The sequence below is a fragment of the Streptomyces sp. NPDC053426 genome, from assembly GCF_055585405.1.
Map to the genome: position 1 here is coordinate 1 of NZ_JBVJKE010000007.1, position 57,671 is coordinate 57,671.

The 57,671-nt window shown below is 71.0% G+C and carries 44 protein-coding genes and 3 pseudogenes (1 of these 47 running past the window's edge); 26 read left to right on the forward strand and 21 right to left on the reverse strand.

The genetic code is table 11. The annotated features are described in order from the left end of the window. The first annotated feature begins 383 nt into the window (after positions 1-383). From ACZ62B_RS15750 to ACZ62B_RS15775, 6 genes are read left to right on the forward strand one after another with little or no spacing between them, the layout of a single operon-like run. Positions 384-563: a hypothetical protein gene (locus ACZ62B_RS15750; protein ID WP_344558931.1), complete on the forward strand. Its 180-nt coding sequence runs from the start codon at positions 384-386 to the stop codon at positions 561-563. Then, positions 560-2,173 carry a glucose-6-phosphate dehydrogenase gene (gene zwf / locus ACZ62B_RS15755; RefSeq protein WP_344558656.1) on the forward strand — a complete coding sequence of 538 codons (1,614 nt, stop codon included), beginning with the start codon at positions 560-562 and terminating at the stop codon, positions 2,171-2,173. Before ACZ62B_RS15750 ends, zwf begins: the two co-directional genes overlap by 4 nt. Beyond that, positions 2,170-3,105 (forward strand): glucose-6-phosphate dehydrogenase assembly protein OpcA, encoded by a 936-nt coding sequence (gene opcA, locus ACZ62B_RS15760; protein WP_344558654.1) that lies wholly within the window; start codon positions 2,170-2,172, stop codon positions 3,103-3,105. Before zwf ends, opcA begins: the two co-directional genes overlap by 4 nt. After that, the gene (gene pgi / locus ACZ62B_RS15765) at positions 3,098-4,744 is read left to right on the forward strand and encodes a glucose-6-phosphate isomerase (RefSeq protein WP_469690713.1); all 1,647 of its coding nucleotides are present in this window, start codon (positions 3,098-3,100) and stop codon (positions 4,742-4,744) included. The genes opcA and pgi overlap by 8 nt, the downstream gene beginning before the upstream one ends. Positions 4,745-4,750: 6 nt before the next feature. Beyond that, positions 4,751-5,635, forward strand: coding sequence for a phosphogluconate dehydrogenase (NAD(+)-dependent, decarboxylating) (gene gnd / locus ACZ62B_RS15770; RefSeq protein ID WP_344558650.1), 885 nt, complete (start codon positions 4,751-4,753; stop codon positions 5,633-5,635). A gap of 5 nt (positions 5,636-5,640) precedes the next feature. Beyond that, positions 5,641-6,225, forward strand: a complete 585-nt coding sequence (locus ACZ62B_RS15775) for a histidine phosphatase family protein (protein WP_344558648.1) — start codon at positions 5,641-5,643, stop codon at positions 6,223-6,225. A gap of 41 nt (positions 6,226-6,266) precedes the next feature. On the opposite strand, the pseudogene ACZ62B_RS15780 reads toward ACZ62B_RS15775, so the two are convergent. Beyond that, a pseudogene (locus tag ACZ62B_RS15780) lies at positions 6,267-6,791 on the reverse strand (VOC family protein); the annotation flags it as partial. A 116-nt stretch (positions 6,792-6,907) separates the two neighbouring features. On the opposite strand from ACZ62B_RS15780, the pseudogene ACZ62B_RS15785 reads away from it, so the two are divergent. Both ACZ62B_RS15785 and ACZ62B_RS15790 read left to right on the forward strand, forming a co-directional pair. Next, positions 6,908-7,282: pseudogene (locus ACZ62B_RS15785) on the forward strand (MFS transporter); the annotation flags it as partial. A gap of 135 nt (positions 7,283-7,417) precedes the next feature. After that, positions 7,418-9,811 carry an excinuclease ABC subunit UvrA gene (locus ACZ62B_RS15790; protein ID WP_344558646.1) on the forward strand — a complete coding sequence of 798 codons (2,394 nt, stop codon included), beginning with the start codon at positions 7,418-7,420 and terminating at the stop codon, positions 9,809-9,811. A 26-nt stretch (positions 9,812-9,837) separates the two neighbouring features. Here the strand turns inward: ACZ62B_RS15790 and ACZ62B_RS15795 are convergent, their stop codons facing one another. Continuing rightward, positions 9,838-10,284 carry a PPOX class F420-dependent oxidoreductase gene (locus ACZ62B_RS15795; RefSeq protein ID WP_344558644.1) on the reverse strand — a complete coding sequence of 149 codons (447 nt, stop codon included), beginning with the start codon at positions 10,282-10,284 and terminating at the stop codon, positions 9,838-9,840. A 57-nt stretch (positions 10,285-10,341) separates the two neighbouring features. Here ACZ62B_RS15795 and ACZ62B_RS15800 point away from each other — a divergent pair, with 57 nt between their 5' ends. Further along, the gene (locus ACZ62B_RS15800) at positions 10,342-11,571 is read left to right on the forward strand and encodes a serine hydrolase domain-containing protein (protein ID WP_344558642.1); all 1,230 of its coding nucleotides are present in this window, start codon (positions 10,342-10,344) and stop codon (positions 11,569-11,571) included. A 13-nt stretch (positions 11,572-11,584) separates the two neighbouring features. Here ACZ62B_RS15800 and ribA read toward each other — a convergent pair whose 3' ends face one another. Next, positions 11,585-12,244 carry a GTP cyclohydrolase II gene (gene ribA, locus ACZ62B_RS15805; protein WP_344558640.1) on the reverse strand — a complete coding sequence of 220 codons (660 nt, stop codon included), beginning with the start codon at positions 12,242-12,244 and terminating at the stop codon, positions 11,585-11,587. A gap of 41 nt (positions 12,245-12,285) precedes the next feature. Between ribA and ACZ62B_RS15810 the strand changes: the two genes are divergently transcribed. Then, positions 12,286-13,068: a creatininase family protein gene (locus tag ACZ62B_RS15810; protein ID WP_469690718.1), complete on the forward strand. Its 783-nt coding sequence runs from the start codon at positions 12,286-12,288 to the stop codon at positions 13,066-13,068. A 149-nt stretch (positions 13,069-13,217) separates the two neighbouring features. Here ACZ62B_RS15810 and ACZ62B_RS15815 read toward each other — a convergent pair. From ACZ62B_RS15815 to ACZ62B_RS15835, 5 genes and pseudogenes are all read right to left on the reverse strand, one after another. Further along, positions 13,218-14,096 (reverse strand): annotated as a pseudogene (locus tag ACZ62B_RS15815) (lysylphosphatidylglycerol synthase transmembrane domain-containing protein); the annotation flags it as partial. Then, positions 14,093-15,067: a class I SAM-dependent methyltransferase gene (locus ACZ62B_RS15820; RefSeq protein ID WP_344558636.1), complete on the reverse strand. Its 975-nt coding sequence runs from the start codon at positions 15,065-15,067 to the stop codon at positions 14,093-14,095. The pseudogene ACZ62B_RS15815 and the gene ACZ62B_RS15820, both read right to left, overlap by 4 nt. Next, the gene (locus ACZ62B_RS15825; protein ID WP_469690721.1) at positions 15,064-16,281 is read right to left on the reverse strand and encodes a glycosyltransferase family 4 protein; all 1,218 of its coding nucleotides are present in this window, start codon (positions 16,279-16,281) and stop codon (positions 15,064-15,066) included. The genes ACZ62B_RS15820 and ACZ62B_RS15825 overlap by 4 nt, the downstream gene beginning before the upstream one ends. Next, positions 16,278-16,676 carry a 6-pyruvoyl trahydropterin synthase family protein gene (locus tag ACZ62B_RS15830; protein WP_344558625.1) on the reverse strand — a complete coding sequence of 133 codons (399 nt, stop codon included), beginning with the start codon at positions 16,674-16,676 and terminating at the stop codon, positions 16,278-16,280. Before ACZ62B_RS15830 ends, ACZ62B_RS15825 begins: the two co-directional genes overlap by 4 nt. 132 nt (positions 16,677-16,808) lie before the next feature. Continuing rightward, positions 16,809-17,786 (reverse strand): zinc-dependent alcohol dehydrogenase, encoded by a 978-nt coding sequence (locus ACZ62B_RS15835; RefSeq protein WP_468877434.1) that lies wholly within the window; start codon positions 17,784-17,786, stop codon positions 16,809-16,811. A 108-nt stretch (positions 17,787-17,894) separates the two neighbouring features. On the opposite strand from ACZ62B_RS15835, the gene ACZ62B_RS15840 reads away from it, so the two are divergent. Next, positions 17,895-18,656 carry a CDP-alcohol phosphatidyltransferase family protein gene (locus tag ACZ62B_RS15840; protein ID WP_468890727.1) on the forward strand — a complete coding sequence of 254 codons (762 nt, stop codon included), beginning with the start codon at positions 17,895-17,897 and terminating at the stop codon, positions 18,654-18,656. A 12-nt stretch (positions 18,657-18,668) separates the two neighbouring features. Here the strand turns inward: ACZ62B_RS15840 and ACZ62B_RS15845 are convergent, their stop codons facing one another. Beyond that, the gene (locus tag ACZ62B_RS15845) at positions 18,669-20,894 is read right to left on the reverse strand and encodes a SpoIIE family protein phosphatase (protein WP_469690724.1); all 2,226 of its coding nucleotides are present in this window, start codon (positions 20,892-20,894) and stop codon (positions 18,669-18,671) included. 264 nt (positions 20,895-21,158) lie between these two features. After that, a complete protein-coding gene (locus ACZ62B_RS15850) occupies positions 21,159-21,698 on the reverse strand; it encodes a hypothetical protein (RefSeq protein WP_344558611.1) in 540 nt (179 codons plus the stop codon). A gap of 311 nt (positions 21,699-22,009) precedes the next feature. Here ACZ62B_RS15850 and ACZ62B_RS15855 point away from each other — a divergent pair, with 311 nt between their 5' ends. The 3 genes from ACZ62B_RS15855 (at position 22,010) to ACZ62B_RS15865 (ending at position 26,877) form a co-directional block, all read left to right on the forward strand. Continuing rightward, entirely contained in the window at positions 22,010-24,865 is a 2,856-nt protein-coding gene (locus tag ACZ62B_RS15855; protein WP_344558609.1) for a type 1 periplasmic-binding domain-containing protein, read from the forward strand. A 28-nt stretch (positions 24,866-24,893) separates the two neighbouring features. Next, positions 24,894-25,493: an HD domain-containing protein gene (locus ACZ62B_RS15860; RefSeq protein WP_344558607.1), complete on the forward strand. Its 600-nt coding sequence runs from the start codon at positions 24,894-24,896 to the stop codon at positions 25,491-25,493. A gap of 469 nt (positions 25,494-25,962) precedes the next feature. Then, positions 25,963-26,877, forward strand: coding sequence for a YceI family protein (locus ACZ62B_RS15865; protein WP_344558605.1), 915 nt, complete (start codon positions 25,963-25,965; stop codon positions 26,875-26,877). A 37-nt stretch (positions 26,878-26,914) separates the two neighbouring features. On the opposite strand, the gene ACZ62B_RS15870 is transcribed toward ACZ62B_RS15865, so the two are convergent. The 5 genes from ACZ62B_RS15870 to ACZ62B_RS15890 form a co-directional block, all read right to left on the reverse strand. Then, positions 26,915-27,355, reverse strand: a complete 441-nt coding sequence (locus ACZ62B_RS15870) for a hypothetical protein (protein ID WP_344558603.1) — start codon at positions 27,353-27,355, stop codon at positions 26,915-26,917. 447 nt (positions 27,356-27,802) lie between these two features. Beyond that, complete coding sequence (locus ACZ62B_RS15875; RefSeq protein WP_344558601.1) at positions 27,803-28,888, reverse strand: AAA family ATPase; 1,086 nt, start codon at positions 28,886-28,888, stop codon at positions 27,803-27,805. Continuing rightward, positions 28,885-30,735 carry a DrmB family protein gene (gene drmB / locus ACZ62B_RS15880; protein WP_344558599.1) on the reverse strand — a complete coding sequence of 617 codons (1,851 nt, stop codon included), beginning with the start codon at positions 30,733-30,735 and terminating at the stop codon, positions 28,885-28,887. Before drmB ends, ACZ62B_RS15875 begins: the two co-directional genes overlap by 4 nt. Beyond that, positions 30,732-33,860, reverse strand: coding sequence for a helicase-related protein (locus ACZ62B_RS15885; protein ID WP_344558597.1), 3,129 nt, complete (start codon positions 33,858-33,860; stop codon positions 30,732-30,734). Before ACZ62B_RS15885 ends, drmB begins: the two co-directional genes overlap by 4 nt. Before the next feature lie 52 nt (positions 33,861-33,912). Beyond that, positions 33,913-37,656: a sigma-70 family RNA polymerase sigma factor gene (locus tag ACZ62B_RS15890; protein ID WP_469690727.1), complete on the reverse strand. Its 3,744-nt coding sequence runs from the start codon at positions 37,654-37,656 to the stop codon at positions 33,913-33,915. Between the two features lie 339 nt (positions 37,657-37,995). On the opposite strand from ACZ62B_RS15890, the gene ACZ62B_RS15895 reads away from it, so the two are divergent. Next, positions 37,996-40,275: a hypothetical protein gene (locus tag ACZ62B_RS15895; RefSeq protein ID WP_469690729.1), complete on the forward strand. Its 2,280-nt coding sequence runs from the start codon at positions 37,996-37,998 to the stop codon at positions 40,273-40,275. 9 nt (positions 40,276-40,284) lie between these two features. Continuing rightward, positions 40,285-41,535 carry a hypothetical protein gene (locus ACZ62B_RS15900; protein ID WP_468877470.1) on the forward strand — a complete coding sequence of 417 codons (1,251 nt, stop codon included), beginning with the start codon at positions 40,285-40,287 and terminating at the stop codon, positions 41,533-41,535. Positions 41,536-41,599: 64 nt separating this feature from the next. Here ACZ62B_RS15900 and ACZ62B_RS15905 read toward each other — a convergent pair whose 3' ends face one another. The 5 genes from ACZ62B_RS15905 to ACZ62B_RS15925 form a co-directional block, all read right to left on the reverse strand. Then, positions 41,600-41,788: a DUF397 domain-containing protein gene (locus ACZ62B_RS15905; RefSeq protein WP_344558593.1), complete on the reverse strand. Its 189-nt coding sequence runs from the start codon at positions 41,786-41,788 to the stop codon at positions 41,600-41,602. Further along, entirely contained in the window at positions 41,785-42,645 is an 861-nt protein-coding gene (locus ACZ62B_RS15910) for a helix-turn-helix domain-containing protein (protein WP_469690732.1), read from the reverse strand. Before ACZ62B_RS15910 ends, ACZ62B_RS15905 begins: the two co-directional genes overlap by 4 nt. Before the next feature lie 244 nt (positions 42,646-42,889). Further along, the gene (locus ACZ62B_RS15915; RefSeq protein ID WP_344558589.1) at positions 42,890-43,798 is read right to left on the reverse strand and encodes an NAD-dependent epimerase/dehydratase family protein; all 909 of its coding nucleotides are present in this window, start codon (positions 43,796-43,798) and stop codon (positions 42,890-42,892) included. 34 nt (positions 43,799-43,832) lie between these two features. Next, entirely contained in the window at positions 43,833-44,327 is a 495-nt protein-coding gene (locus ACZ62B_RS15920) for a nuclear transport factor 2-like protein (RefSeq protein WP_469690734.1), read from the reverse strand. Between the two features lie 211 nt (positions 44,328-44,538). Further along, positions 44,539-45,288 (reverse strand): SDR family NAD(P)-dependent oxidoreductase, encoded by a 750-nt coding sequence (locus ACZ62B_RS15925; protein WP_344558585.1) that lies wholly within the window; start codon positions 45,286-45,288, stop codon positions 44,539-44,541. 130 nt (positions 45,289-45,418) lie between these two features. Between ACZ62B_RS15925 and ACZ62B_RS15930 the strand changes: the two genes are divergently transcribed. From ACZ62B_RS15930 to ACZ62B_RS15945, 4 genes are all read left to right on the forward strand, one after another. After that, positions 45,419-45,853 carry an Rrf2 family transcriptional regulator gene (locus tag ACZ62B_RS15930; RefSeq protein WP_468719130.1) on the forward strand — a complete coding sequence of 145 codons (435 nt, stop codon included), beginning with the start codon at positions 45,419-45,421 and terminating at the stop codon, positions 45,851-45,853. Between the two features lie 399 nt (positions 45,854-46,252). Then, positions 46,253-46,687 carry an ATP-binding protein gene (locus ACZ62B_RS15935; protein WP_468719129.1) on the forward strand — a complete coding sequence of 145 codons (435 nt, stop codon included), beginning with the start codon at positions 46,253-46,255 and terminating at the stop codon, positions 46,685-46,687. An 89-nt stretch (positions 46,688-46,776) separates the two neighbouring features. Further along, entirely contained in the window at positions 46,777-47,073 is a 297-nt protein-coding gene (locus ACZ62B_RS15940) for a hypothetical protein (protein WP_469690736.1), read from the forward strand. After that, the gene (locus ACZ62B_RS15945) at positions 47,070-47,468 is read left to right on the forward strand and encodes a PIN domain-containing protein (RefSeq protein ID WP_469690738.1); all 399 of its coding nucleotides are present in this window, start codon (positions 47,070-47,072) and stop codon (positions 47,466-47,468) included. The genes ACZ62B_RS15940 and ACZ62B_RS15945 overlap by 4 nt, the downstream gene beginning before the upstream one ends. A gap of 120 nt (positions 47,469-47,588) precedes the next feature. Here ACZ62B_RS15945 and ACZ62B_RS15950 read toward each other — a convergent pair whose 3' ends face one another. After that, positions 47,589-48,692, reverse strand: a complete 1,104-nt coding sequence (locus tag ACZ62B_RS15950; RefSeq protein ID WP_469690740.1) for an ADP-ribosylglycohydrolase family protein — start codon at positions 48,690-48,692, stop codon at positions 47,589-47,591. Positions 48,693-49,040: 348 nt separating this feature from the next. Here ACZ62B_RS15950 and ACZ62B_RS15955 point away from each other — a divergent pair, with 348 nt between their 5' ends. The 6 genes from ACZ62B_RS15955 to ACZ62B_RS15980 form a co-directional block, all read left to right on the forward strand. Then, positions 49,041-49,529, forward strand: coding sequence for a hypothetical protein (locus ACZ62B_RS15955; RefSeq protein WP_469690742.1), 489 nt, complete (start codon positions 49,041-49,043; stop codon positions 49,527-49,529). A 196-nt stretch (positions 49,530-49,725) separates the two neighbouring features. After that, a complete protein-coding gene (locus ACZ62B_RS15960) occupies positions 49,726-51,837 on the forward strand; it encodes an McrB family protein (RefSeq protein ID WP_469690743.1) in 2,112 nt (703 codons plus the stop codon). Then, positions 51,830-53,074, forward strand: coding sequence for an McrC family protein (locus ACZ62B_RS15965; protein WP_469690745.1), 1,245 nt, complete (start codon positions 51,830-51,832; stop codon positions 53,072-53,074). Before ACZ62B_RS15960 ends, ACZ62B_RS15965 begins: the two co-directional genes overlap by 8 nt. A gap of 229 nt (positions 53,075-53,303) precedes the next feature. After that, positions 53,304-55,739, forward strand: a complete 2,436-nt coding sequence (locus ACZ62B_RS15970; RefSeq protein WP_469690746.1) for an AAA family ATPase — start codon at positions 53,304-53,306, stop codon at positions 55,737-55,739. Then, positions 55,736-56,113 (forward strand): hypothetical protein, encoded by a 378-nt coding sequence (locus tag ACZ62B_RS15975; protein WP_468719124.1) that lies wholly within the window; start codon positions 55,736-55,738, stop codon positions 56,111-56,113. Before ACZ62B_RS15970 ends, ACZ62B_RS15975 begins: the two co-directional genes overlap by 4 nt. Positions 56,114-56,162: 49 nt before the next feature. Further along, positions 56,163-57,671, forward strand: the 5' portion of a protein-coding gene (locus ACZ62B_RS15980; protein ID WP_468719123.1) for a hypothetical protein. Its footprint extends 129 nt past the window's final position; the window shows 1,509 of its 1,638 coding nt (coding positions 1-1,509); it begins with the start codon at positions 56,163-56,165; its stop codon lies off the right edge, out of view.

Below are 57,671 nucleotides of genomic sequence, written 5' to 3' on the forward strand. Positions count from 1 at the left end.
TCCCCCCCCCCCCCCCCCCCCCCCCCCCCCCCCCCCCCCCCCCCCCCCACAAACCCCCCCCCCCCCCCCCCCCCCCCCCCCCCTCCCCCTCCCCGGCCGGGGACCGCATGGTCATGGCGGTTCCGCGGTACCCGGCGTCGCGCGAGGAGTGGGGGCCGCCGACACCGGGGGCGCCGCGCCGACCGGGAGGGAACCCGTCATCAAAAAGATCATACTTTTAAACTTGAACGTATGACGGCATCGATGTTGCTTGAACCGAGGACTTCTTGAAGTGATGCGGCGTGCCACGCGCCTCGTACGGCGTCGCCCCGGCAACGTGACCGCCAGGGAATCACCGACCGCCGCGCACGGTTGTCGTGTCCGCGAGAAAGAAGATGAGCACTGTGAGTGAAACAGCCGTGAGGGTCTTCTCCGGTGAGCGCCGGGCGTCCGCCGGGGTGAAGGACCCGGCGGACGAGGACACCCTGGACAACGAGGGCGTCGTGAAGTCCGAGGACGCCTGGCAGACGCTGCTCGACGCGGTGACGAAGTCGCTCGACAGCAAGGGAGCTGACGCGGAATGACCGACGAGACGACCGAACCGACGACGGACGCCCCAGAGGAACAAGAAGAACAGGAGGAGACCCTCGTGGCCCTCCCCGCGCCCCCGGCCGACTGGGCCAACCCGCTGCGCGACCCGCGGGACCGGCGGCTGCCCCGGGTGGCGGGCCCCTCCGGTCTGGTCATCTTCGGGGTGACCGGCGACCTGTCCCGCAGGAAGCTGATGCCGGCCGTGTACGACCTCGCCAACCGGGGCCTGCTGCCGCCGGGCTTCTCGCTGCTCGGGTTCGCCCGCCGGGACTGGGAGGACCAGGACTTCGCCCAGGTCGTGCACGACGCCGTCAAGGAGCACGCGCGCACCCCGTTCCGCGAGGAGGTCTGGCAGCAGCTCGCCGAGGGCATGCGGTTCATCCCGGGCGACTTCGACGACGACCACGCGTTCGACCAGCTGCGCAAGGCCGTGGACGAGCTGGACGCCCATCGGGGCACCAGCGGCAACTACGCCTTCTACCTCTCCGTACCGCCGAGGTTCTTCCCGAAGGTCGTCCAGCAGCTGAGGAAGCACGGGCTGACCGACGCCCCCGAGGGGTCCTGGCGGCGCGCGGTGATCGAGAAGCCGTTCGGACACGACCTGAAGTCGGCACAGGAACTGAACGCGATCGTGCACGAGGTGTTCGACCCGGAGCAGGTCTTCCGGATCGACCACTACCTCGGCAAGGAGACCGTCCAGAACATCCTGGCGCTGCGCTTCGCCAACCAGATGTTCGAACCGATCTGGAACCGGTCCTTCGTGGACCATGTGCAGATCACCATGGCGGAGGACATCGGCATCGGCGGGCGCGCGGGCTACTACGACGGCATCGGCGCCGCCCGTGACGTCATCCAGAATCACCTCCTCCAGCTCATGGCGCTCACCGCGATGGAGGAGCCGGCCTCCTTCGACGCGGCCTCGCTGCTGACCGAGAAGCTGAAGGTGTTCCGGGCCGTGAAGGTCCCGGACGACCTGGGCCGGCACACGGTGCGCGGACAGTACGCGGGCGCCTGGCAGGGCGGCGCGAAGGTGCGCGGCTATCTGGAGGAGGAGGGCATCGACCCCTCCTCGAAGACCGACACCTACGCCGCGATCAAGCTCGGCGTGGACAACCGCCGCTGGGCGGGCGTCCCCTTCTACCTGCGCACCGGCAAGCGGCTCGGCCGCCGGGTCACCGAGATCGCGGTGGTCTTCCAGCGGGCTCCGCACTCCCCCTTCGACTCCACCGCCACCGAGGAACTGGGGCAGAACGCGGTCGTCATCCGGGTCCAGCCGGACGAGGGCATGACGGTCCGGTTCGGCTCCAAGGTGCCGGGGACCTCGATGGAGCTGCGGGACGTGACCATGGACTTCGCGTACGGCGAGTCGTTCACCGAGTCCAGCCCGGAGGCGTACGAGCGGCTCATCCTGGACGTCCTGCTGGGGGACGCCAACCTGTTCCCCCGTCACCAGGAAGTGGAAGAGTCCTGGAGGATCCTCGACCCGATCGAGGAGTACTGGGCGTCGCACGGCCGGCCGGCGCGGTACACCTCGGGCAGCTGGGGACCCGCGGAAGCCGACGAGATGCTCGCACGAGACGGACGGAGCTGGCGCAGGCCATGAAGATCGACCTGACCGACACCACGGCAAGCAAGGTCAACAAGGCGCTGGTGCAGGGCCGCCGCGCCATCGGCACACCGGCCGTGGGCATGGTCCTGACGATGGTGATCGTCACGGACGAGGAGAACGCCTACGACGCGATCAAGGCGGCCGAGGAGGCCTCGCACGAGCACCCCTCGCGCACCCTGGTCGTGATCAAGCGGCACACCCGCAACCCGCGCGAGCGCACCCACTCCCGGCTGGACGCCGAGGTCCGGGTCGGCTCGGAGGCCGGCACCGGCGAGACGGTGGTGCTGCGGACGTACGGCGAGGTGTCCGACCACGCCGACTCGGTGGTGCTGCCGCTGCTGCTGCCGGACGCCCCGGTGGTGGTGTGGTGGCCGGCGGACGCGCCCGAGAACCCGGCGAAGGATCCGTTGGGCGCGCTGGGCCAGCGCAGGATCACCGACCTGTACACGGCCGAGAACCCCATGGAGGTGCTTCAGGCCCGGCGGCGCACCTACACGCCCGGCGACACCGACCTCGCCTGGACCAGGCTGACGCTGTGGCGCTCCATGCTGGCGGCGGCGCTGGACCAGGCGCGGGCGACGGTGACCTCGGCGACCGTGGAGGCCGAGGCCGACAACCCGGCCGCCGAGCTGCTGGCGCGCTGGCTGGAGGCGCGGCTGCGGGTGGCCGTCGACCGGGTGGTGACCGCGGGGCCCGTCGTCACGGCGGTCCGCCTCGGCACCGCGGACGGCGAGGTCGTCATCGACCGCCCCGAGGGCCCGCTGGCCACGCTGACCCTGCCGGACCAGCCCCCGCGCCGGCTGGCGCTGAAGGTCCGTCCCACCTCCGAACTCATCGCCGAGGAGCTCAGGCGCCTCGACGCGGACGAGATGTACGCCGTCGCCCTGCGCGGCGAGGCCACCGAGGAGATCCCCGCCCATGTCTGACGTCCCCGAGCCGACCCGGCGCCCCGAGTGGGCCGCCCTGGTCAACCACCGTGCGGACGTGCTGCCGCAGCCGGACCTGCGCGAGCTGTTCGACGCCGACCCCTCCCGCGCGCAGCGGTACGTCGTGCACGTGGGCGATCTGCGCATCGACTACTCCAAGCACCTGGTCAACGACGAGACGCTCGCCCTGCTGCGCGAGCTGGCCGAGGCCACCGACGTGTTCGGGCTGCGCGACGCCATGTTCCGCGGTGAGCGGATCAACGTCACCGAGGACCGGGCCGTGCTGCACACCGCCCTGCGCGCCCCGCGGGACGCGGTGATCGAGGTCGACGGGGAGAACGTCGTCCCGGCCGTGCACGCCGTCCTCGACAGGATGGCCGACTTCGCCGGCCGCGTCCGCTCCGGCGAGTGGACCGGTCACACCGGCAAGCACATCCGCAACGTCGTCAACATCGGCATCGGCGGCTCCGACCTGGGCCCCGCGATGGCGTACGAGGCGCTGCGCGCCTTCACCGACCGCTCGCTGACCTTCCGGTTCGTGTCCAACGTGGACGGCGCCGACCTGCACGAGGCGACCCGCGACCTCGACCCGGCGGAGACGCTGTTCATCGTCGCCTCCAAGACCTTCACCACCATCGAGACGATCACCAACGCCACCTCCGCGCGCACCTGGCTGCTCAAGGGTCTGGGAGGTGACGAGAAGGCGGTCGCCCGGCACTTCGTCGCGCTGTCGACCAACGCCGAGAAGGTCACGGACTTCGGCATCGACACGGCGAACATGTTCGAGTTCTGGGACTGGGTCGGCGGACGCTACTCCTACGACTCGGCGATCGGCCTGTCGCTGATGATCGCCATCGGCCCGGACCGCTTCCGGGAGATGCTCGACGGGTTCCGGATCGTCGACGAGCACTTCGTCAACGCCCCCGCCGAGGCCAACGCCCCGCTGCTGCTGGGCCTGCTGGGCGTCTGGTACAACAACTTCCTCGACGCGCAGTCGCACGCCGTGCTGCCGTACTCGCACTACCTGTCGAAGTTCACCGCCTACCTCCAGCAGCTCGACATGGAGTCCAACGGCAAGTCGGTGGACCGCCGGGGCCGTCCCGTCGTCTGGCAGACGGGACCGGTGGTGTGGGGCACGCCCGGCACCAACGGGCAGCACGCCTACTACCAGTTGATCCACCAGGGTACGAAGCTCATCCCGGCCGACCTGATCGGATTCGCCCGCCCGGTCGCCGAGCTGAGCGACGAACTCAAGGCGCAGCACGACCTGCTGATGGCCAACCTGTTCGCGCAGGGCCAGGCCCTCGCCTTCGGCAAGACCGCCGAGGAGGTGCGGGCGGAGGGCGTGCCCGAGGAGCAGGTGCCGCACCGCACCTTCCGGGGCAACCACCCCACCACCACCATCCTGGCCACCGAGCTGACCCCCTCGGTGCTCGGCCAGCTCATCGCGCTGTACGAGCACAAGGTGTTCGTCCAGGGCGCCGTCTGGGACATCGACTCCTTCGACCAGTGGGGCGTCGAACTCGGCAAGGTCCTCGCCAAGCGCGTCGAGCCCGCCCTCACCGAAGGCGCGGACGTCCCCGGCCTCGACCCGTCCACGGCCGCCCTGGTGGCCGCCTACCGCGAACGCAGGAAGTGAACTGACATGCAGATCGGTCTTGTTGGGCTCGGCAAGATGGGCGGCAACATGCGCGAGCGCCTCCGCAACGCCGGCCACACCGTCATCGGGTACGACACCAACCCCGAACTCTCCGACGTCGACCACCTGTCCGACCTCGTCGACCGGCTCGAAAGGCCGCGCGCGGTGTGGGTGATGGTGCCGGCCGGCACCGTCACCCAGCAAGTCGTCGACCAGCTCGGGAGCCTGCTCAGGCCCGGTGACACGGTCGTCGACGGCGGCAACTCCCGCTGGACGGACGACGAGAAGCACGCCAAGGAGCTGGGCGCCCGGGGCATCGGCTTCGTCGACGCGGGCGTCTCGGGCGGCGTGTGGGGCCTGAAGAACGGGTACGCCCTGATGGTCGGCGGCGACGAGGAGCACGTGGAGCGGCTGAAGCCGATCTTCGACGCGCTCAAGCCGGAGGGTCCGTACGGTTACGTCCACGCGGGCAAGGTGGGCGCCGGGCACTTCGCGAAGATGGTCCACAACGGCATCGAGTACGCCATGATGCAGGCCTACGCCGAGGGCTGGGAGCTGCTTGAGAAGGTCGACTCGGTGGACAACGTCCGGGAGGTGTTCCGCTCCTGGCAGGAGGGCACCGTCATCCGTTCCTGGCTGCTCGACCTCGCGGTGAACGCCCTCGACGAGGACCAGCACCTGGAGCGGCTGCGCGGGTACGCCGAGGACTCGGGCGAGGGCCGCTGGACCGTGGAGGCGGCCATCGACAACGCGGTGCCGCTGCCGGCGATCACCGCGTCGCTGTTCTCGCGGTTCGCCTCCCGTCAGGAGGACTCGCCGCAGATGAAGATGGTCGCGGCGCTGCGCAAGCAGTTCGGCGGCCACGCCGTCGAGTCGGCGGAGAAGGCGTAACGACCGTGGGGGATCTGCTGCTGGCGCGGCACGGCGAGACGGAGTGGAGCAGGGCGGGCCGGCACACCGGCCGGACCGATCTCCCGCTCACCCCGGCCGGTGAGGCCCAGGCCAAGTCCCTCGCTCCGCTGCTGGCGGGGCGGACCTTCGGGCTGGTCCTCACCAGCCCGCTGGTCCGCGCCCGGCACACCGCCGAACTGGCGGGCCTGACCGGGGCGGTGGAGGAGCCGGACCTGCGGGAGTGGGACTACGGCGGCTACGAGGGGATCACCACCGCGGACATCCACCGCACCCGGCCCGGCTGGGACCTGTGGACCGACGGGGTGCCGCCCGGCCGGGAGTTCCCCGGCGAGTCCCCGGAGCAGGTCGGCGAGCGCGCGGACCGGGTGCTGTCCCGGGTGGCCGGGGCGCTGGAGGAGGGGGACGTGATGCTGGTGGCGCACGGCCACCTGCTCCGCGTCCTGACGGCCCGCCGCCTGGGCCTGCCGCCGTCCGCCGGCCGGCTGTTCCGCCTGGAGACGGGCACCCTGAGCCGCCTGTCGCTGGAACACGGCGGCCCGGTGATCGCGGAGTGGAACACGCGGCCGTGACCCGTGGGCCGGGCCCTCCGGCAGGGTGACGGCCCTGGCGTTCAGCCTCCCGCGTGTGTCTGCGCCGCGTGCTGGGCGGCCAGGCGGACCGGGGCGTTGCGGGCGCCGTAGCCCCGGGGGGCGCCGTCGCGCTGGAGGAGTTCGAAGAAGACGCGGCCGACGGTGAGGGTGTAGCAGTGGCGCAGGGTGCCGTGCTCGTCGGCGTCGTAGAGGATTCCGAGGTCCCGGTAGGTCTTCAGCTCGCCGTCGGCGAACTCGTGACGGGCGGCGAGGTCGTCGTAGTAGTTCGCCGGGACCGGCAGCAGCCGGCCGCCCGCGGCGCGGAAGCGGCGGGCCGCGGCGACCACGTCGTCGGTGGCGAGCGCGATGTGCTGGGCGTGCGCGGTGTCGTCCGTGGGCGCGGCACCGACACCGAGGGCGATGCGGACACCGCCGTCGGCGTTGCCGACCGCGCGGCTGCGCTGCAGGCCGTAGGGGTCGGCGAGGTCCACGCTCTCGTCGGCGCGCAGCCCGAGCACGCCGCGGTGGAAGAGGGTCGCCTCGTCGAAGTGGTGCCAGGGCTGGGCGAAGCCGGTGACGTCCGTGTTGTGGCCGACGGCGCGCCCGCCCTCGAAGACGACGGTGTTGACCGCGCCGAGCGCCTCGGCCCGCGGATCGAGGGCGTCCGGGTGCTCGACGACGAGCCGCTTGCACGGGCGGCTACGCGCTCACCCTGCTCCTCGGGATCATCGCGTTCGGCGTGGTCCACAGCGCCGCGAACGGTGTGTGGCCGTCCTTCTACGGCGAGATGTTCCCGACCAGGGTCCGGCTGTCGGGCGTGGCGATCGGCACGCAGATCGGCTTCGCGGTGGCCGGGTTCGCGGTCACGTTCGCCGCGCGGATCGCGGGTCCGGACGGCGACGACTGGACGGCGGTGGCCCTCTTCACGGCCGCGCTGTGCGTGCCCCCGGTCATCGCGGCGGTCACGGCCCGCGAGACCCATCGCGTCCCCACCGAACGGCTCGGTGAACGTGCCGTCGAGGAGGGCGCGGAGCGGCCGGAGAAGGTGACGGCCTGATCCTCGCCGAGGGCGTCCCCGACCGGTCAGGAATCGAGAAGCGCAGGTGGGCACGGGCCGCCTAGCCTAGCCTTGCCGCGATGGGGACGCCGGCGGGGACCGCGCACGCGGTCCCCGCCCGACGGATGGAGAACGATGAGCATGGCCACGAGGACAGAGCAGCAGCCGGCCGGGCCGCACACCGCCGACAGCCACGATCTGATCCGCGTGCACGGGGCGCGTGAGAACAACCTCAAGGACGTCAGCATCGAGATACCCAAGCGCCGGCTGACGGTGTTCACCGGTGTCTCCGGCTCGGGCAAGAGCTCCCTGGTGTTCGACACGATCGCCGCCGAGTCGCAGCGGCTGATCAACGAGACCTACAGCGCCTTCCTGCAGGGCTTCATGCCGAACCTGGCCCGCCCCGAGGTCGACGTGCTCGACGGCCTGACCACCGCCATCACCGTCGACCAGCAGCGGATGGGCTCCGACCCCCGCTCCACCGTCGGCACCGCCACCGACGCCAACGCGATGCTGCGCATCCTCTTCAGCCGGCTCGGCACGCCGCACATCGGCCCGCCCGCCGCGTACTCCTTCAACGTCGCCTCGGTCTCGGCGACCGGTGGCTTCACCGTCGACCGCGGTTCCGACAGGACGAAGACGGAGAAGGTCAGCTTCAGCCGCACCGGCGGCATGTGCACGCACTGCGAGGGCCGGGGCACCGTCTCCGACATCGACCTCACGCAGCTGTTCGACGACTCCAAGTCGCTCTCCGAGGACCCCTTCACCATCCCCGGTTACACCGGCGACGGCTGGGTGGTGCGGGTCATCACCGAGTCGGGCTTCTTCGACAAGGACAAGCCGATCCGCGAGTACGGCAAGAAGGAGCGGCACGACTTCCTGTACCGCGAGCCGACCAAGGTGAAGATCAACGGGGCCAACCTCACCTACGAGGGACTGATCCCGAAGCTCCAGAAGTCGTTCCTGTCCAAGGACCGCGAGTCGATGCAGCCGCACATCCGGGCCTTCGTGGATCGGGCGGTCACGTTCACCGAGTGCTCCGAGTGCGACGGCACCCGGCTCAGCGCACTGGCCCGCTCCTCGAGGATCGGCGAGGTCAACATCGCCGACGCCTGCGCCATGGAGATCCGTGACCTGGCCGAATGGGTCCGCGGGCTGACGGAACCGTCGGTGACGCCGCTGCTCACCAAGCTCCAGCACACCCTCGACTCGTTCGTGGAGATCGGCCTCGGCTACCTCTCCCTCGACCGGGCCTCGGGCACGCTCTCCGGCGGCGAGGCGCAGCGCACCAAGATGATCCGCCACCTCGGCTCCTCGCTCACCGACGTCACCTACGTCTTCGACGAGCCGTCCATCGGCCTGCACCCGCACGACATCCAGCGGATGAACAACCTGCTGCTGCGGCTGCGGGACAAGGGCAACACGGTGCTGGTGGTGGAGCACAAGCCGGAGACGATCGCCATCGCCGACCACGTCGTGGACCTCGGCCCCGGCGCCGGCACGGCGGGCGGCACCGTCTGCTTCGAGGGCAGCGTCGACGCCCTGCGCGCGAGCGACACGGTCACCGGCCGCCATCTCGACGACCGGGCCAGGCTGAAGGAGACGGTCCGCGAGGCCACCGGCGCGCTGGAGATCCGCGGCGCGAACGCCAACAACCTCCAGGACGTCGACGTCGACATCCCGCTCGGCGTGCTCTGCGTCGTCACCGGCGTCGCCGGCTCCGGCAAGAGCTCCCTCGTCCACGGCTGCGTACCGGCCGCCGAGGGCGTGGTCTCGGTGGACCAGACCCCGATCCGCGGCTCGCGCCGCAGCAACCCGGCCACGTACACAGGGCTGCTCGACCCGATCCGCAAGGCGTTCGCCAAGGCCAACGGCGTCAAGCCGGCGCTGTTCAGCGCCAACTCCGAGGGCGCCTGCCCCACCTGCAACGGCGCCGGCGTCATCTACACCGACCTGGCGATCATGCAGAGCGTGGCCACGACCTGCGAGGACTGCGGGGGCAAGCGGTTCGACGCGTCGGTCCTCGAGTACCGATTCGGCGGCCGGGACATCAGCGAGGTGCTCGCGATGTCGGTGACCGAGGCCGAGGAGTTCTTCCGCGAGGGCGAGTCACGGATCCCGGCCGCGCACCGGATCGTCGAGCGGATGGCGGACGTCGGCCTCGGCTACCTCACCCTCGGCCAGCCGCTCACCACGCTGTCCGGCGGTGAGCGGCAGCGGCTGAAGCTGGCCGTCCACATGGCCGACAAGGGCGGTGTGTACGTCCTCGACGAGCCGACCACCGGTCTGCACCTCGCCGACGTGGAGCAGCTGCTCGGCCTGCTCGACCGGCTCGTGGACTCCGGGAAGTCGGTCATCGTCATCGAGCACCACCAGGCGGTCATGGCGCACGCCGACTGGATCGTCGACCTCGGCCCCGGGGCCGGACACGACGGCGGCCGGGTCGTCTTCGAGGGCACCCCCGCCGACCTGGTCGCCGCCCGCGCCGGCCTCACGGGCGAGCACCTCGCGGAGTACGTCGGCGCCTGAGGCGCTCGCTGTACGCGCCGGGGGGTTCACTCCCCGGCGCGACGCGGGATGCCGTACGCCCGTTCCACGCGCAGCCGCAGCACCAGGCGCCGGTCGCGGACCATCGCGGCGCGGTAGTCGTCCCAGTCGGAGTGCTCGCCGCTGACGTCGCGGTACAGCCGGATCAGTTCCTCCACCGTCTCGTCGTAGAGGTTCCCGGCGACGGGTGACAGGTCGGCGGTGCCCTCGGCGACCGTGTAGGCCCACCGGTCGTCGCTGGTGACGTGGTAGGAGGCACGGGGGTCGCGCCGCATGTTGCGGGTCTTGGCCCGGTCGTCGGTGAGCGAGACGCGGATGACCCGCTCGTCGGGGTAGTAAGCGTGCATGACGTTCGACAGCTGGGGCCGTCCGTCACGTTTCAGGGTGACGAGCACTCCCCCGTGCCGCTCGGAGAGCAGGGCGAGCAGTGCGTTCTGTTCGGCGTCCTGGGTCATGACTCGTTCAACGGTCCGCACCGGGCCGGTGTTCCTCCGAGGGGAGCGAGGAGAACGATGACAGTGCTGCGGCAAGAGACCGATCCCGCCGAGGCCGGACTGGACAGGGGGGCGCTGGAGCGCCTGGACCGGCATTTCGCCCGCCGGGTCGACGAGGGGAAGCTGCCCGGTTTCCTGGTGGCCGTCGCCCGGGGCGGGCGCGTCGTGCACCTCACGGCGTACGGGGCGCGGGACGTCGCGGCGGGCCTGCCCGTGGAGAGCGACACCTTGTGGCGGATCTACTCCATGACCAAGCCGGTGACGGCCGTCGCCGCGCTGATGCTGATGGAGGAGGGCCGCCTGTCGCTGGACGACCCGGTCGGCCGCCATCTGCCGGCGTTCGCACGGCCGCGCGTGTACGAGAGCGGATCAGGTGACGGGGTGCGGACCCGCCCTCCCGCCGGCCCCCTCCTCGTGCGGCATCTGATGACGCACACCGCCGGCCTGACGTTCGCCTTCTACCACTCCCACCCCGTCGACGCGCTGTACCGCGCGGCCGGGCTGGAGTCGTCGGTGGCGCCGGGCGCGGATCTCGCGGGGACGACGGAGGTGTACGCGCGTCTGCCGCTGCAGTTCGATCCGGGTACGCAGTGGAACTACTCGGTCGCCTCGAACGTGCTGGGGCGGATCATCGAGGTGGTGTCGGGCCGCCCGCTCGACGTGTTCCTCGCCGAGCGGATCTTCCGGCCGCTCGGTATGACGGACGCCGGTTTCGAGGTCACCGACGAGCAGGCGAAGCGGCTCGCGGAGATGTACGGGGAGTCCGACGACGGCGGCATCGAGCCGATCGCCGGACTGCCGCTGCGGGGCCGGCCCCGGTTCCTGTCCGGCAGCGGCGGCATGGTGGCCTCCGCCCACGACTTCCACCGTTTCATGGAACTGCTGCGCCGACGCGGCGAACTCGACGGTACGCGCCTGCTCTCCCCGGCGACCGTGGACCTGATGACCCGCAACCACCTCCCCGGCGGCGCCGACCTGCGCGCCTTCGGCAGCCGCCCCGCACACGACGTCCCCGGCAACGAGGGCGTCGGCTTCGGCCTCGGCGTCTCCGTCGTCATCGACCCGTCCCGTACGCAGGCCCCGTCCGCTCCCGGCAGCTACGGCTGGAGCGGCGTGGCCACGACCACGTTCTGGGTCGACCCGGGCCGCGACCTGACCGTGCAGTTCTACACGCAGGTGCGGCCCGGGTCCTCCCACACCGTCTTCCGGGACCTCAAACGGCTGGTGCACGAGGCGGTGACGCGCTGACCGCGGGGCGCGGTCAGGACAGGTGCGCCACGGCGTCCAGATGGGGCAGGTGGTGGTCGAGCCGCTCCCGTTTGGTGCGCAGATAGGTGATGTTGTTCTCGCACGGCGGTATCAGCAGCGGCACCTGCTCGGCGACCTGGACGCCGTGCCGGACCAACGCCTCGCGCTTGCGCGGGTTGTTGGACATCAGCCGCACCGAGCGCACGCCCAGGTCCTGGAGGATCCCGGCGGCGACACCGTAGTCGCGGGCGTCCACGGGGAACCCGAGCGCCAGGTTCGCCTCGACGGTGTCCAGGCCCTCCGCCTGCAGGGCCATCGCCCGCAGCTTGCCGAGGAGCCCGATGCCGCGGCCCTCGTGTCCCCTCAAGTAGACGACCACGCCCGCCCCTTCGGCGACGACCGCGCGCAGCGCCGACGCCAGCTGGTCGCCGCACTCGCAGTGCCGGGACCCGAAGGCGTCCCCGGTCAGGCACTCCGAGTGCAGCCGGACGAGGACCTCGTCCGTGCCGATGTCGCCGTACACCAGGGCGACCTGCTCGTCACCGCGGTCGTGGTCCAGATAGCCGACCGCCTGGAACGTGCCGTACACGGTGGGCAGCGGCGCGTTCACGACATGTTCCACGCCGGTCCGCCGCTGGGGCTTCTTGCCGAGTACGCCTACTTTTTCTGTCATGATTCCCGAGTTCCTAAGCAGAGACGAAAGGCCGTGACGATATGGATGGTTCACAAAAGCGGTCGGCGGCATACGGCCCGGTGCACGGTCTGTTGCCGGCGGATACTACTGAGGATGTACGGACGCGGGGAGCCGGCGTCTCACGGCAGATCGCGGTACTTCCGGTCGGGAGTTTCGAGCAGCACGGCCCGTTCCTGCCGTTGGCGACCGACACGCTGGTCGCCTGTGCGATCGCGCGGGAGATCGCCGACGCCTTTCCGGTGCACCTCCTCCCTCCGGTGACGATCTCCTGCTCCCACGAGCACGCGGCCTGGCCGGGGACCGTCTCCCTCTCCTCCGTCACGCTCCACGCGGTGATACGGGACATCGCCGACTCGCTCCGCAGGTCGGGCGTGGACACCCTGGTGCTGGTCAACGGGCACGGCGGAAACTACGTACTGGGCAACGTCGTCCAGGAATCCTCCGCCCGCGGTGAGCGAATGGCGCTGTTCCCGGCCCCGGAGGACTGGGAGACGGCACGGGTACGAGCCGGCGTCGCCACGTCCCTCCTCACCGACATGCACGCGGGCGAAATCGAGACCTCCATTCTTCTCCACACACATCCCGAATCGCTCCGCCCCGGTCATGAGACCTCCGACCACACAGCGGACGACCGCCGCCACCTCCTCACTCTGGGCATGACCGCCTACACCGATTCGGGCGTCATCGGCCGCCCTTCTCTGGGCTCGGCGGAAAAGGGCAAGGAAATCCTGGCAAGCCTGGCGGATTCGTTCGCGGCATACTTCTCACTACTGACGTCATCCTCCAGCCCGTCCGGCGTTTGAGGACGAGGCCGAAGGCCGATCGGGGGTCCGGGGGCAGCGCCCCCGGGGATGGGACGGGAAGGGGCGGCGGGGGCGAAACCACCAAGCCCACCATCCCGCACCCCCGCGTACCACCGACCGACCAGCACCACCACACCCGGCAGGCTGGCCACAAGACTGAGCACCCCGTAGACGACCGCGACGGTCAGCCCCCGCCCCGCCCCGAGCCCCGCCGCCCCGAACGCCCAAGCGGTGACCCCCTCCCGAGGCCCCCACCCGCCCACGTTCAACGGCAGCCCCATCGCCAGCAACGCCAGTACGGCAAGCGGCAACAGCTCAACCACGGACGCGTCCGCCCCCGCGACGTCCGCAGCGAGAACGAACATCCCCACATACCCGGCCAGTACGACGACTGACGACACGAGGACACCGGGCGCGTTACGACGCGAGAACAACCCCTCACGCGCCTCAGCCAGCACCCCGCGGCCGACCCCCCGCCCCGGCGCCCGATTCATCCGCACCGCCAGCCCCACCGCGCAGGCCCCCAGCACACCAAGCCCCACCACCGGCGCGGCCTGCCGCACTTCACCGAGCACCGGCGACGGCATGCTCACCAGCACCACCGCCGCCACGGCGAACAGCGCGAGCTGCCCGGCGGTCCGCTCCAGCACCACCGCCCGCACCCCCCGCCCCATGTCCCCGGCGCTCCGCCCGTGCCGCACGGCCCGGTGGACGTCACCCAACACGCCCCCGGGCAGCGCCGCGTTGAGGAACAGGGCACGGTAGTAATCGGCGACAGCGGCCCCCAGCGGCAGCCGGATCCCGATCCCCCGCGCCACCAGCGCCCACCGCCACGCACTGAACACGGTGGTCACCACCCCGATCCCGAGCCCCGCGAGCAGCGTCGGCCCGTCGATACGGCGCAGCCCGTCCACGAGGACACCGGTACCGAGCCGCCAGACCAGGACCACGAGGATGGCGAGACCGGCAAGCGTCCCGAGCCGGGTGCGCACCGTACGGGTGCCGATCCGGGCGAGGAGCGCACTCATGCGGCCCCGTCCACCGGCCGGCACAGAGCGAGCAGATCACTGTGCCGGACGGCGACCCGCAGCTCCCCCGCCGCACAGGCCTCCAGCCGCTCGGCCAGGTAACCGTCGGCACGCGCCGCCAGTTCCGGCCGCTCCTCCACCGCCGCACCGACCCACCCCCGCAGCCACTGCTCGGTCAACGCGGCCTCTCCGGGACCCAGCCGCCAGGGGCTCGGGTCGATCCGTACCGTCGCGCCGTGCTCGGCGAACGCCTCGGCGGCCACCGTGACCGCGTCCGGTCCGAGCAGTCCGCCCCGCCGCTGGTGGGCGTTGAACGCCTCCGTGATCTCGCGGTCCAGCGGATGCGGCTCGGTCAGCTCCACCCGTCCGGCCACCGACAGCGTCAGCAGGGCCGGGCAGCCGGCTCCGGCGCAGGCGGCGGCGAGGGCGCCGACCTCCTCGCGGGTGAGGACGTCGAGCAGCGCGGACGCCGTCACCAGGGAGGCACCGGCCAGCGCGTCCGAGGTGAGCCGGGCGACGTCACCGCGCCGGGTCTCGACGGTGACGTGGCTGCCGTCGGCGGCGGAGCGCGGGGAGGCGACGGCGGCGAAGTGCAGCAGGTAGGGGTCCCGGTCGTGCAGGACCCAGTGCTGGGCGCCGTCGAGACGGGGGGCGAGCCAGCGGCCCATCGAGCCGGTGCCGCAGCCGATGTCGTGGATGACGAGACCGTCCGCCCGGCGCGGCGGGTTGGCGAGCCGGATGCGCAGCGGATCCAGCAGGTCGTACGACCGGGCGGTGGCGTCGGCGGGTTCCCGCAGCCGCAGCCACTCGGGCGCGTAGCGGACCGGTTCGTCGTCGCCGGTGTCCCGCAGCCGCAGGGTGGCCCGCTCCCCGGGGCGGGGCGCGGGGCCGGCACCGGGAATGACCTCCCGGCTGCCGGGCGGGACCGGGACCGTCCCGCCGTGCTGGGTGGTGGTCGCCGATTCGGTCATGCGGCCCTCCGGGGTTCGGTGGGAAGCCGGCGCAGTACCGCCGCCAGGCTCTGTGCGGTGCTCGCCCAGCCGCCGAGTGCGGCCCGCCTGCTGCGGGCGGCGGCCTTGAGCCGGCGCCTCACGTCCGCCTCGCCGAACCAGCCGCGCAGTTCGGCGGCGATGGCGGCGGGGTCCTCCGGCGGGACGAGGATGCCGGGCACTCCCCCGTCGGGTGCGCGGCCGACCGCCTCGGGCAGCCCGCCGACGTCGGTCGCCAGCACCGGGATGCCGCGCGCCAGCGCCTCGGTGACCGCCATGCCGTACGTCTCCGCGTACGAGGTGAGCACCATGAGGTCGGCGGTGGCGTAGCTGGCGTCGAGTGCGGCGCCGGCCCGCGGGCCGGTCAGCTCCAGCCGGTCCTCGAGGCCGTGCTCGCGGATGAGTCCGCGCAGGTGGGTGACATACTCGGGATCGTGTCCGAGCCCTCCGACGAGCGCGCAGCTCCACGGCAGGTCGGCCACCGTCGCCAGTGCCTCCACGAGCCGGTGCTGTCCCTTGCGCGGGGTCACGGCGGCCACGCACAACAGCCGCGAGACGCCGTCGGTGCCGGGTGCGAGGGGCGCGATGTCGGCGCCGGGGGCGGCGACGTGGACGCGGTCGGGGGCCAGGCCGTGGTGGGAGACGAGACGGCGTACGGCCCAGTCGCTGGTGGCGATCACCGCGGGCACCGCCCGCAGGACCGCGCGCTCGCGGGCGTCCAGTTCGGCGGCGACGGCCGCGTCGAGCCCGGTCTCGTCGCCGAGCGGCAGATGCACGAGGACGGCCATGCGCAGCCGTCCCTCCTCCGCCTGGGGGACGACGACCTCGGGCACCCCGCAGGCGACCAGCCCGTCGAGCAGGACGACGGCGTCGTCCGGCAGTTCGCTCAGGGTGCGGGCGAGTTCCGCGCGGGCGGCGGCGTCCGGCCGGGGCCAGTCGCCGGCCACGGCGTGCCGGTGCACCTGCCAGCCGAACCCGGGCAGGTCCAGGCACACGCGCCGGTCGTAGGCGTTGCCGCCGCTCGGCGCGGCCGGGTCGTCGACACCGCCCGGCATCACGAAGTGGACGGAGCGCAGCGACATGGGGATGATCCCGCCGTTCCTCGGAAAGGCCGCCTGCGACGGAACGTAGTCCAGGCGGGCGGCCCGGGCCCGGTCGGCGGTCGTGCCGGTCACCTCGACGGTCGTGTCGGTCACAGGGCACGCTCGTAACTCGCCCAGGCGATGTGCGACTCGTGCAGGGTGACGGTGATGCCCGCGATGCCCTTGGCGCCCTCGCCCAGCGCGCCCTTGTGGATGCGTTCGGCGAGCCGGTCAGCGATGACCTTGGCCAGGTACTCCGTGGAGGTGTTGACCCCCGCGAAGTCGGGTTCGTTGTCGAGATTGCGGTAGTTCAGCTCGCCGACGACGGCCCCGAGTTCCTGTGTGGCCAGGCCGATGTCGACGACGATGTTGTCCTCGTCCAGCTGTTCGCGCCGGAACGTGGCGTCCACGAGGAACGTGGCTCCGTGCAGGCGCTGGGCCGGTCCGAAGACCTCGCCGCGGAAGCTGTGGGCGATCATGATGTGATCGCGGACGGTGATGCTGAACAACGGACGACCCTCCAGGTGCGGCGCGTCTGCTCCCCGGCCGATCTCCGACGGGGATGCCGTGTAGTACGGCTGACTGTCTTCCCCCGTTCAGCGTCCGCCACGTCTTTTCTCAGGTCAGGCGTGCCGGCCCCGCTACGGGGTGTCGTAGCGCACGCGGTGGCACAGGGCCGGTGTCTCCCCGGAGGCGAGGCGGGGCATGACGTCGGGCAGTTCCTCGAAGGCGGACTCGCCGGTGACGAGGGCGTCGAGGGCGGGGTCGGCGAGCAGGTCGAGGGCGAGGGCCAGCCGGTCGGCGTAGGTCCGGTTCGCGCGGGCCGGGGAGACGGTGCCGACCTGGCTGCCGCGGATGGCCAGTCGCCGGGAGTGGAAGGCCTCGCCCAGCGGGAGGCTCACCTTCCGGTCGCCGTACCAGCTCAGTTCGACGACGGTGCCCTCGGGGCGGAGCAGTTCGAGCGCCCGGCCGAGGCCCTGCTCGGTGGCGCTGGCGTGCACGACCAGGTCGCACTCGCCGAGCGCGTCACCGGGCAGCGCGAACCCGACGCCGAGCGCCGCCGCGGTCCTGGCGCGCGCCGGGTCGGCGTCGACGAGCTGTATCCGCACGCCGGGGAACCGTGCCAGCAGCGCGGCCACGGAACAGCCGACCATCCCGCCGCCGACGACGGCGATCCGGTCGCCGACCAGCGGCGCGGCGTCCCACAACGCGTTGACCGCGGTCTCCACGGTGCCGGCGAGCACGGCCCGCCCGGCGGGCACGCCGTCGGGCACGGGTGTGACGGCGCCCGCCGGGACGACGTACCGCGTCTGGTGCGGGTAGAGGCAGAACACGGTGCGTCCGACGAGCGCCTCCAGTCCCTCCTCCACCACGCCCACGTTGAGGTAGCCGTACTTCACGGGGGCCGGGAAGTCACCCTCCTGGAACGGTGCCCGCATGGCGGCGTGCTGGCTCTCCGGCACCCCACCGCGGAAGACGAGCGTCTCCGTGCCCCTGCTCACCCCGGAGTACAGCGAGCGCACCAGCACCTCGTCCGCGCCGGGCGCGGGCAGGCCGACCTCACGGATCACCCCTCGGCCAGGCGAGTCGAGCCAGAACGCACGTGCGGTGCGGTTCATCGAATTCCTCCTGAACGATCGGGAAGCTGCGCGCGTACCGAGTGGTGCACAGGCCGCGCACAAGGTAGCGGCGTTGATCGACTCTGTCACACGGCCGGAGGGTGTTCGGTGGCCCTGAACAACAGTTACGACGCGAGGCCCGTACAGCAGGAGACGGCCGTGGGGGCGGGCGTACAGATCCTGTTGCTGGTCCTGATCGGTACGGTGATCGGCATGGGCCCCGCGGGCTGGCTGACCGGCCTCGCGTTCGCGTTCGCCACCTGGGCGGTGCTCTCCCGGGCCCTGCACCGGTCCCGGCTGCGCTCCTTCGGCGCGGCCAACCGGGTCACGCTCGGCCGCGCCACCCTCGTCGGCGGGGTCACCGCGCTGGTCGCCGACTCGTTCCAGGACTCACCGCCCGTCTCGCTCTTCGTCGGCCTGACCGCCGTGGCCCTGATCCTGGACGGCGTGGACGGCAAGGTGGCCCGCAGGACCGGTACGTCGACCCCGCTGGGCGCCCGCTTCGACATGGAGGTGGACGCGTTCCTGATCCTGGTGCTGAGTGTGTACGTGTCGATGGCGATGGGTCCATGGGTGCTCCTCATCGGCGGTATGCGGTACGTCTTCGTGGCCGCCGCGCGTGTCTGGCCCTGGCTGACCGCCCCGCTCCCGCCGAGCACGGCCCGCAAGACGGTGGCCGCGCTCCAGGGCGTGCTGTTGCTGCTGGCCGGGGCGGCCCTGCTGCCGCACGTGGTCAATGTCGGTGTGGTGGTGCTGGCGCTGGGGCTGCTGGTGTGGTCGTTCGGCCGGGACGTGCTGTGGCTGCGGCGGACGTCCCGGGTGGAGACGGCTCCGGCCGCGCGAAAGGTGCGGGAGCTCGTCGCGGGCTGACGACCGCACGGGTCAGGTACGCCGCTCCGGCCGCCGGCGTACCACCAGGACCGCGATGTCGTCGGAACGCCCGGGGCCGCGGCCCACCGGGGTGACGACATGCTCGACGAGCTGCTCCAGATCGGGCGGGTGACCGCGGGAGGCCCGCGCGTTGCCGGCCCACCGGGTGAGGCGTTCCGCGAGTTCTCCGACCCCCTTGTCGTAGTCCTGGCCCGGTGTCTCGACCAGGCCGTCGGTGTAGAGCAGCAGGATGCCGCCCTCGGGGAGCACCGCCTCGGTGACGACGCACTCGCCGTCGGCGTACGGGAAGAGGCCGAGCGGCGGGCAGACGGGGCCGGTCAGGCTGGTGCAGCGCCCTTCGGGGCCGACCAGCATCGGATGCGTATGACCCGCCCGCACCATCCGCAGCGTGCCGTCCTCGGGCTGGATGTCGACGAGACAGCAGGTGGCGAAGAGCTCCGTCTCCATGTCGCACAGGCTCTGATTGGCCGCGCGCATCAGCGAGGCGAGTTCGTGCCCGTCGGCCGCGTGGGTCCGCATCGCCACGCGCAGCTGGCCCATCACCGCAGCGGCGCTGGCGCTGTGGCCCTGTACGTCGCCGATGGCCAGGGTGATCCGGTCGCCCGGCACGGGCAGGACGTCGTACCAGTCTCCGCCGACCTCCAGTTCGTCTGAGCCCGGCCAGTAGCGCACCAGGAAGTCCAGCCCCGGCAGCGGCGGCAGTTCGCCCGGCAGCATCAGACTCTGCAGCTCACGCAGGTGGGCGCGGCGTTCCTCGACGTCCCGGACCCTGAGCAGGGTCTCCGCGAGGATGCCGGCGAGTCCGGCGACAAGGACCCGTTCGTCGGGCGTGAACGTCCTGGGCCGGTCGAAGACGATCACGCTGACGCCGATGGGCTCGCCCTTGATCGACAAGGGCAGAACGATCCAGGCGTGCATCCCCGGGCCCGGGTCCGGCAGCACCCCGGAGAGACGCTCGTCGAATTCACGGCGTGAGCCGATGAAGATCGGATCACCCGAGCCCAGCGGCGCCAGGGAGGGCGCGTGCGGACCGATTCTGCCGAGCCCGCGCAGCTTCTCGCGGTACTCCTCGTCGAACCCCCGGTCGCCGACCAGCTGCATCACACCCGCGTCGGAGCGCAGGAAGAGGGCCATGCGGTCGGCGGACAGCGAGGGCATCGCGGTGTGGGACACGGCGGCGACGACGTCTTCCAGGGAGGACGCGGTGTTCAGGGCCCGGAAGACGTTGATCGTGAAGTTTCTGCGGGCCTGGAGCTGCTCGTCCCGGGTCTGCTCCTCCGTGACGTCCCGGACGATGCCGACCATGCCCTTCGGTTCCCCCTTCCAGTCGAAGACGACGCGGCTCTCGGCGTCGAGCCACCGCAGTGCTCCGTCGTCACGGCGGATGAACCGGTACCGCACCGCGTAACGGCCGGTCCGCGCGCTGTCCGCGACCGCCGCGTCCACGAGACCGCGGTCCTCGGGGACCAGGGCGTCGTAGAACGTCTCGATGCGGTGATCGAACTCGTCCGGCAGGATGCCGAAGATCTGGCACACACGCTCGTCCCAGAACACCTGGTGCGAGGCGAAGTCCCAGTCGAAGGAGCCGATGCCCGCATTGGACATCGCCATCTCGAGCATGGTGGAGCGGTCCCGGGCCAGGGGCGGCAGCGGCCGCCCGTCGACCCCGCGCTGCTCCGCCTTCACCGCACCGGCCGCGCCGCCCTGCCGGGTGACCAACTGGTCGAAACGATGGGCGCAGATCGACGCGACGGTCAGCAGGTGCCGGTTCCGGTCGATGTCGACGGGACCGGTGCCGTGCTCGTCGAACAGGAACGCACCGGCACAGCGTGAGCCGAGCATCAGCGGATACACGAGAACGGAGGCGTCCTCCTCCGGGACCGTCCCGTCGGCCCGCAGGGACGCGTCACGGACGGGTTCGTGCTCCCTGAACACCCGGGCGACGGGGTGATCGGCGCTGAACGACACGACACCGTGGCGGCGGGTCCACTCCTCGCCCAGACCCGACGAGGCCACCAGACGGAGCATGCCGTCACCCTGAGCGTGATGGAGGGCACCGACGGCGATACGGCCGGCCCCGGTGCCGACGGCACGCAGCGCCTCACGCAGGAGATCTTCCAGGTCCTCGGCGTGCAGCAGCCTCCGAATCGTCAGTTCGTCGAGGTCGCCGGCCTGGTTTCCATCGCCCCCGCGCCGTTCCGCAGGGACCTCGACCATACGGCCCCCATTCCTCGTCACGCGCACCGGAGCACCGGCGCACGCTCCCACGCCATCGTCTCCCGCCCGGACCGGGGCCGCACCAGGAAGTGGCACGGCTGGTGAGGGCTCGGGCAGCGCGGCCCTTCTCGCCTGCTGCTCGATGCCCGCCGCGTACCCGCGTCGCGACCGGCGACACATCCCGATGTACGGTCACGCGCCCCGCGGCAGCAGTGCGCGGCACGCCTCACGGCCCCCGTCCCTCGCACCTTGTCGCCCGGCCTCCTACTCGATGCCCGCCGCGTCGAGCAGCCGGACCAGGTCCTTGCGCCCGTAGCCGACCACGCGGGCCCGGTGGATCGCCGTCAGCATCAGGTGAGCGGCGATCACCCCCGCACAGCCGTCCCGGTCGGCTCCGTACCATTCGTCCGGCTTCTCGACACCCAGGCTGTTCATCACCAGCCCGTGCTCACGGCGGACCTCCGCGACGGTACCGGCGACCGCGTCCAGCAGCGTCTTGCCCGGCCGCTCGCACTCCAGGGCGAAACAACCCCGGTCGACCGGTGCGCACCCCTCCGGTGGGCGCGCCCTCAGCCCCGCGTACCGCTCGTCCCCGAACCCGGTGTGCTCGAACTCGTCGTGCATCAGGGCGAACCGGTGGAACCCCGACGGGGCAGGAGGCGGTGGCGGCGTGTACGCCCACCCCGCGTCCTCGTACAACTGCCGCTTCACCTCCTCCTCTTCGGCGTGGGTCACGGTGAAGCCGGTGGCCTCGTTCCGCCCGGTCGTGGTGCCGTCGGGGTTGCGGTGGAGATGCAGGCTCATGATGTCCTCCGGTCGTCCGTGTCGTGGGAGGACGGGAGATGTTCCCGTCACCGGATCGAACGGACCGCCCGCCCCGCACGTGCCCGTATCGCACAGCACCACCCGATCGTGTGACGCTGCCCGCCGAAGGCGACACCACCGGCCACGGCATCACCGCCCCGACGGACCGCCGTTGCGCCGGGGGCGGTTGTCAGGGGTGGGAGTTATCCTCGCAAGGCGCTTGCGACACATGTGTCTTACGACCACGGGGGGTGTCCGTGCACGGCCGTGACCAGAATTTCCCACAGGACTGTCCGGGCGGTCACCCGGGCATGTCGACCGAGGCGGGCATCGACGTCCAGCTCCAGCTGGAGTCCCTGATCCAGGACTTCCGGGCCGGCGATCCCCCGATGCCGGTGATCGTGCTGCACGCCGAGGACCCCGCCGCCGACGACCGGGTCACCGAACTCGTCGACGAGCTGAGCGAGGGGCAGCAGCGTCACGGTACGCGCCTGGCCGTCGCCCCGACCGAGCCGCAGCCGGGGGACCTCGATCCGACCGCCCGGGCCGCGCGGCTCCTGGTCGACCTCGGTGACTCCAGGAAGTGGGGCGACCGGTCCGCCTCCTACCGCCCTTACTCCTTCCCCCGTCTCAACCTGGTGCGCGCCCTCCAGGAGGCCACCGACGACCCGGAGATGCGCGAGCACTGGCCGACCGCCCCCGGCGGCACTCCGGACGGGAACGCCCAGCGGGAGCGGGCCCAGACACATCTGCTGCGCATCCTGGCCAAGCAGCGCTGGCGCCCCCGCAGACCCTCGCGCCGGCACCGGCAGATACTGCTCAACGACGTGCAGCAGTTCCTCCCCATGGGCGTCCTGGGCGCCTTCACCGCGCTGCTCACCCGCCCCGAGTGGTACATCGCCGTCCTGGCGGGCATCGGGCTGATGATCCTCCTCGCCGGCCTCAACCACGTCCCCGGGCGCGCTCCCCTCTTCCTGTGGCTGCGCAGGGAGAGCCGGTGGTTCCTGACCACGACGTTCCTCCAGTCCGCCGCCCGCCGCCAGTCGACCAGCGTGCGGCTGCTGCGGCCCGTCCGCTCCTGGCGGGCCATCGCGGCCCGCGCCTACGACGTGGCCGAGGCCATGCGCGAGGGCGGCCCGTTCCCCCTCCAGCTGTACGTGCTGGCACTCTTCGAGGACCTGCGGGACAACCACCGGCGCGGCAGCTGGGACCTGCGGGGATTCAAGCGGACGCGCCCGCCGGTGCTGTTCCTGCGCCGGGTGGGCCGGGAGAACGGCGGCATAGAGCTGATCAGGGCGGTCAGCGACGTCCGCAGCCGGCGCAGCGAGCTCGACCCGCTGCTGATCGTGGCGAGCGTGGCGGCGGGCGACGCGCCCCTGCTCGACCGGGGCGCGGACGCGAACCCTCCGCTCAACCGGCCGCAGCAGCCCCCGCCCCAGCCCTCACGTCTCCCCCAACGACTGCGGCACTGGTACGACGAGTGGGCCGGAAACCTCCGGGCCGATCAGTCCCCGAGCAGGACGAACGCCCTGCCCTGGGTGCTGAGGATCCCGCTGCCTCCGGGCGAGCTGGTGCAGCTGCGGCAGACGGACTGGCGGTGCGTCAGGGCCGGGCACCGGCCGTCCCTCGCCCGCCTGGTGTGGTCGGCGCACAGTCTGCTCCTCGTCCTCGCCCTGGTCGTCACCGCGGGCGTCGTCCACGCCCGCGAACTGCACCGGACGTACTGCTCGGCGGGTCTGCTGACCGCCGACCGGGACACCGAGCGGCGTCCCGCGCCCGGCGGCGGCACGGAGTGCGTCGGCATAGCCACCGGAGACGTCCGGTTCGGCGCGCACCTGAGCGGCGGGACCGCCGGGGAGGGAAAGCGGCTCCAGGAGCTGGAGAGACTGGTGCGCGCCGAGAACACCGAAGTCCTGCGCGACCACCCCGACGCCTACGTCACCGTGGTGTACGCGGGACCGCTGAGCTCCTCCTCGGTGGATCCGTCCCTGGTCAAGGGCGCCGAGGAGCTGACCGGCGTGTACCTCGCCCAGCGCGTGGTCAATGAGAACTACAAGGTGAAACTGCGGGTACTGCTCGCCAACGGCGGCTCGGACATGGGCCACCAGCGTGTCACGGCCGACGCGATCGCCGAGTACGCCGACCGCGACCCGACCGTCGTCGGCGTGGTCGGCTTCGGCCGCGACCTGCAGAGCAGCCCCGACGTCACGCGCCGGCTGCACGCGGTGGGGCTGCCCATCGTCTCCGGCACCAACTCGGCGACCTACCTGCCGAAGGAGTTCTCCAACTGGTTCAGCCTCGCGGCTCCCGACGAGCACCAGGCCGAGGCACTCGGTCTCATAGCCCGGCAGCTGCGCGCCGGGGGCCGGGCCCCGCACGCTCTGGTGCTGGCCCGCGACACCAAGGAGTCGCAGGACCGTTACACCAGCGAACAGGCCCTGTACGGCGGGGAGATGCTGGAGCGGGAGGGTTTCCGGATGCTGCCCGCGCGGCGCTACCGGGTGGCGAACGGCAAGCCCGAACTGCGGTCGCACGCGGAGGACATCTGCCGGGGCGAGGCCGTCCCCTCGGTGATCTACTTCGCCGGACGGGTCGAGGACGTCGGACCGCTGATGACGCAGCTCACCACCGAACCGGGCTGCGCGAACCGGCAGATCTCGATCCTCACGGGTGACGACCTGAGCAAGGCCAGGTTCTCCGGCACGGGCGGCCGCGACGGCGTGGCCCCGCGGATCACGCTGTACCACGCGGCCCTGGCCGAGCTGAAGGAGGCCGCGTCCAGGACCGCCTTCTACGAGGACGCCGCCAAGTACCTCCCCTGGCTGGAGGACGGGAACGCCACGTACGACGCCGCCGGCTTCACGAGCGGGCAGACGGCCCTCTCCCACGACGCCACCCGTGCCCTGTACTGGGCGGCCAGCCTCGGGGACGTACGCCAGAGCCGCTCGGCGACCTGGGTCAACCTCAGAAACGTCAGGCTCGACGGCCTGGCCACCGGAACGATCGACTTCACCGACGCGCCCCTGTACGAGGAACGCCACGGCCACAGCATCGTCCTCAACCGGGTCCGCAGAACGGCCGAGGGCGTCTCGAAGGCGGAGGTCCTGTGCAGCAGGACGGCCGGCAGCACCGAACCGCTCACTGTGCGGGAATGCTCGATCGAGTGAGCGGAGCACCGGTTGTTACGCTCCCCGTGTGAGGATTCCGGGACCCGAAGAGATCCGCGCGCTGCACCAGAAGCACGCGCCCACCGCCGAGGCGTTCGAACTCGTCCACACGCACTGCGAGATCGTCTGGAGCGTCGCCGAGCGGCTCATATCGGTCTCACGCCTCGACGTCGACGCCGAGCTGGTCCGCGCCGGCTGCCTCCTCCACGACATCGGCGTCTACCGCCTCTACGGCGACGACGGCGGGCTGGACCACGAGAACTACATCCGGCACGGGCTGCTCGGCCACGAACTCCTCGCCGGGGAGGGCTTCCCCGAGCCCCTGTGCCGGTTCTGCTCCCACCACACCGGGGTGGGAGTCACGAAGGACGACGTCCTGCGCCAGGGCCTCCCGATTCCTCCCGCCGACTACCTCGCGGTGACGCGTGAGGAGCGGCTGGTGATGTACGCGGACAAGTTCCACAGCAAGTCCCGGCCGTCGGCCTTCCTCTTCCCCGACGAGTACGCCGCCCACGTCCGCCGCTTCGGCGAGGACAAGGTGACCGCGTTCGAGGCCCTGCGCACGGAGTTCGGCGACCCGGACCTCGACCGGCCGGTGCCGCACGGGGGTGCGCCCGCCCGCCCGTGAGCGCTGCCGGGCGCCGACCACACCGCCGTCGCCCTCGCCCTCACCCTCGCCCGTACGCTCACGCGGCGTACGGGCTTTCCCCTTCTGCGCGGACGGACGGAGCGGACCGACGCGGCGGCGCGGCCCGCGCGATGTGTGGACCGCGTGACGGGACCGCGAGCCGCGTGTGAATCTTCCGCGACTCCAGATGACATTCGCCACAGCACCGAAGCAAAGAATCACCACCGGCGGGCGCGACACACCCCCTCGAACGGCCAGGATGGCGGCGGTTCACACCAATCCGGCACACGGACAAGCCGTACCGCACGTCGACCCCGGCGACGAGCCACTCCACCCCACCTGCCCTATGATCGTTTAATACTTGACTTCATCGCGTCTGCAATCCCTCACCTACGGTTCTCGACGACCGCGAACACGTCCATCGGTGCGGGTCTCGCGGTGGTGACACGCAGGAAGAAAGGTGAACCGCATGGCCCTCGGACTGCTCCGGCGTCGGCGTTCCCGCGGCGGCCCCGGCGCCGCACCGGACCTCTCGCTGCCCCTGCCGGCCGGTGCCGGCGCGTACGGCTGCGAGGTCGTCGACCCCCTGGGACAGCCCCTGGGCGGCGCCGAGGTCACGGTGACCGCCCTGGACAGCCACCGGGTCGCCGCCCACGGCACCACCGACCCGTACGGTCTGTTCATGGCGGCGCTCCCGCCCGGCTCCTACAGCGTGATGGTCTCGGCGGAGGGCCTCACCCCGGCCCGCAGCAACGTCGACATAACCGCCGGTGCCGCCCTCCCCCCGGCGCGCGTCGCGCTGCTGCCCGCACGCCAACTGGAACTGCCGCCGCCCGGCACCTGGCTGTTCGACCCGCCGCACACCGCGATCCGCTTCATCGCCAAGCACGTGGGCATGGCCCACGTCCACGGACGCTTCACCCGCTTCACCGGCGGCATCCACATCACGCCGGACATGGACGACTCCCGGGTCTCGGTGCGCATCGACGCCGCCAGCATCACCACGGGCAACAGGACCCGCGACAACCACCTGCGCTCCGCCGACTTCCTCGACGTCGAGCACTACCCGTACATCGACTTCACCAGCACCCGGTTCGTCTACCGGGGCGGCTCCAGGTGGACGCTGAACGGCACGCTCACCATGCACGGCACCAGCCGCTCCGTGGGACTGGACACGACGTACCTCGGCACGGTGAACGGCGGTTACGAACAGGAGCTGCGCTGTGCGGCCCTGGCGAAGGCGGAGCTGCACCGCGAGGACTTCACCCTCAACTGGCGTTCGATGCTGGCCCGCGGCATCGCGGTCGTCGGCCCGACCGTGCAACTGGAGCTGGACGTCCAGGCGATGTACCGCACCCCCGAGACCCCCACGCCCCCGGAGTAGGCCGGCGCGGACGGGAAGGTCCTCGAGCGGCCCCGGTTCACGCGTAGGGGTCGGGGATCACCTCGGTCGCCGACTCGAGGACCTTCTCCACCCGCAGGACCGCGCTGCGGACGGCTCCCGCCTCCGCGACCAGCACGTCGGGGACGTGGGACTCGTAGAAGCGGAGGTACCCGACGGTGCCCACGGTCGTCGTGCGCGCGCCGAGCCACAGCACCATCCTGCGCAGATCGTCGAACTCGTCGGGATGCGCCTCCTGCCGCACGGTCAGCGCCCACTGCGGCCCGTCGGAGCACAGTTCCCCGACCAGCGCGCCCCCGATCCGCAGCGCCGGCCCCCGGTCTCCCCAGAGGGGGTACTCATAACCGTCCTCCTGCCGGCCGCCCTCCTCTCCCAGGTGCCAGCGGAGCAGGGCGAGGTCCTGCGGCGGGAGCGAGCCCGGCAGGTCGAGCGTGAGCTGGAGTTCGTAGATGTCTGCCACGATCAGAAGGTTACGAGTCCCGGTGCCGGTGTCCTCCCCCACGCCCCGGCGAGAACCCCGAACCGTCACGTCCGTCGATCTACTGCGACCGCATGCCGACGAAGTCTCTTCCCAGCCTCCCCCGACCGGCACCTGCTGGTGCGGCTGCGCCAAGAAGGCCGGAGCCGGATCCTTCTTCGGCCCCGGCCACTCGGTGAGCGCGCGTGCCGTGTCCGAGGGCGTGTGGCGGAAGTGCCCGGCCTGCGCGCACCGCGCGACGCGGGGCACGATCCGCGGGACGAGCGCACTCGGCGGATCCTCCGCGGTCTCGCGAACGAGGGTCTGCTGGTGAAGGCGGAGGACCGGCCCGTCAGGTACCGCGTTGCGGAGTCGGACTGAGCAGAGCTTGCGCCACCGGTCCGAGCCGAGCCGAACACCCCACGTTCCCGCGCGCTCTCACGGACCGTTCTACCCTCGTTGCAGTTCCCCGCGATTCACCCGGGCCAGGAGAGGTGGCTCGGACTCCCCCTCGTAGCCGAGGTGGAGTTCCTGCCGTGCGCGGGTGGCCATCACGTAGTACGACATGCGCAGCGCGGCGGAGGTGGGGTCCGTACCCGCGTCCGCGTGCGTGTCGGGGATGACGACCGTGTCGAAGCCGAGCCCCTTGGCGCTGCGACGGTGCACGATCACGATGCCGGGACGGCCGAGGTCGAGGTTGCGGTACTGACCGCCCTTGGACTCGGACGTGTACAGCTGGGGCTTCAGACGCGGCGCGCGGTTCTGGATGCTGCCGAGCAGGGAGAACTGGGTGTGCTTGGTGGCGGCGATCACGCCGATGCTCTTCTTGGGCTGCGTCTCGGCGAGCAGGACGAGCAGGTCCGCGACGCCCCGCTCGTGGAAGCGGTGCAGGCGCGGCGCCGGTCCCTGGCGGCCGGGCAGGACCGGCGTGCCGGCACCGGTGTGGAAGTGGGCCGCGAAGGACGCGATCTGCTCGGTGTTGCGGTGATTGCCGACGAGTTCGTGGTGGGTGCACCGGCCGAGGTTGCGGGCGATCTCGTCGAGGGTGGAGTTGGTGTCGGTGAGCCGTTGGCACTGGTCCGCGAAGACGGTCGTACGGGCCTTGAGCATGCGGCAGAGCAGGTAGAACTGCGGTGGCAGGTCCTGCCCTTCGTCGATGACCAGCGTGGGTCCGACGGTGGAGGCGGTCTCGGCGGCACGGTTGTGCAGGGCGTCCCAGTCGTACCAGCCGTCGCCGCCGGCGGGTGGTGTGGCGCCGTACCAGTCGGCGAGCCAGCGATGTGCGGTCATGACGCGGACCGAGCGGTCCGCGGGGCCCAGGGTGTGCACCGTGCCGGCGAGCGACTGGCGCAGCAGGTTGGAGTAGGTCAGCAGGACCACCGGGGTGCCGGTGAGGGCGAGCATCGCGGCGCGCTGCGCGGCCAGCACGCTCTTGCCGCTGCCCGGATCCCCGCTGACCAGGTGGTTGCCGTCGAAGGGGAGTCCGTCGAGGCCGGACCGCTGGTCGGGGTCGAGGTCGAGGTAGGTGATGGTCACTGCTGCTCCAGGGCGCCCGCCGCGGCGGTGCGGGCGGCGGTGACGATCGACTGCAGGTAGCCGGGGACCCGTTCGCCGCCGACGACGAGGGCCCGGTCCAGGAGGCTGTTGCCGGCCTCACAGCTGGTCTCCGGGAGCAGGGCGCAGGCGTGGCAGGCGGCCCGGTTGAGGTTGCCGAAGCCCTGCCCGGAGTGTTCGGCGCACAGCGGGTCCGCGGAGCACCAGGCGGCGGACTCGGTCATCCGCAGCAGTGTTTCGGCCAGCCGCGGTGGTTCGCCCTGGCGGACCAGTCCGCCGAGGGTGCCTTCGGCGTCCCCGGCCGCGGTGTAGACGAGGATGCCGTACTGGTCCTGTTCGGGGCGGGCGTAGATCCGTTCGCGCAGGCTCGCCGTCGTGTAGCCGGACTCGAAGGACAGCTGGCGGATCACGAGGTGGGCCAGGGTGTGCAACAGGACGAAGCGAGGGGAGAGTTCGGGGCCGGTCACGTTCTGCAGACGGTCCTTCTGGAAGGAGCGGTCGAGGTCGGCCCGCATGCCCTTGACGCGTCTGCGTACGTCCGGGTCCTCCTCCCAGTCCTTCAGCGCGCCATGGTCGAGGGTGAGGAAGATGCCCTCGCCGAAGACCTCGACGGCGGGCAGCCACTTCAGCCGGCGCGAGGTGTCGGCGGGGACGACGACGGCGTCCGGGGAGACCCGGGTGAAGCCGGACAGGGCGCGGACCTCGCGGAGCCGGTCGGCGAGGACGACGCGGCCGAAGCGGCTCGCGAGACCGGCCCAGGGTTCATCGGTCTCGCCGGCCAGGCCGAGCGTGGTCTCGCGCAGGGCGAAGTCACGGGTGGCGGGCGGGGCGGGTGCCGTGAAGGCGGCCCATTCCTCCCGGCTCAGGTCGGGCCGTGCGGGGCCGTCGGGTGCGGCAGCGGTGGCGCTCGGGCTTGTGCCGCCCGTCTCCTCGGCCAGGAGTGCGTCCAGCAGGCCGTCGTCGGCTCCCGTGTCCTCCTGGATCATCTGCCGGAACAGTGCGGCACGGGGTGAGGCGGCGTCACGGCACAGCGACACCCAGAGGTGGTGTTCGCGCACCTGGTCCGCGAGCGCGTCGTCGGCGTGCGCGGGGACGTCGGTCTCGGGGATGTCGAGCGCGGAGTGCACGATCGGGTAGTAGAGGTTGCCGGCGGTCCGCTGCACGATCTGCACCGGGCGCGGGCACTCGACGGCTTCACCGGCACGCTGCCAGGGGTTCCGTCCCGAGCAGCGCATACCGTGGGTGCCGAGGATGTCGAGCAGGTCCCGGACGGCTCCGCAGCCCTTCGCGGTGCAGGCGACGGAGAGCGCTTCGAGGCCGGAGGCCCGTTCGGAGACGAGGAAACGCAGCTTCTCGCGCTCCCCGCACTGCCGCCGCTCGCCCCCGTCACGCCGCGAGTGCGCCCAGAACCACCAGTCGACGTCGCTGAGGTGCCCGGCCTGGCAGATCTGCACGAACCGCATCGGCGCCAGCGTCCGAGCCGGAGAACAGGACGGGCAACGCGGTGCCTGGCCGCGCTTCTCGTCGGCGATCCGCCACCGCTTCATCCGTCGGCAGGCGCCGCAGAACAGCCAGGAGGGGAAGCGGATGTACGGCGCTCCGGGCGCGTCGGCGACGTCGAAGCGGTCGTTGGCGGTGGCGGGCGCGGCGTGGAAGCCGGAGACGCCGAGGCGGCCCGCGAGGCGGGGCGAGTCGATGGGCTGTCTGCCGCGGGACGGCCAGTCGCCGATGCCGGTGGCGACGAACGACTCGCCCTGGATGTCGAAGACGGCCCCGGCCCCGAAGGGCACCACGGTCTGCGACTGACGTACCCGGAGTGTGCGGCTCACAGGTCGGCTCCCTTCACTGTCACCTGGCATTCCCGGTCGACGTTGCGCATCGAGTTGGGTGTCTCCCACAGGCCGTGGACCTGCTCGAAGCTCTTGATGAGGTTGGACTGGCCCTTGCCCTGACTGCGGTAGTACAGCTCGCGGCCGTCCTTGCGGGCCTGGCGCGCGAGGTCCTCCCAGTTGGCGAGCAGCCCGGCGAGCTCCTCGCGCACCGGCTCACCGGCCCCCGGTTCGGCGGTTTCGGCCCGGGCGGCCAACTCGTCCACGAGTGCTTCCGCTTCGTGCGTCCGCTCGAGGATCCGGCCGGCCTGGTTCTCGGCCGCGAGTCCGAGCCTGTGCCGTACGAGAACGACGAGCACGGCGTGCAGGGCGCGACGGCGTGAGGGCACGGACCAGGGAGTGACACTGGTCGGCTCGACATGCCGGTAGAGCGCGCGGTGGTACACGTCGAAGGTCTCGTAGTGCGAACGGTCCCTGGGGCGGGTGGCGTTGAAGAAGGTCACCACGAGTCCGGGTACGGCGTGGCGGCCCACGCGGCTGGTGGCCTGGATGTACTCGGCGGTCGTCTTGGGCTGGCCCTGCATCAGCATCAGTGCGAGCCGCTTCACGTCGACGCCGACGGACAGCATGTTGGTGCAGGGCAGGAAGGACACCGACCTCGTGTCGTCCCAGCTCTTCTCCAGCCGGTCGAGGAGCACGGGCTGCTCGGAGCGCGGCAGGTTGCTGGTGAGTTCCTCGACCTGCTGGTCCGGCAGGGGACGTACGCCGCTGCCCGAGTCGAGTCCGGCGAGCTGGGCGGGGATGTCGTCGGCGGCGGCGGTGACCGTGCGGCCCAGTTCGCGCAGGCTGTGGTGGTAGGCGACGAGGGTCCAGTAGGCGTCCCGGTGTTCCTCGGGCAGTTCCCAGGCGCCCTGGAGCAGGGCGGCGGCGGTGGCGACGGAGGCACGGCCGGCGGTGTGTCCCTGGGCCATGACACCGACGTAGCGACGGCCCGGCCGGGAGGTGTCGGGCTCGGCGAAGTAGGAGTGGCGGGCGTCGAGTCCGGCGGGCGGGAAGAGCTGGACGTCTCCCCCGTACAGGGCGCGGACCTGCTCACCGGAGCGGCGGATGGTGGCGGTGGACGCCACGACCTTGGGCCCGGTGCCGTCCGGAGCGGCGCACAGTCCGAGGACGGCGGACTCGTAGAGGCCGACGGTGGTACCGAGCGGACCGGTGAGCAGGTGCAGTTCGTCCTGGATGACGAGGGACGGCGGCCGGTGCCCGGTGCCGGCTCCGAAGAGTCGTCCCGCACGTGGCTCCCAGGCGAGGCGGGCGAACTTGTCGACGGTGCCGAGGACGAAGGTGGGCGGACGGTCGTACAGGTGGTCGTCCACGACGGCGACGGGCAGTTCGTCGTGGAAGAGGCACTCGTCCCTGGGGCAGAAGAAGGCGAAGGAGTCGGCGGCGGCGCGCACCCCGTAGTCGTCGATGTCGGGCGACTTGTGGGCGGGCAGGACGCGCGTGCCGCACCACGGGCAGCGGTCCAGGATGAACACGTCGTCCGGGGTGGCGGCCTCGCGCGCGTTCTCGAAGTCGCGGCGCGCCTTGTCGTAACTGTTCGCGGTGGTGGTCTCACCGACCCACAGCCCGATGGAGAACGGCTCGGCGCCGTAGGTGGCCGGGTCGGCCCGGCGCATGGACTCCAGGGCGCACACGGTCGTCGCGGCACGCTGGAACTGCTGGGTGGTCAGCAGGCTGAGCGTGTAACGGCTGAGCACTGCGGTGCCCCCGCCGTCGGGTCCGCCCCGGCGCAGCACCATCACGAACGCGGCCAGCAGCAGGTACGCCTCGGTCTTGCCGCCACCGGTCGGGAACCAGATGAGGTCCGTGACGGCGCGGTCCGGGTGCCGGGGGTCGACGGCACCGTCGACGGCCAGCAGGAAGAACGCGAGCTGGAAGGGGCGCCAGGCGGCGTCCGCGTACGGCCGCGGGTCCGGCGGTACACCGTCGTCGCGGCGGGGGCGCCGGGTGCCGGCGAGGTCGGCGGCGGAGTGGCGCATCTGCAGGGCCATGGCGTGGTTGGCGGCCCGGAAGGCGTGCAGCAGTTCGGGGCGTCGGGGATCGCAGAGGGTGCGTACGCCGGACTCGATGCGGGAGACCGCGGCGCCGATCCGTCCGAGGACGCGCTCGGCCGCCTCACGGCCCCATTCGGGCACCTCGGTGTTGAGCTGACCGACGTACCAGGCCCGGTACGCGGAGGCGAACTCGAAGAGCTCTTCCCGTAGTTGATCGACGGAAACGGCCGGGTCGGCGAGGTGGGCGAGACTGAGCACCGGGGTGTCGGTGAGTCCGGCGGCTCGTACGCCCGTGACCTCCGCCTCGGGCATGACGGCCGCCCGAAGTCCCGTCACCGTCCGGTCGTCGCCGTCCCGCAGTTCCTCGACGGCGCACCCGTGGCCGACGGCATGGGTGCGCACATGCCGGTACTGCAGGCGCAGTTCCTGTTCCTCCGGGTCCCTGCTGGCCAGGCGCACACTCGGGTACTGGAGCACCTGCCCGTCGACGGGCCGGGCCCGCAGCTCCACCTGGAACAGCATTCCGTCCCAGTGGGCGCTCTTCCCGAGGGCGGAGTCGTACCGGGCGGCATTGACGAGGGCGACAGTAACGAGCTTCCCGTTGCCGAAGTCGCGGCGTGTGACGCGCAGCTCGGCTCGGGCGTCCAGGACGGAGACCTGATCCCGGTCCGGGCCGAGGAGGTGCGTCTCGGCCGGCATGGCGATCCGCTGCCACGTCCGGCCGCGCTGGCCGCTGCGCGACTGAGTGCGGTAACGGGCGGCGGAGCACTCGACCTCGAGGGTCTCGGCGTCGGTGTAGAAGCTGAATCCGAGGGACGACGGCAGCCAGGAGTTCGACTCCGGCACGGGGTCGCCCGCCGGCGCGGTGTCCTCGGCCCCCCGCTCGGTGCCGGCCCCGTCGAACTCCTCCTTGGCGAGATCCAACTGTCCCTGCAGGTCGGCTTCCTGCGGATAGAGGGTGCCCATGAGGTACTGCCGGTCGGGCGGTGCGTCGAGCGTCTCGTCGTCGCCGTCGACCGGACCGACGAGCTGCCGCCGCAGGTAGGAGACGAGTTCCTGTCTGGGGTCCATGGGATTCCTGGTGTTCATGAGAGAGGAGTGGGGTGAGTGGGTGGCGGCGGGTTCAGGACCGGCGCCAGCGGTCCCGGAGGGAGCCGCGACCGCGGTCAGCCGCTTCCTGGGCTGCGGCCAGTTGTGCCTGTACCTCGCTGAGCTGCGTCTGCAGGGCGTCGACGCGGAGCCAGGCGTCGTGCTCGCTCTGTGCGATGCGCCGGGCCGCCTCCTGCTCGGCCTCCTCGGCTCGCCGCCGGGCCGCCTCGACGAACAGGTCCCGTTGGGCGACGGCCTTCTCGGCCTCCCGCAGGCGTGCCTCCACCTCGGCGACGCGCAGTCGGGCACCCTCGCGGTACTCCTCCCGTGCCGACGCCGCGGCACGCTCCCGCTCGTCGAGCGCCGCCTCGGCCTTCCGCACGCGGGTCTCGAGCTCGGCCACCCACGCCCCGGCGGCACGTTCGCGCTCGGCGGCCACCGCCCGGGCCTCGCTCAGCCGTGCCTCGAGGTCCCCGATGCGTGCCTCGGCACCCTCACGGTACTCGCGCAGCCGCTGCTCCAGCTCGTGCGCCCGCTGCCCGGTGCCGGCCGCCTCCCGGGCGGCTTCTTCCGCCTCCTCGGCTCTGCGCAGCAACGCCTCGTACGCCTCACGGTGTTGTGCCTTCAGACGCGCGACGTGTTCCTCGGCCTGCCGCCGCAGGTGCCGCTCGCGCCGGTCCCAGGACTTGTCAGCACGATGCAGCAACTCCTCTTCCAGTGTGTCGAGCTGTGCTTCCGCCGCCGCGCGGACCGCCGCGACTCGTTCGTCGGCACGGCTCCGTTCCTGGTCCAGCCGGAGCTCGTTCTCCTGCGTCAGCAGGGCGAGCCGGGCCTCGTGCCGGGCGCGGACCTCGGTAAGTGACGGCTCGGTGGCGGCAGGCTGTGGCTCGACCGGCGTGGAAGGAGCGGGAGGGGCCGCCGGGCGCCCGCCTGCCGTGTCGGCCGCCTGCTCCGCGACCGTGCTCACACCGGCGCCGCCGCTCCCGGAGGCGGGTACGGTCCGTGGCGGGCGCGCCGCGACGAACTCCTCGAGGACGGCACCGACGGCGAGGCGCGACTCGGCGCTCACCAGCGGTCTTGTGGCCAGGTACGCCCGGGGAGTGGCCCCGGCCAGCGCTCCGGCGGGCCGCTCGAAGAAGTGCTCGGGCCGCAGCCCCGCGTTCTTGACGGAGTCGAGGACCTTCCGCAGGACTTCGAGGGCTTCGACCACGGGCCGGTCGAGTGTCCCCCGCTGCCGCGCGGCGCGCACCACCGCGTCCGTGGCGGAGGAGCCGAGCAGTACGGACAGTTGCAGATGTCCCAAGGCGAGCAGACTGTACTCGGCGAGCCAGACCACTCCTCCGCCCAGCGGTGGCCGCGTCAGCGTCAGGGCCTTGTCCCAGTCGGCGGTGATCTGCGGTGTACCGGCCGGGCCGGTGGTCTCCGCCGGTCGTCCCGTCTCCGGCACCGATGCCGGTTCGGAGCCAGGCACCTGTGTGACCTCGGGCTCCGGTGTCTGCCCGCTCTCGGGCTCTGGTACCTGCCCGCTCTCGGGCTCCGGTACCTGCCCGCTCTCGGGCTCCGCCGGTTTCGCCACCACGGCGAGGAACTCCCGCAGGACGTCCCGTACGGCCAGTCGCGACTCACGGTTCACCAGGGGCCTGCGCTCGAGATAGTCACGGGGCGTCGCCCCGACGAGCGCTTCGGCGGGACGGTCGAAGAAGTCCTCCGGCCGCTGCCCGGCCGCCACCAAGGCGTCGAAGACACGGCGCAGCACTTCCAGCGCGGTCAGCACCGGACGCGAAAGGTAGTTGTTCTCGTGGGCGTCCCGCACCACGGCGTCGGCGGCCGGCTGCCCCAGCACCGCCGCCAGGCCGTCGTCCCCCAGCGCCGCACGTGCGTAGTCGGCGAGCCACCAGAGCCGGTCGACGGGCGCCTCCGACATCCGGCAGGCGCGCTCCCAGTCGGCGGCGACAACGTCCGGCGCCGTCCCGGCATCGACGGTCTCATCGGCATCGATGGTCTCATCGGCGTCGGCGACCGCTTCGGCGGGGGCGCTCTCCCGGTGGACGGTCGTTACGGCGGGCTCCGGCTTCGCCTCGGTGACAGGCGTGTCGCCGCCCTCCTCCCTGTCTGCCGCCACCGGGGTCGGCATCGGAGCCGCGGCCACCGCGGCCTGCTCTTCGGTGACCCGGGCGAGGCGCTCCGCCCTGGCCTTGCGCAGGACGATCCGAGCCCGGGCGGTGCGGGCCGCGTGCGTGGCACGGGCGATCCGTGCCGCCCTCTTGGCCTCGGCGGCGCGTTCCGCCGCGCGCTCGGCCTTCTCGCACGCCTCGTCCAGACCGACGAGTCCCGCCTCGCGCACCCGCTCCCGCAGCACGGGCCGGACCTTGCCCTCGATCTGCCGGATGCGTTCCCGGGTGACGCCGAACTCACGTCCGAGGTCGTCCAGGGTCGAGGGCTCGTCCCCGTCGAGGCCGAGCCGCCGCACGAGGATCCGCGCCTCCCGTTCGGTGAACGTGTCCACCACGGCCAGGACGTCCTCCGCGAACATGGCTCCCACCACCTGCCGCTCCACCGACGGCAGGACATGGGTCTCCGCCACGAAGTCCGCCAGGGTGGCGCCGTCGCCGATGACACGGTCCAGGGAGTCGGTGCGTCGGGTGAGCTTTCGGATCTCCTGCACCTTCTGCAGGGTCATGTCGCACCTCACCGCGACATCGGCGTCGCCCGCACGCCGTCCCTCGGCCGCGAGGGCACGTTCGGCCCTGGCCACCTTCCGCATCTGTTCGTGCATGTGCACCGGGATGCGGATCAGCGCGCCCTCGTCGGCGATGGCCCGGGTGATGGACTGCCGGATCCACCAGGTGGCGTAGGTGGAGAACTTGTTGCCCATGGTCGGATCGAACTTCCGCGCCGCCCTGAGCAGGCCGAGGAAGCCGTGCTGGAGCAGGTCCTCGTAGTCGAGCCCCTGCTCCAGGTAGGGCCGCACCAGGGAGTGCACGAGTCGCTGATTGTGCACTACGAGGCAGTCCCGGGCACGAATTCTGAGGTCTTCGGGAGGGAGGGCCTTCAGTTCGTCCTCTTCCGGTTCCTGCGCGATGCGGTCCGTCCCGCCACGCAGCAGCACGGCCAGGCCGACCTCGGCCTGCGCGCTCAGCAACCGGCTGCCGGGGCGCCGCACCCGTCGGTCGGTGTCCAGAACGGCGTACGCCGCGGCCACCGACTCCGCGAGGTCCCCTCGTGACACGTCCCCCGCGGACGCGTCCCCCTCCGGGTCCGGCGCCTCGACTTCGGCGTCCTCCATGTCGCCGGACGCGTCCGGCTCGTCGGTTTCCTCCCCGTTCCCGGCGCCCGGCTCCCCCTCCGGATCCCTCACCAGAGCCCTCGCACGGAGCTGAGCGGCCTCGTGCGCGCCGAGCCCGGCGAGCCGGACCACGCCGTCGACGACTCGCGAGGTCACGTACCCGTCGGCGTCGGCGTAGCGGGCCAGCAGGTTCTGTACGAGCGACAGACGGGGGAACACATTTTCTGCACGATCCTGTGCAACCTTTTCACCACCCCGCTGGTCACCCCCTGTGTGCATCTGCAATTCCCTCACGGGCAGACCCAGCCGGGCCAGCTCCTGACGCAGCCGTTCCCGCTCGGCGTCTCCCAGCGCGAGCGCCCGCACGCTCTCGATGAAGACGTGCTCCGGGACGACACCGTCCACGGCCGCACGCCGCAGCCGCGCCAGCACCCCACCGAGCGCCGCACGCAGACCGGACGATCCGGCGTCGGCCGCAGACCACTGCGTCATTCGTTCACCCCACAACTTTCCTCGGCCTCACGGTAGGCTCGATGCGTTGATGATGTCAACGTGCCATCGCCTACCGATTCGACCGCCCCTCGTGTACGGTGTCGTCCGCCGCCGCTTCCCCTCTGTCACGATGGGTGGGCGCAGCGACACGTGAGGGGGTTCCCGTCCGTCCGGGCAGGACAGGACGCGGGGACGTGCACGAGGGACGAAGGAGCGAGGGGCAGTGAGCCAGGAGCTGGTCGACGGCGAGACCTACACATCCCCCCTCACCCCGCCCCCGGGCCATGGCCCTCGGCACCCCGCCTGAACAGCTTCGTATCCCGGAGTCCCGGAGTGATGATGCCGCAGTTCGAGGAAGACACCCGCAAGGTCCAGACGGCGGTCACCGGGCGGCCCGGCTCGGGCTCGCCTGTCTTCCTGCCGTTCGACCACGACGACTTCGACCTGTTCATGCGGGGGCGCACCCGTGAGGACTTCTACTGCGGCATCCTCCTCGGCGGCTGCGGCAAGAAGCTCACCGCGAAGCGGTATCTCGACAAGAAGTGCCACTTCGCGCACCGGCCGCCCGTCCACTGCCGTCGTACGCGGACCGGCGAGGACAGTGCGGACCACCTCTATATCGGGGAGGCGCTCCATCAGTGGCTCCGCGCTCAGGGACACCCGAACGCGGAAGTGACCTACCCGGACATGGGATCGGGTCCGGGACATGCCGTGGAGGTGCGGTTCGGCCCGGAACGTCGGCTCATCCGTGTCCAGATGGCCCGTCTTCCCCTCGCTACCTGGGAGAAGACCCGAGTCGAGCTCTCCGGCAGGAACACCCATGTCCACTGGGCCTACGGACCCGACAGTGGACTCGCCCACAACGAGGTGGAGGCCGAAGGCCACGCCATACGTTTCAGCTGCCGGACCGAACGTGGAACCCGCAAGGTGTACGTCGGCACCCAACGCGCGAACCACAGTGTCGAACTGACCACCCTCGACCACTGCCGACTGACGGACGACGGCATCATCACACCGCACCTCGCCGACACGCCTCGGGCGGTCACACCGGAACCCCGGTCACCGTCCGTCGCGTTCCCGCTCCTCCCCGAGAGTGTTGCCTTCACCGCGTCGGTTCCCATGGACGCGGTGGGGACCGATCCGGGGTATCTCCTCTACGAAGCAGATGTGCAGCCGGCCGGATCGGGCATGATGCGCATGCGGCTCACGTTTCCCAGTGGAATCGAACCGCCCCTCCCACATCGCCTCAACCTCATCGAAGGCCCCGCATACCTCACTCCGCTGGACACTGCCGCATTGGCCACCGGGCAGGGCTGGCTCATCCAGGCACACAGCTTCTCGGCGCTCGCGGAGCGCACGGACCCCCGGTGGCCGGCGTTGCGTCCCTCGCCCGAGCCGCCAAGACCGCAGACCCGGTCCGCGCGGCAACCGGAAGCCCCTGGGTCGGCGAACTCCCGGCAGCTCTTGACCTCCGAGGAATGGGCGTTGGTCGACTCGTTCCGCAAGAGGCTGGCCAAGGTCGCCCGTTCCCGCGGCATCATCAACTGGGAAACGCTCATCGCGTACGCCGGTCACGCGCCTGCCGACTTCACCCCCGAGGACCGGGTGCGTCTCCTCGTCGCCACGGGACATCACCGCTCCAGTGGGAAGCCTGTGCTTGCCTCATTGGTCAAACTGGCGGGGCAGCGGCCCGGGGTGCCCCCGTTCTTCCGCGACGTGCTCGTCGGCCTCGGGTGGGAGGCCGACCTCCCCGATGCACGGGTCGAGGCCATCTGGGCCAAACAGCAGAAGACCGCGCATCAAGGCATCGGGAGCGCGGCGCCCACAACCACGACGGTGCCGCTGACGATCAACTCCGACCTGGTTGGCCGACTCCGACAGCACCTGCATCTCGTCGCCCGCGGCCACGGTCTCATCAAGTGGTCGACACTGCTCAAGAAGGCACGCGTCGTCGCTTCCACTGTGGCCCCGGAGGACGGCGTGCGCCTCCTGGTCGCTGTGGATTTCCCGTACGGTTCCGACCGTCCCGTCCTTTCCTCACTCATCCGAGCGGACAGTCAACAGGGTGGACCGGTTTCGTTCTTCGAAGCTGCGTTGAGGGAACTGGGGTGGGAACCCTCCGACGATGCCCCGACCGCCGCAGCAGCATGGAAGACGGAGCGAGAGCGGGCTTACGCCCTGGTCAGACAGTCGGCGCAGGGGACGAGAACCCCGCCACGGCTTGCCGAGGGCGGTGCCTTCTGGACAAAGCGGGGCCTCACCCAAGCAGCTGTCATCACCTCTGTCCGTACGTCACTGCTCGCCGCCGCACGTCGCCGGGTCAGCGTCGGGTGGCACACGCTCGCGGCAGCCGCAGGCCTCAACGCGGAAGACCTGTCCGATCAGATTCGCGCATTCATCCTCATCGAAGTGGACCGTCCCTCGGGGCCAACCGGCGTATTGCTGTCGTCGCTGGTGATCTCCACCGAGAACACCCCAGTGCCGTACTTCGCCGACATCCTCAAGGCCCTGGGCCGACCCCACACCACACGCCCCATCGAACTCGGCCGTATCCGGAAGCTGGAGCAGGCCCGCGCCTTTGCGGCACACGAGCCGTCGACGGACGCCCCGAACACCTAGGAATCGACCATGGACAACGAGATCCAGCTGATTAGCGACGGCGATGGACTGGCAGCCATCGGGAATGCGACGGATGTCGAACGCTTCCTCGTCTCGGAGGGATTGCCGTCGAAGGACCTCGGGGTGCAACGACTCAAGTCCATCTTCGGTACCGGAGCCACAGTCGCACAGGCGGGTTCGGACATTGCCGCCAACTCCGGTCGCTGGGTGAAGCTGACCATGGAGTCCGCGGAGCGTGTCAAGAAGTTCGGGCTGATGGAAAGCAAGACGCCAGGCATCAGCCATGCGATGGTGGGGAAACCCGGCTCAATCAAGAATTGGCTCCAAATCGAGAAGGGGGCCGGCTCGTTCCTGACCAACCCTGCGCGTCTGGCCGGTGTCGCAGGGGTCATGGCGCAGCTCTCGATGCAGCAGACCATGGACGAGATCACCGACTATCTCGCTGCGATCGACGAGAAGGTCAACGACGTGCTCCGGGCCCAGAAGGACGCGGTGCTGTCCCGCATGATCGGAATGGACCTCGTGATCGAGGAGACCATGACCATCCGAGAGCAGGTGGGCCGAGTCTCCGAGGTCACGTGGTCGAAGGTGCAGACCGCGCCGACAACGATCGCGGATACTCAGGTGTACGCCCTGCGGCAACTCGACGCCCTTGCGGAGAAGTTGGAAAGCAAGCCCAAGATCGGCGATCTCGCCACGGCGGTCAAGGAAGTTGAGCCCAAGGTTCGGGAGTGGCTCGCTGTTCTGGCTCGCTGCTTCCAGCTGCAGGACGCGATCGCGGTGCTCGAACTCGACCGAGTGCTGGACGCGCATCCGGATCAGCTGGACCAGCATCGCCTCGGGCTTCGGGTGGCCCGACAGAACCGACTGGATCTCATCTCACGGAGCACCGAGCGCCTGGTGGCCCGGATGAACTCGGCTGCCGACGCGGCCAACGCGAAGGTGTTGCTGTACCCGGCCAAGTCTCCGGCTGTGGTCCAGTCGAGCAACCATGTGGTGACCGGTGTCCATGCTTTCCACGCGCGGCTCGGGATCGAGTCCGGTCGCCAGTCGTCCGAAGCAAGACGATGGGTGGACGCGGCGGCGGAGGTGAGGGACAAAGCGCTCGAGACAGGAGCGAAGGGCGTCAGTGTCGCCAGAAGCCTCGGCAACGAAACCCTTAACCAAGCCGGCTCGGTCAAGGGCAAGCTCTCCAGCGAGATCGCCGAGCGAGCACGCCGCCTACGCAAGGACGGAAAGGAGCGCGATGGGGAAGGCTGAGTGAGCACCGACCACCCACACCGTGGGGCGAGCCGCCAACCACCCGCCCCACAACTGGACTCCCTCAGTCCCGTGCCGCCGCGAAGCCCACGAAGTGAGCCCAGCCCTCACGCCCCACGGCGAACGGCCGTCGTACCACGTCCTTGGAGTCCCGTACGTGGACCGTCTGCTCCGTGACGGCGACCTCCACGCAGTCGTCTCCCTGTGCGCTGCTGTAGCTGGACTTGAACCAACCGAGTTCGGACGTGTTCATACCGCTCCTCTGATCCGCATCAGCAGGCCCACGGAGTCCTTCGGGGAAAGTGCCTGCGAACGCAGTCTTGCATAGCGCATATGGATGCGGCTCACCTCTTTCGGGCCAGCGATCAAGCGGCCGTTCTCCTGGCCCTCGGAGTACGCCCGCCAGCGGCCGTCCGGCATCTCCAGCAGTCGTACAGGCCCTGAAAGGCATGCATGCTGCTCGCTGTCCGCAGGCATGACCTGAACGGTGACGTTGCGCAGAAGGCCGAGCTCAAGGATGAGATCGAGCTGCTCCGCCGTGACTTGCGTCCCTCCCAAGCGGCGCATGAGAACGGCCTCTTCGATGACGAAGTCGAACGTCGTGTTGGGACGTTCGCGGAGCAGTTGCTGACGCTCCATGCGCACCTGGACGGTGGTCTCCAGAGCATCATCCGACAAGGGTGGAATCTCGTTCTCGCAGAGAGTCCGTACGTACCCCTCCGACTGCAACAGCCCAGGGATCAGCCGACACTCATACGTGCACAGACTCACCGCCGTACGCTCCAGCCTGGCCCACTGCCGAAACCAAACTGCCAGCCCCGCCTCCCCCCGCGTCAGAAACCGCGCCGAATGCCGCAGCGCGCCCGTGTTCCCCAGCGCCTCCTCCGCCCGCTCCACGAAGGACGCGTCCGGCATCCGCCGCCCCAACTCCACCGATTCCACCGTGTGCTTGGAGTACCGGACCAGCTCCCCGAACTGCACCCTGCTCAGCCCCGCGTGCTCCCGCAGCGCCTGGACGACGGCCCCGAACGTCCGCAGGCTGTCCGACGGATCCGGTTCCCGCTCGCACTCCCCGCCCGGCACCGCCGGCTCCACATGGTCGGTCGTCATCCGAGGTCCACCTCCAGGTTCGCGCACACCGGGTCCCTCTGATGAAAAACGCCGGGAGCAGCCAGAAGGACACTCGTACGACTCACCCGTCATCCCCGTACGGTGACGCACCGTACGGGGGCACCCCGCATAGACGCTCACGCGAGAGCTGCGTGTCCGCAACCGGAAGGGATTTTTCGCCCTGGAGGCGAGCCCCCGGCCCCACCCTTGACCGCGTCACCACACCACCGACGCGCCGACCGCCTCACGGCAAGGGCATCTCCTGCTCGATCCACTTCGTGATCGACGGGCGCGAGGGGCGCCAGCCAAGGTCGTGAGCCCGGGTGGCACGTACGCGGCTGTTGGCGCCGAGGGCGTACCGGGAGAAACCCTCCCCCCACGCGGCCGCAGCGGAACCCAGATCCCACGGCTCCACCGGCCCCAGGCCCAGCCGACGGGCGATCGCCTCACCGATCTCGGCGAACGAGGCGTCCTCGCCGCCCTCCACGAAGTAGAAGCCCGTGGCCGCGGGGTCGGTGAGCGCCAGGTGATACAGGTCGGCCATGTCATCGAGGTGTACCGTCGACCAGCGGTTCAGGCCGCGTCCGACGACGCGGACGGCCCTGCCGGCCTGGGCCTGTGTGACCAGCGGCGGGATCAGCACGGTCTGCGGGCGCGGTCCCGTGCCGTTGCCGTAGATCAGTGAGTTGCACAGCACCACCGAACGCACTCCCGCCGCACCGGCATCGACGACGGAGCGGTCGATGGCGTACCGGGCCCGGCGGATCTCGTGGTCCCCCGGACCGAAGGGCTTCACGTCGTCGAAGACCACCTCGGATGCGTACTGGCCCTGGGCGTCGTCACCGATGACGCTGGTCCCGCTGGTGTGGATCAACACCTTGCCCGAACCCCGCAGGGCGTCGACAAAGGCGGCCACAGCACCGCGGTGGTCGCTGTGAGCGGCGTTGACGACCGCGTCGGCGCGGTCGGCCTCTCGCTTGAGCAGCGCCGCGTCGTCGAGGTCCCCGACGACCGGTGTGATGCCGGCGGCGGCGAGAGCACCGACCACGCCGGGCGTGCGGGTCAAGCCGCGCACCGTGTGCCCCTCGCGGATCAGACGGCGGGCTACGGCTCCGCCGATATAGCCGCCGGCACCTGTGAGAAAGACGTCCATGATGACTCCTGGCGATGTCGGGGTGGTGGGGGCGTCAGCTGCGGAAGCGGCCCGCGGCACGCAGGGCCTCATCCAGCGGCAGGCGCTGCTGTCGGTCGCCGAACTCGCAGATGCGAGTGATCCGCCCCTCGTGGACCGTCACCTGGAGGCAACGTGAAATGCGCACCGGGGTGCCGTTCTCCAATTCGCCCGAAGCGGTGGCGGCCAGAGCGAAGCCGTGGTGGTCGACGTGGAGGGACCAGATGCGGTCGGCGTGGTTTCTCACGAGGTCGGCGGTCGCACGGAGCATCCGCAGCATCGCACCCGCGAACTCCTTGCCGGGAAGTGACACGGTCTCGTGATCGAAGCTGTGCCAGACCTCCACGGTCTCGGCGAAGAGCAGACCGAACTCGGGGTCGACCTGCGTCAGGCCATACGTCCCGGTGAACCGACTGGCGACTTGGCGCACAGCGGCCAAGCGGGCGGACGACTCGGAGTCCTGTTCGTCGGGCCGGCCCGCAGCGGCTGCGGCTATGTCACTGCTGGTCATCGGTTGCCCTCTCGTACCTACCCCTATGCAGTCAGGGGCGCTCGAGAACCAGCGTCCGCGCCGCCGTGCCGATTCACGAAGGCGCCTTGCTGCTATGGCAAAAATTGCCGCGCGCGTGGGGAGGGGAGCCGTCCACGCACGTGCGGGTCGCCGGCGGTGCGTACGCCCCGAAGGCGCGATGTCCTTCGGGGCGCGTGGCAGGAGTTCGGGTTCAGGCGTTGTAGCCGCCGTGGGCGTCCAGCACCGCGCCCGTGACGTACGACGCGGCGGGGCTCGCGAGGAAGGCGATCGCCGCGGCGATCTCGTCGGGGTGTCCCATGCGTTGCAGGGACAGCGAGCCGACCAAGACCTTGAGGGTCTCGGGGTCCGGCGGCTCCATGCCGCCCTCCATCAGTCCGGCCTCCACGACGTTGGCCGTGATGTTCCGGGGCCCGAGGTCGCGTGCGACGCCCATGGTGTACCTCTCGATCCCGGACTTGGTCGCCGAGTAGTCGGCAAGGCCGGGGGCGCCGACCCGGGAGCCCAGTCCGGAACTCACCGTGATGATGCGACCGCCCGTGCGCAACACTCGGGATGCGGCCCGGATGACGGCGATCACGCCGAGGTAGTTGGTGGCGTGCATCCGGTCCAGTGCGGCGGTGTCGGTGTCCGGGTCGTCCACCTTGCCGGCCGCGGAGATCGCCGCGTTGTTGACGAGGATGTCCAGGCCGCCGAAGTGCGCGACCACGTCGTCGATCAGTGCCGGCGCCCGGCTCGTGTCCGCCTGGTCGGACTGGAAGGCGACGGCCTTGGCTCCCTTGCCGTGCACCTCGTCGACGACGGCCCGCGCCTGCTTCTCGGAGCTGACGTAGGTGAAGGCGACGTCGGCGCCCTGCTCGGCCAGCAGCCGTACGGTCGCCGCTCCCAGTCCGCGCGACCCCCCGGTGACCAGGGCGACCTTGCCCATGAGTGGCTTGCTCATTCTTCTCACCTCGTTGATTGACCCTTCCCCCGACAGTCGCAACGTTAGTTGTTACGACAGTTCGTTGCAACCTTTACTGTTACGACTACGTCGTCGTAACATGAACCGTTGCGGTCGAGAGGAGGGGTTCATGAGCGCCAACAGCAGGCTGACCATCGCCGCCCACGCGCTGGCCTGGATCGGCCTCTACCAGCGTCAGGGCCATGAGGTCGCCACCTCCGAGCAGATCGCGACCAGCGCGAACACCAACCCCGTGGTGATCAGACGGCTGCTCGGCGAACTGCGCGAGGCCGGGCTCGTGGAGTCCCGGCGGGGCGCGGGCGCGGGCTGGTCGCTGGCACGCGAGCTGGAGTCGATGACCCTGCTCGACGTGTACGAGGCAGTGGAACCCGGCCCGCTGTTCGCGATGCACCGCACCACCCCGGACCAGGGATGCGTGGTGGGTCACGGCATCCAGCCGGCGATGCGGAGCATCTACGAGGGCATCGAGGAGACCCTGAGACACGAACTGGCCCGCGTCACGCTCGAGAACGTACTCCGGGACGTACTCGCGGCACCTCGCTAGCCTCCCCGTCACGCCCTGACATCACCCGGATCCCCCTCCACACCCAGGCCGGTGAACAGCCTGGCAACCGGTCACACCGAAGACGGTTGCGCCCTCTCCCACTCCAGGACCAGCTTGCCGGTTCGCGCTCACCGTGACCGGGCGGCCTTCCAGGATCCGGTGCATGCCGGATCCCGAGCCGCTGGAACGGATCACCGCACGGCGCGCGGAGCTGGACGAAACCGAAGCCGCTCCGGAGACCTCGGCGCACCGTCGGACCTGGTCAGGGGAGCCCGGACTTCCCGAGCCCACAGGCATCGGAGCGGGTGCCCGACACCCGCACAGCATGTGTCCGTACGGTGACCCGACGTACGGGGCTCTCCTCTCGAACGCGCCCCGCGCGCCCGCCACGGTGGTCCCATGAGCACAACCACCCCACAGCTCCCCGCCGCCGCGCGGACGTTCACGCAGCAGTTCTCGTCCACCCGGCGCGGTGCCCGCCTCGCCCGTCTGCTCACCTACGAGCAGCTGCGGACCTGGCAGGTGTCACCCGGCGTCACCGACCGCGCGGGGCAGATCGTCGCGGAGCTGGCCGCCAACGCGGCGCTGCACGGCCACGTCCAGGGCCGCGACTTCCGTCTCGCCCTCACCCACGCCCCGGCCGCCGGCGTCCTGCGCATCGCGGTCACCGACGCCCGCGAGGACCGGTCTCCCTCCCCCGTGACGGACTTCGCCACGCCGTCGGACGACGAGTCGGGCCGGGGCCTGCTCATCGTCACCGCCCTGGCCGACCGCTGGGGTACGGAGCCGTATCCGCCGGGCGGCAAGACCGTCTGGGCCGAGTGCGCGTGCTGAACGCTGTCATGTTCGCCGACACGCTCGATGAGGTGAGGCCGCCGTCGCTCAGGTCTTCCATCAGCGATGAGAACGGTATGGTCGATGGTATGGCAACCAAGAAGTACACCGTCACGCTTCCCGAGGAGCTCGCCGAGGCCATCCGGGCGGAGGTGGGCCCCGGCGGGTTCAGCCGCTATGTCACACAGGCCATAGAGCGTCGGCGTGAGCAGGACCGGCTCGGCGAGCTCGTCGACTGGCTGGAGACGGAATACGGCCCTGTCACCGAGGAGGAACTGGCCGCGGCCGAGGCCGAGCGCAAGAAGATCGAGCACGCCCATGCGGAGAGGATCCGTGCGGAGCGTGTCACCGAGCAGCAGGCCGGACAGGAGCGGCACGTCGCGTGAAGAACAGCATCGTCTATCTGCTCGACTCCGAGGGCCTGTCCCAGACCGTGCGGGGGGTCACCGCGATGAAAGGGCGCCTCAAAACGGCCCACCTCTCCGGCATCCGCGTGATGACCACGTCCATGACCTTGATCGAGGCGTACGACGTACGGACCTACCTCCCGGCCTGGCACTGGGCTCTCTCCCGGATCCACGTCGAGCCGGTGACCGAGGACATCGCCAAGGATGCCGTCGAACTGCTCAAGGAAGCCGGCCTCCACGGCCACAAGTACGCCATCGACGCGGCCCTGGCCGCCGTCGCCCTGCGACAGCCGGGGCCGGTCACCGTCTTCACCTCCGACGAGGACGACCTGCGCAAGCTGTGCGGGGACCGTGTGGTCGTCATGGGTCTGTGACCGGCCTGTCCGCCGCCCCACCTCCCCGGGCACGGAAGCGACGGACAGGGCACGGGTCGGCCCAGCGGGCCTCTCCTCTTCCTCGGTCCGGCAGGCTGCGTCGTCCACGACCGGCGGAAGTCACCAACCGGGATAACGGCTCCACCAGTGCGGGTCCCAGCCTTCGACGTACTCGCTGCCGCTGGGCGAGTCGAGGATCTGGAGCAGCAGGTCACGCGCCAAGGTGTCGAGCACCCATGACAGTTCGTGACGGCTCACCAGGTCCACGGGCAGTGCCTCGATCCCGTGTACGGCGCCGAGCACCGCGCCCGTCACACAGGCGACGGAGTCGCCGTCCGGCGCTCCCGCCGCGAACCGGAGTGCGTTTCTGAAGTCGGCTCGGCCGGGGAAGGACACCGCGGCGTAGAGGCCGCCGTGCAATGCCGAAGGGGCGGTGGCGTCCGGCGCGAGCCGTACGAGCAGTCCCGTGTCCGCGGGCTGCTCGACGGCGTACCGGAACACCTTCATGAGGTGGTCGCGCTCGTCGTCGCGGCCCGGTGGCGGGAGTGCGGCGATACCTGTGCGCAGGGCCTCCCGTACCGACCGGTCGGCGGTGACGGAACGATGGGCTCCTTCAGAGGAGCCGGTCAGGCAGTGATGGAGCAGCGCGGTCGCCCGGACGGTGGCGGACCGCGCTGCTGCGTCACCGTGTGTGAGGGCGGCGGTCTCGCCGGCCAGCGCGGCTCCCTCCTCCCCGATCGCCGAGATCGGGAGGGCCCGTGTCAGAGCGTGACAGCCTCGGCTTCGCGTGGCCGTCCGTTCGTGGCGTTCGTCGATCCGGGACAAGGCGGCCACGGTCGCCGGTGCGCTGCCCCGCCGCTCGGCCAGTACGGGCACACCCGCGAGCCAGCCGTCCGGCCACTCCGCTCCGGTCCCGGAGGCCCAGCGGGACCGCATCCTCTCCGCTTCGACGCCTTGCAGCGCCGCCCACCGACAGTAGGCGTGCAGGACCACCGACGGCGGGTGGCAGATCCCTTTGTGCTCCATGCGCACCATCGCACGGATGATGCCCTCGACGGTGAAGCAGGCGAGTTGTGTGCTGACACCGGCCCGCAACGGGCCGTTGGACGGTGGCTCGCCCCGAGCCGTTCCCACCGTGTCCCCGAGCGCAAGGCCGAACATCATCCCCCGCAGCCGGGACTCAAGCCCCCGGAGCTTCCTTCGTTGCTCCATCTCGTCGGCCAAGGCAGCCTGCTTTCTTCTCGAAACGGTCTCCGCCGGAAGCGGGCCCGGTGCACGGGGCCATGCGCACGGCGCACCTCCCCACGCTACGGACGGCCGTCCGGCGGACAACGCCCTTTCACGCAGACCGCGCTGATGAGTCATGTGCTCCCCGGTGTCCTGCTCCCGTGACCACTGTTCACTCTTGACGGTCCACATCGACGACCGTACACACATCTACGGATGATAGCTTGTTGACATTATCAACGCGCATACTTCATGCTCCAGTTTGCAACGGCATGGCCAGCCCAGCCGCACCCATACGCCTCAGTCGCCGTACGCCCACCCCGCTCACCGTCCCCGGGAGAGACCGTGAATCCTCAGAACCACCCGCAGGGTCCGTCCGACATACGACCGTTGCGCAAGCGCAAGAGACTGTGGGCCGTCGGCGCCGCCCTGTTCGCCCTGGGAGCTATCGGCGGCACCCAGTCCGCGCAGGACGAGGTGGACGCCGCCCGGGCCCTGGCCGCCAAGCCCGTGCCGACCGTCACGACGACGGCGACGGCGACCGTCACCGCCGAGCCGGAACCCGCCCCCACGGTCACCAAGACCAAGAAGGTCACCACACCCGGCCCGACCGTCACCGTCACCAAGACCGCCCGGGCCGCCGCCGGATCCGGCACCAGCGGCAGCACCGGCAGCGACAGCGGGACCTGCTCCATCACCTCCAACTCTGGCAACTGCTACCAGGCGGGGCAGTACTGCCGGAACAGTGACCACGGGGCCACGACGACGACCGCGGGCGGCACCCGGATCACGTGCAGGTACAGCTCGAACGCATGGCGCTGGTCCTACTCCTGACGGGCGGCACAGCAAGGCCGCGAGCCCCTTATCGATGCCCCGCGCTCCTGATCGTCGCCCTGCCGGTCCGAGCCCGCACGCGCCGGCGGCACCGGGAGCGCTTCCGGCTTCACCGTCTGCACCGACCGCGTCTGTCCGAGTCCCACTTCGTCCCGGCCCACGCCAACTCGCACTTCGTGTCCGGCATGATGGCCCCATGCACGGTGGGGTGGATGTGTGGGCGGCGGCTGCCGCCTTCGACCGGGGCACGGTGGCCGGGGACGAGGCACGGGCCGACGCGGAGCGCGAGCAGGTTCTCGCCCAGTTCCCTCTGGAGGACTGGCCGACGCTTCCTCTGGAGCGCTATGCCCTCGGGGTGGACGCGCCCGACGCGCGCGCACCAGGGATGGGGTACTGCCGGCTGATGGAGTTCGGGGCCTCACACCTCGGCAGCATCAGGGGAGGCAGCGCCGCCAAGCACATCATGTACCGCCACAACTCCGGCGAGTGGCGGATGGCGGCTCCCCTGCGGGGAAGGGAACCTCAGGACGCGTGGGCACGCCTGCGCACGCAGTTCCTCCAGGCCTTCGAGACGGTGGACCGCCAGGACTTCGACTCGTTGGACGAACTCGACCTGCTGCGTTTCGGCCCGGCCCTCGTGACGAAGTCCCTGGCCGTCTACTTCCCCGATCACTTCCTGCCCGTCTACTCGGCCGAGCACCTGCGGCACTTCCTCGTCCTGCTGGGCGGTACGGCCGAGGCGGACTCGCCCGCCTGGCGCAGCAACCGCCGCCTCCTGGAACTTGTCCGTTCGCGGGCCGAGTTCGGCGGCTGGAGCGGACAGCAGGTGATGCGCTTCCTGTACCGGCACTACGACCCCCGGTCCAAACGGCGCACCATCTGGAAGATCGCCCCCGGCGAACGGGGAAGCCGCTGGGACGAGTGCCGCGAGAACCGGTTCATCTGTGTGGGCTGGGACGCGCTGGGCGATCTGGGCCAGTACCAGAACGACACCGAACTCAAAGCAGCGCTCGACCGGCACTGGCCCGGGAGGAACGGTGGCAGTTTGACGCTCGCCCGGCGGCTGCTGGCCTTCCGGGATCTGGAGGCGGGCGACCGGATCGTCGCGAACCGGGGAACGGACGAGGTCCTCGCCACGGGCACGGTCACCGACAGCTACCGTTTCGTCCCCGACCGCACCGAGTTCCAACACGTTGTACCGGTGGAGTGGGACGCCTCCCACGCGCGGAGGCTGGACAGGCCGCAGCACGGCTGGCGGTCCACCTTCGCCAAGGTGGACCCGGCTCTGTTCACCAAGTTCACCGCGCCCCGAGCCGACGCGCTCGCCGGCCGGGGCGAAACACTGCGGGGTGACACGGCGGCCGCGTTGCCCGACGACGTGCAGGCCGTCCTGGACGCCCTGGAGCGCAAGGGGCAAGTGATCCTGCACGGGCCACCCGGAACGGGCAAGACACGACTCGCGCTCGGCGCGGCCCTCGCCCTGACCGACCGCGCCGACCCCCTCGGCGCCGAGCCGCGCGAACGCGCCCGGGCTCAGGTCGAGTTGCTGCGCGATGACCGTGTTCGCCTCGTCACCTTCCATCCGTCGTACGGCTACGAGGACTTCGTCGAGGGCTTCAAACCGGACCTGGACGCCGCCGGCCCCGGGCTCACCCTCGCCCTCAAGGACGGCCTGTTCCACGATCTGTGCCGCCGGGCCTCCGACCGCCCCGACCAGCCGTTCCTCCTGGTCATCGACGAGATCAACCGTGGTGACCTGCCCCGCGTCCTCGGCGAGCTGATCACCCTCCTCGAACTCGACAAGCGAGATCTGCCGGTCACCCTGCCCGTCAGCGGGCGCAGCTTTCACGTGCCGCCCAACATCAGGATCATCGGCACGATGAACACCGCCGACCGCAGCGTCAGCCACCTCGACGCGGCGGTCCGTCGCCGCTTCGCCTTCCTGCCGGTCGACCCCGATCCGGATGCCGTGTCGGGAACGATCGGTCCTCTCGACCTTGCGGCCTTCTTCGAGTCCCTCAACACCCGGATCGCCCGACACCTCGACGTCGACCACCAGATCGGGCACGCCTACCTGCTGCGCGACGGTGAGCCGATCGCCACGGAGGACGACCTGGCGGCCGCCTTCCATCACGAGGTCGTCCCCTTGTTGGAGGACTACTGTCTGGGACGGACCGACCTGCTGGCCCGCATCCTGGGCAGCCTGGTCGATGCCGACACCGGGCGTCTCCTGCAGATGTCCCCACAGGACCTCGCCGACGCGCTGACAGCAGAGTTCACCGGCGGCGACTCCGGCACCGATGTCTGACCGCCCGGTCGTCCGGCTCGCCGAGTACCAGAGCGTTCCGTTGAGCAGGGACCGGCTCACTCCACGGGACGTGGACCGGTTGCACGCCCTGCAGGTCCACGGCTGCGTGACCCTGGGCGCGGACCACTCCGGTTGGCGGCTCAAGGCCGAGGCGACCGTCGGGGTCCTGGTGCTCGACCGCCTACGACTGGTCATCGAGCCGAAGTTCGCCATTCCGGGTGAGCGGCTGATGAGCTGGCTCGGCTACGCCCTGGACGCGCCCCGCCCGTTGCGGTCGCCCACCCGGTACTGGGCCACCCAGCCGGACGGTTACGCCGAGCTCGTCGCGACGGCACTGCTGGAGCAGTGCGAACACCTCGTGCACGACGGTCTGCGGCGCGACTACGTCCGTCGCGAGACCGTCGAACCGCTACTCCGCGGACGTCTCGACGTGGCAGCACAAGCCACGCGCCGTTACGGACAGTTGGACCGGCTGCACATCCGCGCGTTCGACCGGGAGACCGACGTCTGGGACAACCGCGTCCTGGGAACCGCACTGCGAGTCGCGCTACGGCTGACGGCCCATCCCGGGCTCGCCCGCGGCCTGCACGGTGCCGCCGAGGTCTTTCCCACGGCCGTCTCCCCCGCTGCGGCGCTCCACGCCCTGGACCGTATCCGCTACACCAGGCTCAACGCGCGCTACCGCGCCGCCCACACCTGGGCCCGCCTCATCCTGCGCGGCGGTGGCGTGAGCGATCTCCTCACCGACCGCGGCATCGCGGCCGACGGACTGCTCCTGCGCATGCCCGCTCTCTGGGAAGCCGTCGTCCGGCGCCTCGTGACCGAGGTCGCCGCCCGGCACGGCGGCCGGGTGCTCCCCGGAAACGACGGTGCCGGAATCACCGTCCGCGGGGACCTGGGCAACCCCTCCGCCTTCCGGCCCGACGTACTGTTCGAACTCCCCGGCCGGAACGGCTCCGCCCGCTCACTGCTGCCCGTGGACGCCAAGTACAAGCGCTACGACCGCCACGGCGTCAGCGCCGCGGACGTCCACCAACTGCTCACCTACGGAGCCGGCTACAGCTCCTGCACCACGGCGAGCGCCGTCATCGTGCATCCGCAGTCCGGTGGCCGCGCCCATCGCCTGCTGAAGGTCGACAGCCCTCAGGGCATGCTCGCCACGCTCCACGTCATCGGTGTCGACACCGACACGCACCCCGGGCAGGCGGTCGCGTGGATCGGGGACACACTCCTCTGAGCCGACCGCCGGCCGGCAGGCACATCGCAGGGTTCTCCACCACCCCCTCTCTTCAACGCACGCAATGGGCCAGCCCTCGAACACACTCCCGTGTGTACACATTTTCGAATATATCTCTTCTCCTTAACTTGTTGACGATGCTCACAAATACGCTCCATCATCTTTGAGCAAACAAGGCGTTCATCGTTCTCAGGCGCACCTCGTCCCGCACCCCATGAAAGGGGCAGTCGTGACCGACCAACCGCAGACCTCAGCCGACTCGCCGACCTCTGTGCGTGAGCTCCTCCTCGATCGACTCGACGGTTCGGACCTCACTCCGGAGGCGCGGTCCTTGCTGCGCGAGCTGCTGCCGGACGAGCAGGTCCGGAGCCGCGAAGGGCGAGCGGGTCCGGTGCAGTTGCGGTCCATCACCGCGGCAGGCTGGCGGGGCATCGGTCCGCGGACCACCCTCGAACTACCGCCCGGCCCCGGCCTGGTCGTCGTCGCGGGACCCAACGGCTCGGGCAAGTCGAGCTTCGCCGAGGCCGCCGAGACCGCGATCACCGGATGCAATTCCCGCTGGGAGGGACGGCGGGCCGGCGACTGGCAGAAGGGCTGGCGCAACCTGCACAGCCCCGATGTCAGGCCCGAGGTCGGAGTCGAACTGGCCGTCGGCGAGCACGGCGAGGCCGTCACCGTACGGCGGAGCTGGTTCGGAACCAAGGTCGGCGAGGCCCGAACCAAGGTCGAGGGGGCGGACGGCTCGGAGCGGAGCCTGGACGAGGTCGTCGATTCCGAGGCGTTGGAGCTCGCCCGGCCCTTCCTGCCGTACAGCGAACTCGGCTCGATGATCAACGGCACGCTCGGCGGGCTGCACGACGCCTTCTTCAAGCTCCTCGGGCTCGAACTGCTCGCCGAGCTCGACGGCCGGGTCAAGGACGCGGTGGGCGAGTGCGAGCAGACGATCAAGCGGGCGGACACGCTCACCGCACAGCTCCGTGACACGCTGGCCGCACTCGACGACCCCAGGGCCCTCGAAGCCACGCACGCCCTGTCGGGCACCCGGCCCGACCTCGACCGGGTGCGGACGCTGCTGGGCGGCCGTGCCCCGGCCGCCGAGGCCGAACTGGCCCGGCTGCGGCAGCGGGCGAGCCTGGCCGGGCCGGATCTCGCGGAGGTCGGCGGAGCCGTGGCCCGGCTGCGGAAGGCCGCCGAAGGGGCCGAGGAGGCCCGGTACGGCAGCGCCGAGGAGGCCCGCCGCCTGGCCCGGCTGCTGGAGACGGCGATCGAACACCAGCGGCGCTCCGGAAGCACGGACTGCCCGGTCTGCGGCGCGGAGAACCGGCTCGACCGGGCGTGGGCGGAGCAGGCGCGGGCCGAAGCGGAGCGGCTCCAAGCCGAGGCCGCCGACGCGCAGGCCGCCCGGCAGGACGTGACGGTGGCGGTACGGGCCGTCCACGATCTCGTGCAGCCGGTCCCGGTGTGGCTGCGCGGCGAGACGTCCCCGCTCGAGGCGGTGTGGCAGGAGTGGGCGCAGTGCCGGGACGTCACGCATCCCCGCGAGCTGGCGGACCGCGTCGAGCGTGCCGCGGCCACCCTGGACGACGCCTGCCGGCAAGTACGGGAGGATGCCTCCCTGCGCCTCGCCGAACACGACGGCGCCTGGCAGCCGGCTGCCACGCGGCTCGCCGAGTGGCTGGGCGCGGCGGAGGCCGCGGAGGTGGCGCGGGAGCGGCGCAAGCACGCGCGGAAGGCCCGCGGCTGGCTGCGCCCGATCATCGACGAGCTGCGCGACGAGCGGCTGCGTCCCTTCGCGCAGCGGTCGCAGGAGGTGTGGCAGAAGCTGTGCGAGCACAGCAGCGTCACGCTCGGCTCCGTCACCCTCGCCGGCACCCCCGGTCGCGGCAAGGTCGAACTCGGCGTCTCCGTGGACGACATGGACGCCCCCGCCTACAGCGTGATGAGCCAGGGCGAGCTGCACTCGCTGGCGCTGTCCCTGTTCCTGCCGCGCGCCACGCACGCGGCCAGCCCGTTCGGGTTCCTCGTCATCGACGACCCCGTGCAGTCGATGGACCCGGAGAAGGTCGAAGGGCTGGCACGGGTTCTCGACGCCTGTGCCCGTGACCGGCAGGTGATCGTCTTCACCCACGACACCCGGCTCCAGCAGGCCATCGTCCATCTCGGCATCGAGGCGGCCGTCCTGCGGGTCACCCGTCAGCCCGACTCGGTGGTGGGCGTGGAGACGGTGACCGACCCGGTGGAGCAGGCGCTCAAGGAGGCGCGGGACATCTCCCTGGACCCGAACCTTCCGCAGGGCGTCGCCGATCACGTGCTGCCCGCCATGTGCCGGGTGGCGGTGGAGGCGGCCTGTCTGGAGACCGCGCGGCGCCGACTGCGGGACGAGCGGGGGCTCGGCCTGCGGGACGTCGAGGAACGCGTCGCCTCCCTGGACCGCACCAAGACGTACGTGTCCCTCGCGCTGCTCGGGGACGAGCGGCAGCACGCCCGTGAGGCCGTCGAACGGATCTGCGCGGGCGGCTGGGCCCTGGTCGAAGTCTTCAACTCCGGTGCGCACGCGCCCCTTCCGACGGTGGAGGACCGCAGGAGACTGGTGCGCCGGACCGAGGCGCTGGCGGCGGCCATCCGGCGCAGCGGCGACTCCGAGGGCGTCGGGGGTGTCCGGTGAGCGCGTCCCCGCAGGCCCTCGTGACCGCTGCCCGCAACCTCCTGCTTCCCGAGCCCGGCACCGTGCACGCCCTGGCGCCCGGTCTGCGCGCCCGCGCCGCCGCCGTGCTGCTCCGGATGGCGCTCGACGAGGCCCTGGACGCGTACTGGCGGCGGGTCACCCCGTCGATGACACGGGTCGGCAAGCACCGGCTGCTGTGCCTGGGCTGGTACGCGGGCCACGAGACGGCCCGCCGCTGCCACACCACCTGGTCCGCGCTCAGTGCGGCCTGCCACTACCGCACCTGCGAACTGCCTCCGGCCCCGGCACAGATCCACACCCGTCTGCTGGAGGTCGCCGACCTGCTGACGGCACTCGACGCCACGGAGGACTGAGCAGTCGCCCCCTGCGCCCCCGCACATCTCCGGACATGAGGATCCCGCCTTGGACACCCGCCGATACCGCATGGTCGTCACCAGCGGACTGGACTACGTCACGACCGGCGCGCAGGTCGACGACCGGCTGCGCCGATGGCTCAGGGAACCCCCGAAGAGCTACGACGTCGACGCTTTCACCGAGGGCCGCAACGAGATAGCCCGCGGCGTCACCCTCGACCACGACTCCACCGCCGGCGCCTCGGGAGCGTACGGCCGCTGGCGGCTGCGCGAGACGCTGCCCGGCGGAACCTGGCAGACCACACTGCTGATCCGCCAGGCCGGAGACGGCCCCACCAGGGTCCAGTTGGACGTGGAACACCTGCCGGACGACCCCGAGGCCGTGCCCGTACCGGCCAAGACGCCCCGGCTCGCGCGCGGTCTCCTCGAGGTCCTCGACGCACGCGACGGCCTCGCCGACGTCACGGCCGAGCCCCAGGTGGTCGAGGCGGAAGACGTCGACGCCGTCATAGACGAGCTGTGCGACGAGACACGGCGCCTGCCGGTCGTCGTGGCCAGCACACCGTACGGAGCCGACTTCGACACCTGGCTGGAGGACAGCGTGGATCCGCTGGTCCGGCCCCTGGCCGGTCTGGCGATCCTCTACGTGCTCACCCCCGAGGCGGAGGCCCGCTTCAACCGCGCGCTGGAGTACCACCGGGTCTACGGCGGCGGTGTGCGCACCTACCTCCCGGGAGTCGACCCGGCCTGGCCCGCCGACGGGCAACGGCACCGGGTGATGTCCCGCAGGCTGATCACCGACCGCCCGTCGCAGGCCCGCAGGATCATCGCCCAGCTGCCTCAGCGGCTGGCCGCCCGTGCGCCCCTGCCCGCCGAGCTCGATTCCGTGCCGGTCATGCGGACCCGCGCACCGGGTGACTCCGCTGCGCCCGAGCTGGAACGGCTGCGCGTCGAGAACGAGGTCCTCCACGAGATCCTGGAGGAGGCGGGGCGGGAACAACGGGTACGGGCCGACGAGATCCGCGACCTCAAGTACGAGCTGCGCAAGGCCGAGGACAACGAGACCCTGCTGATCGCCGAGTACGACGAGCAGTACCGGGAACTGCACTCCGTCCGAGCGCAGTTGCAGGTGCTACGCAAGCAGATGGTGGAACTGGGCGCCGCCGCGGCCGCGTACACCCCGCTCACCGTGCCGGAGGACGGCCCGGAGTCCTTCGAGGAACTCCTGGACCGCCTCGGTTCCCTGCCCCGCCTGCATTTCACCGGCTCCCGGAAGGTGACGATCGACCTCGACGCGCAGGCGTACGGCTCGTCCTGGGTGCGCATGACCTGGGACGCGCTGCTGGCGCTCGGAGACTTCGCCCGGGCGGCAACCGCCGGGCAGGTCGGCCGGGACTTCAAGCAATGGTGTGCCGACGCCCCGGGCGGGGTCCGCACGATCTCACCCCGGAAGATCGTGCGGGACGAGTCCAAGTCGGTGAAGGGCAACTCGAGCTGGCGCCGGCAGCGTACGTTCCCCGTACCGGAGCACGTCGATCCGGCACGGAAGGTGTTCATG

Coding starts and splice junctions, on each gene's coding strand:
- zwf (WP_344558656.1), top strand. CDS start 560: ATGACCGACGAGACGACCGAACCGACGACGGACGCCCCAGAGGAACAA.
- opcA (WP_344558654.1), top strand. CDS start 2,170: ATGAAGATCGACCTGACCGACACCACGGCAAGCAAGGTCAACAAGGCG.
- pgi (WP_469690713.1), top strand. CDS start 3,098: ATGTCTGACGTCCCCGAGCCGACCCGGCGCCCCGAGTGGGCCGCCCTG.
- gnd (WP_344558650.1), top strand. CDS start 4,751: ATGCAGATCGGTCTTGTTGGGCTCGGCAAGATGGGCGGCAACATGCGC.
- ACZ62B_RS15790 (WP_344558646.1), top strand. CDS start 7,418: ATGAGCATGGCCACGAGGACAGAGCAGCAGCCGGCCGGGCCGCACACC.
- ACZ62B_RS15795 (WP_344558644.1), bottom strand. CDS start 10,284: ATGACCCAGGACGCCGAACAGAACGCACTGCTCGCCCTGCTCTCCGAG.
- ACZ62B_RS15800 (WP_344558642.1), top strand. CDS start 10,342: ATGACAGTGCTGCGGCAAGAGACCGATCCCGCCGAGGCCGGACTGGAC.
- ribA (WP_344558640.1), bottom strand. CDS start 12,244: ATGACAGAAAAAGTAGGCGTACTCGGCAAGAAGCCCCAGCGGCGGACC.
- ACZ62B_RS15810 (WP_469690718.1), top strand. CDS start 12,286: ATGGATGGTTCACAAAAGCGGTCGGCGGCATACGGCCCGGTGCACGGT.
- ACZ62B_RS15820 (WP_344558636.1), bottom strand. CDS start 15,067: ATGACCGAATCGGCGACCACCACCCAGCACGGCGGGACGGTCCCGGTC.
- ACZ62B_RS15835 (WP_468877434.1), bottom strand. CDS start 17,786: ATGAACCGCACCGCACGTGCGTTCTGGCTCGACTCGCCTGGCCGAGGG.
- ACZ62B_RS15845 (WP_469690724.1), bottom strand. CDS start 20,894: ATGGTCGAGGTCCCTGCGGAACGGCGCGGGGGCGATGGAAACCAGGCC.
- ACZ62B_RS15850 (WP_344558611.1), bottom strand. CDS start 21,698: ATGAGCCTGCATCTCCACCGCAACCCCGACGGCACCACGACCGGGCGG.
- ACZ62B_RS15855 (WP_344558609.1), top strand. CDS start 22,010: ATGTCGACCGAGGCGGGCATCGACGTCCAGCTCCAGCTGGAGTCCCTG.
- ACZ62B_RS15865 (WP_344558605.1), top strand. CDS start 25,963: ATGGCCCTCGGACTGCTCCGGCGTCGGCGTTCCCGCGGCGGCCCCGGC.
- ACZ62B_RS15885 (WP_344558597.1), bottom strand. CDS start 33,860: ATGGACCCCAGACAGGAACTCGTCTCCTACCTGCGGCGGCAGCTCGTC.
- ACZ62B_RS15890 (WP_469690727.1), bottom strand. CDS start 37,656: ATGACGCAGTGGTCTGCGGCCGACGCCGGATCGTCCGGTCTGCGTGCG.
- ACZ62B_RS15895 (WP_469690729.1), top strand. CDS start 37,996: ATGCCGCAGTTCGAGGAAGACACCCGCAAGGTCCAGACGGCGGTCACC.
- ACZ62B_RS15900 (WP_468877470.1), top strand. CDS start 40,285: ATGGACAACGAGATCCAGCTGATTAGCGACGGCGATGGACTGGCAGCC.
- ACZ62B_RS15905 (WP_344558593.1), bottom strand. CDS start 41,788: ATGAACACGTCCGAACTCGGTTGGTTCAAGTCCAGCTACAGCAGCGCA.
- ACZ62B_RS15910 (WP_469690732.1), bottom strand. CDS start 42,645: ATGACGACCGACCATGTGGAGCCGGCGGTGCCGGGCGGGGAGTGCGAG.
- ACZ62B_RS15915 (WP_344558589.1), bottom strand. CDS start 43,798: ATGGACGTCTTTCTCACAGGTGCCGGCGGCTATATCGGCGGAGCCGTA.
- ACZ62B_RS15920 (WP_469690734.1), bottom strand. CDS start 44,327: ATGACCAGCAGTGACATAGCCGCAGCCGCTGCGGGCCGGCCCGACGAA.
- ACZ62B_RS15925 (WP_344558585.1), bottom strand. CDS start 45,288: ATGAGCAAGCCACTCATGGGCAAGGTCGCCCTGGTCACCGGGGGGTCG.
- ACZ62B_RS15930 (WP_468719130.1), top strand. CDS start 45,419: ATGAGCGCCAACAGCAGGCTGACCATCGCCGCCCACGCGCTGGCCTGG.
- ACZ62B_RS15935 (WP_468719129.1), top strand. CDS start 46,253: ATGAGCACAACCACCCCACAGCTCCCCGCCGCCGCGCGGACGTTCACG.
- ACZ62B_RS15940 (WP_469690736.1), top strand. CDS start 46,777: ATGGCAACCAAGAAGTACACCGTCACGCTTCCCGAGGAGCTCGCCGAG.
- ACZ62B_RS15960 (WP_469690743.1), top strand. CDS start 49,726: ATGCACGGTGGGGTGGATGTGTGGGCGGCGGCTGCCGCCTTCGACCGG.
- ACZ62B_RS15965 (WP_469690745.1), top strand. CDS start 51,830: ATGTCTGACCGCCCGGTCGTCCGGCTCGCCGAGTACCAGAGCGTTCCG.